The sequence below is a fragment of the Streptomyces sp. NPDC044064 genome (assembly GCF_056434245.1).
The window spans coordinates 22264-66618 of sequence record NZ_JBWKFN010000028.1 but is presented as its reverse complement, the minus strand read 5'-3'; the positions used below and the strand labels follow the sequence as shown (position 1 = coordinate 66618).

Sequence of the window (44355 nt, the reverse complement as noted above, 5' to 3'; positions counted from 1 at the left end):
CCTCCCCCCCACTCCCCCCCACCCACCCCCCCACCCCCCCCCTCCCCCTCCCCCACCCCCCCCCCCCCCCCCCCCCCCCGCCGCCCCCCCCCCCCCCCCCCCCCCCCCCCCCCCCCCCGAGGCATGTGCGGGTGCCCGGATCTGCGGCCGCCGGGTGAACGGATCTGAGATCACACCGCCCCGCAGCTGAAGCCCCCACCGCCCGAGCTGCCCCAGGACTGGGGCAGCTCGCGTTCCGTGGTGCCGCCGCGGCCCGTCAGGCCCGCGTCCCGGGTGAAGCGCGGGGCCAGCACGGTCAGCGCCCTGTCGCCGTGCAGGGCCACCAGCAGCAGCTTGTCCTCGGAGGATGGAGCCGAGCCGCGGACGGGCAGCGGATTGCGGGCGCGCAGGTTCCTCAGGACTCTGCGGCCGGCGCGGGTACGGCCCGGGAGGACGGCCCGCAGCAGGCCCGCCGCGACCAGTTCCGCGCGCAGTTCTCCGAGCGCCGCCCGCACCGGCCGCCGGTCCAGCAACTGCCGCATGCCGGCGGGGCGGTAGAGACCGGCGTGCACTGCCTTCGCGAGCGTCGTCGGGGCCCCTCCGGGCACCGGACCCGAGGCCCGCATCGTGCCGGCCCGCCCGGCCTTCACCGCACCCCGCAGATGCAGGTCCAGCACCGCCACCGTCACGGCGTCCCGGGCACCTCCCCGCAGCAGGGCGAGCTCCTGCGGGTCCGTCGGGATCCTCGTCGTACCAGCCATCACGCACCCCCGTCCGGGACCCGCCGCCCCCGTGCCGGCGGGCCCCGTCTGCCGGTGTTGTGCCCGCCGGTCCCGGGTGCCCAAGCCTCTCTCGCGGTGTTCAGAGGTTGATTTGAGGGTTGCGCAGGCCGGCTACGGCCGCTGTCGTACTCGTCTTCCCCGGACCCCGTACTCGTCTTTCCTAGACCTCGTGCTCGGACAGGCCCGGCCAGTCGTCGGGCCCGCCGCCCTGCCACTCGATGAGGTCGCTCTCCTCGACCTCGATGCGGTCCAGGTCGGCCAGCCGCAGGATCTCGACGACGTCGTCCAGGTGGGAGGCGAGCCCCAGGGTCACGTCCCCCTCGGTGACCCGTCGGGAGCCGTCGAGGGCCGGAGCGTGGACCACGATGTGCGGGTACTGCGTCGGATTGCCCATGGGATCAGCGTCCTGCGGAAGCGGCAGGAGCGCACCCCCGGAGCCCCGGACAGCACGGAAGCGCCCCCTGTGCCAGGGGGCGCTTCCGATGCCGTGTGATGGCCGTCCGACGGCGCGAGGCTGGGCGCGACAGGACATTCGCGCCGCCGGACGGGGACGGGGACCTCGCACCGAGGTCGTGGGAGGTCGTGGCTGGGGACCGCGGCGGATGCGACGGAGCCGGAGCCCCTTCCCTCTGGTCGAGAAGGGTGCTCGGATCCTTCACCACCGCACTGGCTCGCACACCGCCGCGGTCCTCGCCCTGCCCGCCGTACCGAGTGGTCACCCCTCATCCGGACCGCTCGGTTGCGGGTCGTCCGCGTCCGGGCCCGACCTCCCCGTCGGAACCCGGACGCTGTCAGTGGCCTCAGTCCTCGCGCAGGGCGCGGACCGCCTCCTCGACGCGCTTGCCGTACTCGGGGTCGGCGGCGTGGAAGTGGGCCAGGTTCTTCTCGATCACGTCGTCGCGGGAAACCTGCGAGAGGCCGCCGGCGATGTTCGCGACCAGACGCTGCTTCTCCTCCGCGGACATCAGGCGATACAGCTCGCCCGCCTGGTAGAAGTCGTCGTCCTTGGTGTGCAGCGGGGCCTCGTGGGTGCCGGTGTGGCCGGAGACCGCCAGCGGGGCCGACAGTGGGCGGCCGGTCTCCACCGGGCCGTCGTACGAGTTCGGCTCGTAGTTCTTGGCGTGGCGGCCCTGGGCGTTGGACGCCATGAAGCCGTCGCGGCCGTAGTTCTGCGCGGTCGTCGCCTTCGGGGCGTTGACGGCGAGCAGGGTGTGGTTGACGCCCAGGCGGTAGCGGTGCGCGTCCGCGTAGGCGAACAGCCGGCCCTGGAGCATCTTGTCGGGGGAGGGGCCGATGCCCGGAACGAAGTTGTTCGGGGAGAACGCGGCCTGCTCGACCTCGGCGAACACGTTGTCCGGGTTGCGGTCCAGCACCAGCCGGCCGACCCGCTGCAGCGGGTAGTCCCGGTGCGGCCACACCTTGGTCAGGTCGAACGGGTTGAAGCGGTACTCGGCCGCCTCGGCCGCCGGCATGATCTGGACGTACAGGGTCCAGGACGGGTGCACCCCGCGCTCGATGGCCTGGAGCAGGTCTGTCTGGTGCGAGTTGGGGTCCTTGCCGGCCTGCTCGGCGCCCTGCTCGGCGGAGAGGCAGCGGATGCCCTGGTTCGTCTTGAAGTGGTACTTGACGAAGAAGGCCTCACCCTCGGCGTTCGTCCACTGGTAGGTGTGCGAGCCGTAGCCGTTCATGTGGCGGTACGACGCCGGGATGCCGCGGTCGCCCATCAGCCAGGTCACCTGGTGCGTGGCCTCGGGGGCGTGCGCCCAGAAGTCCCAGACGTTGTCCGGCTCCTGCCGGCCGGTGAACGGGTCCCGCTTCTGCGAGTGGATGAAGTCGGGGAACTTGATCGGGTCCTTGATGAAGAACACCGGGGTGTTGTTGCCGACGAGGTCGTAGTTGCCCTCCTCGGTGTAGAACTTCACCGCGAAACCGCGCGGGTCACGGACCGCGTCCGCGCCGCCGAGGGAGTCGGCGACCGTCGAGAAGCGCAGGAACACCTCGGTGCGCTTGCCGATCGCGCTCAGGAAGTCGGCGTGGGTGAAGCCGGTGACGTCGTCCGTCACCTCGAAGTGGCCGTACGCGCCGGAGCCACGGGCGTGCACCACACGCTCCGGGATGCGCTCGCGGTTGAAGCGCGCCAGCTTCTCCAGGAGGTGCTGGTCCTGGAGCAGCAGCGGGCCGCCGACGCCGGCGGAGGCTGAGTTCTGGTTGTCGGCGACCGGGGCGCCGGACTCTGTCGTGAGCACGCGCTTCGACATCGTGGACCTTCCGTGCGAGAGGGCAGCGGGAATCTTCGGAACCTTCGGAAAAAGACTTCCGCTTTGTGGAGCTTCCGCTGGCGTGAGCCTAGATTCGGGTGGACGAGACGTCAACAGTTTGTTGAAGCAGATTCCGGGCCGCGGCGCCGCCTGGGCGCGACAGGACAGGTGTCAGCGGCGCCGCGGCCCGGAAGTCTCGGGGGGTCGTCAGACCTGGGCGCCGGACAGGCGCTCCACGGCCCGCAGCAGGGCCGAGTGGTCCAGGCCGCCGTCGCCCTGGGCGCGCAGCGAGGCGACCAGCTGGGCGACCACGGCACCGACCGGAAGGGCGGCGCCGACGTTGCGGGCGGCGTCGGTGACGATGCCCATGTCCTTGTGGTGCAGGTCGATGCGGAAGCCGGGCCTGAAGTCGCGGCTCAGGAAGTTGTCCTTCTTGCGCGTCAGCACGGTCGAGCCCGCGAGGCCGCCGTTGAGGACGTCCAGCGCGGCCTGCAGGTCCACGCCAGACTTCTCCAGGAAGACCACGGCCTCGGCGCAGGCCTGGATGTTCACGGCCACGATCAGCTGGTTGGCGGCCTTCACGGTCTGGCCGGAGCCGTGCGGGCCGCACAGCACGATGGTCCTGCCCAGCGCGTCGAAGATCGGCTTGGCCTGGTCGAAGTCGGCCTGCTCGCCGCCGACCATGATCGACAGCACGGCCTCCACCGCACCGGCCTCACCGCCGGAGACGGGGGCGTCGAGGACCCGGATGCCCTTCTCCCCGGCGTTCTTCGCGAGGTCCACCGAGGTCTGCGGGGTGATCGAGGACATGTCGATCAGCAGGGCGCCGGGCCTGGCGTTCTCCAGGATGCCGTCGGGCCCGTAGGAGATCGCCTCGACCTGCGGGGAGGCGGGCACCATCGTGATCACCACGTCGGCGTCGCGCACGGCCTCGGCGATCGAGCCGGCCACGGTGCCGCCGGCGGCGGCCAGGCGGTCCAGCTTGTCCTGCTCCAGGGTGAAGCCGGTGACGTCGTAACCCGCCTTGATCAGGTTCTCGGACATGGGGGAGCCCATGATGCCGAGGCCGATCCATGCGATCGCCGGGCGGGTCGGGCGGGAAGAATCTGCAAGGGCGTTGCTCATGTCGGGGGTGCCTCTCTCAACTGCTCTGCAAAGTCAGGGGGTCAGCGCGCCGCGCGCGCTTCGCGCGGCAGCCACTCGAAGGATTCGGCGCTCGGGCGGTCGCCGGCCTTGTACTCCAGGCCGACCCAGCCGTCGTAACCGGCCTTCCCCAGCCGGCCGAGCAGCTCCTCCAGCGGGAGCGAACCCGTCCCGGGGGCGCCGCGGCCCGGGTTGTCGGCGATCTGGACGTGGCCGGTCTTCGACGTATACCGCTCGATGACCGAGGGCAGGTCCTCGCCGTTCATGGACAGGTGGTAGAGGTCCATCAGGAACTTCGCGTTCCCGAGGCCCGTCGCCGCGTTGACCTTGTCCACGATCTCGATCGCCTTCGGCGCGCTCACGATCGGGCACTTCGGCGACTCGGGCTGGTTCAGCGCCTCGATCAGGATGATCGCGCCGACCCGGTCGGCCGCACGGGCCGCGAGGGTGAGGTTCTCCAGGGCGAGCGCGTCCTGCTCGGCCGGATCCACGCCCTCGACCCGGTTGCCGTACAGCGCGTTGAGCGCCCTGCAGCCGAGGGAGGCCGCGAAGTCCGCGGCCACGTCGATGTTGGCGCGGAACTTCTCCGACTCCGCACCGGGGATCGACAGGGCGCCGCGGTCCGGGCCCGGCAGCTGTCCGGCGTAGAAGTTCAGCCCCGTGAGCTGGACGCCCGCGTCCTCGATCGCCTTCTTCAGGGCGTCGAGCTCGGACTGCTCGGGGGTGGGGGAGTCGACCCAGGGCCACCACAGCTCGACCGCCGTGAAGCCCGCCGCGGCGGCGGCCGCGGGGCGCTCCAGCAGCGGGAGTTCCGTGAAGAGGATCGACAGGTTGACGTTGAAGCGCTGGTCTGCGGCTGCGTTCGATCCAAGAACCGGCATTCGGGCCGCGCTCCCTTCCGTGTCAAGATTCCGTATTGCGGAAGTTCGTTTCTGCTTAATGGAAGATTGCCTGCGGACGGGGGCGACTGTCAAGGGCGGCCACGAAAAAGTGCCCCCGCGCGGGCTGCGCGGGGGCACTTTCTACGGCCTGGTCAGAGGGCGTCGACGGCACTCACCTTCCAGCCGTCGGAGGTACGGGCGAGCGTCATCCGCACCCGGTTGAGATCCAGGCGGGAACCCGACACCTGGGTGCTCTGCGTGACCTGGTCGACGAAGAGCAGGACGACCGCCCTGCCCGGTGCGGCGGACACGACGGAGACCGCGGGCGCGCCGCCGTCCGTGGGTGCCGCCACCACCGCCTTCACCACGCCGTGGTACTTCTTCGCGGTCGGCCCGACCACCGTCCTCGTGGTCTTGCCGTACTGGTCGCGGAACGCACCCGTCAGCAGGGCGCGGGCCCGGGCGAAGTCACGGTCCAGGTGGCGGTAGTCGTACGACAGCACGACCGGCGCGGCCTTCCGGGCGGCGGCGAGGGCCTCGGTGCGCGCCCGTGCGGTCTGCTCTCCCTGCCGGTACTGCCACCCCAGTACGGCGGCCATGGCAAGGGCTGCCGCGAGCGCGAGGCAGAGTGCCGCGGTGAGCGGCCTCCCGAGGCCGGGCGGGCGCGTGGGCGCGCTCTCCTGCTCATCGGTCTCCTGCTCGTCGGTCTCCGGCTCGGGCGGGTCGTCCCAGCCGCCCGGGGGCTCGATGGACACGGTGCGTCCCGAGGGCCGTCCCTCGGCCTGCGGGGCGGTCTCGCCGTGCTCCGGTCGCCTGGCGCGCTTGGCCGCCGCGCGAGCGGCCGCGGTCATGGTGCGGCGGGCCGGGGAGCCGGAGCCGCGGGTTCGGGAGGTCGTATGCGCCACGGTCTTTCTCCTCATCGGTGGGGCAATTGGCGGGGCATCCGGTGGGTCAGCCCACGAACTCGACGTCGGAGGTCAGCCAGCGGCCGTCCACGCGCACCAGGTCGAGCTGGAGCCGGTAGGTCCGCGCCTGTCCCTCGGGCGCGGCGGTGTTGGTCACCTTGCTGTCGGCCACCACCAGGACCCGGGCCGAGCGCTCGTCGGACCGCACGATGCCCGCCTCCAGGACCTGCCCCTCGGACACCGACTTGTTCTGCGCGACCAGCCGGGTCAGCTGCGCCGTCTGCGCGGTGAACTGCTTCTTGAAGTCGCCGGTGGCGCCCTTCAGCACGTTGCCGCTGTCCCGGCCGTAGTGCCGGTAGTCGAGCGAGGTGAAGTTCAGCGCCGACTGGCGGGCCGCCGCCAGGACGTCCTGGCGGCGCTGCTCCGCCGCATGCTGGCCGGACAGCCGCAGCCCCAGCCAGACGGACAGCGCGGCCGCCAGAACGGCCGTGGCGACGAGCCCCACCCACAGCGGCCTCATGCGCCCCCCTCTCCTGCCATCGGTCCCACGAGCAGCCATTGCCACGAGTCCTTTCCGAACACGTTCTGTTCGCCGCCCGTCGAACCGATCTCGACGGGCGTTCCGTCCGGGCCGGCGGTCGTGCCGGTCTCCGGGTCGTACGGGGCCACGTACGCGGCCTGGTTCGCACTGCCCGAACCTGCCGAGGCGCCGGGGGCGTTCTGCGCGCCGCGCACCGAGGTGCTGCCGCCACGGGGTGCCGTGCAGTGCGCGCCGGTGTTCGCCGGGCGCGTGCCGGTGTCGGCGGGGTCGCGGCGCTGCGTGCCGTAGCCCCGGGTGCACGGCGGCGGGTCGTCGGCGTTGAGGACCAGCCCGAAGTGGGTGGTGCCGTCGCCGGGGACGACGGTGTAGCTGCCTGCGACGTTGAGCGGGAAGGTGACCAGGGCCTGTTCCACGCCGGGCAGCCGGGCCATGGTGATCTGACCGCCGCTGATGAGGTTGGCCAGCAGGACCGGCAGGTGCGGCTGCGTGGACTTCAGCAGGGAGTCGATCTCCTGCGCGGCGGGAGCCGTGTTGCCGATCAGCCGGCGCAGGTCCCCGTCGCTCGACTTCAACTGCTCGGTGAGCGTGGCAAGATCACGGGAGAACGACTTGATCGCCGAGCCCTGGTCGGCCTGCGTCCTGAGCACCTTCCGCGAGTCCTCGATCAGCGAGATCGTCTCCGGGAGCGACTCGGACGCCGACTCGACCAGCTCGTTGCCGGAGTCCACCAGGCGGCTCAGGTCCGGTCCGGTGCCGGCGAACGCCTTGCCCAACTCGTCCACGGTGGTGCGCAGATCGTCCTTGCCCACGGAGTTGACCAGCCGGTCGAGGCTGAGCACGAGGTCGGTGACCGGCAGCGGGGTCCGGGTGCGGCCACGCGGGATCGGGCTGCCGTCCATCAGGAACGGGCCGCCCGAGCGCCGTGGTTGCAGGTCGACGTACTGCTCACCCACGGCCGAACGGTTGCCGACCACCGCCAGCGTGTCGGCCGGGATCCGCGGCGCGCCGTCCTCGATCTTCAGGGACACCGAGACCCCGGAACCGGTCAGCCTCAGGTCGCCCACCCGGCCCACCGGCACCCCGCGGTAGGTGACCTCGGAGCCGGGGAAGACACCTCCGGACTCGGCGAAGTCCGCGTGCACGGTGTAGCCGCGGTCGAGGACGTCGTCCACCAGGCCGGTGTACTCGGCGCCGACGTACGACACCCCGATGGCGGTGACGGTCGCGAAGGCGAGCAGCTGGGCCCTGACCGTACGTGTGATCACGGCAGTATCCCCTTCAGCATGAGCTCGGCCAGGCCGAGGTCGATCCCCTGCGGGAGACGGTGCGAGCCCTCCCCGGTGCCGTAGGACGCGGTGCAGACCGGCGGGCACAGCAGGGTGCCGCCGTCCGTGGGCGTCGAGGGCACGGCGGGTGGGGACGGGGTGTCCGGCAGGGGCGGGGCGGACGGGAGCGGGGTCGGTGCGGGGACGCTGGGCAGAGTCGGCAGGTCCGGGGTGCCGGAGCCGCCGCCCTTCCCGCCCGGCTGGTCGGTGACGTTGCCGTAGGCGCCCGCCAGGTCCAGGTCAGCGGTGATCTTCAGGTTGACGTAGTCGCCCTTGACAGCGTCGACCACGTTGCGCGGGAACGGGTAAGTGGTCAGCAGTTCCAGGGAGTTGGGCAGGTCGTCGCCCGCCTTGTTCAGCTCCTGCAGGATGGGCCCCAGTGCCTTGAGGTCGGCGACGGTGTCGTCGTGCGAGGCGTTCACGACCCTGGTGCCGGTCCTGCCGAGCCTGGACAGGCCGGTCAGCATCCTCGTCAGGCCGCGGCGCTGGTCGGCGAGGACTTTCAGGGCAGGCGGCAGGGTGTCGACCGCCTCGGCGATGGTCTTCTTCTCCTTCGTCAGCCGCCTGGCCAGCCGGTCGACGCCCTTGAGCGCGCGGACGATGTCCGCCCGCTGGTCGTCGAGGCCGCCGAGGAACGTGTCGAGCTCCTTGAGCAGGGCCCTGACCCGGTCCTCGCGGCCGTCCAGGGCCTTGTTCAGCTCGACGGTGATCGTCTTGAGCTGGGCCACCCCGCCGCCGTTGAGCAGCGCGGACAGGGCGGACAGCACCTCCTCCACGTCCGGGTTGCGGCCGCTGCGGGACAGCGGGATGCGGTCGCCGTCGCGGAGCCGGCCGACCGGCGCGGTGCCGGCCGGGGCGGACAGCGCCACGTACTTCTCGCCGAGCATGCTGGTCTGCCGCAGCTCTGCGACCGCGTTGCCGGGAAGCCTCACCGAGTCGGCGATCCGCAGTCGCACGCGCGCGTGCCAGCCGTCCAGTTCCACCCTCTCGACGGCGCCGACGGTGACGTCGTCGACCTTGACCGCCGACTGCGGCACCAGATCCATGACGTCCCGGAACTCGGCCGTGACGTGGTACGCGCGGCCGTCCGCGGCGGCACCTCCGGGCAGCGGGACGTCGTACCAGCCGTTGAACTCGCAGCCCGTCAGCAGCAGCGAGCCGACCGCCGTCCAGGCGGCCACCCGACCCAAGCGCTGCACACTCATGTCCGTGCCCCCAGGATTCCGCCGAGGGTCCGGTCGACCGAGCCCGTCGCCGCCGAGGCCTTCGGGACCTCGGGCAGGGAGTCGAAGAGCTTCTTCAGCTCCGCACAGTCGGGGTTCTTGCCGCCCTCGTCCCCGGTCGTCCTCAGCAGCGAGCACAGCAGGGACGCCGGGTCCTGCGGTGTCTGCGCGTTGTTGCGGGTGTCGAGGGTGCCGGCGGCGGGGTTGTAGGCGTTCTGCAGGTTCGACAGGCCCGTGGGGGCGACGTCCAACAGCTCCTCCAGTGCGGCCCGTTGGGTGACGAGGACTTTGGTGACCTTGCTGAGGCCCCGCACGTCCGAGGTCAGCGCCTTCTTGTTGTTCTTCACGAAGTCGGACACGTCGCCGAGCGCCGCGCCGAGGTTCTTCAGTGCCGCCGCGAGGTCCTCGCGCTCGCCGGCAAGCTGCGCGGCCACCTCGGCGAGGCTGGTGTCGAACGACCGCACGTTCTTGTCGTCCGCCGCCAGCGCGGCCGTGAACACCTGGAGGTTCCGCACGGTGCCGAACAGGTCGCCGCGTCCGTCGGACAGCGTGGTGACCGCCTGTGAGAGGTCCTCGACGGTCTGGTTGAGGTCCTGACCCTGGCCTTTAAGGTTGTCCGCGCTCACCCCGAGCAGCCGCGACAGCGAGCCGTCCTTGTTCGCGCCCTTCGGGCCGAGCGCCTCGGCCGTGGTGTGCAGGCTGTCGAAGATCCGGTCCAGCTCGACGGGGACGGCCGTACGGGACTCGGGGATGACGGCGCCGTCCCGCAGCACCGCACCCCTCCGGTACACCGGCAGCAGCTGCACATAACGGTCGCTGACCACCGAGGAGTTGACGATGGCGGCCTGCGCGTCCGCCGGAACCCTGCGACCCTGGTCGTACTCCAGTTCCACCCGCACCCGGCCGCCCTCCGGTGTGATCCTCTTGACCTCGCCGATGCGGACGCCGAGGACGCGGACGTCGGAGCCGGGGTAGATGCCGACGGTGCGCGGAAAGTACGCCGTGACGCGGACGGGGTCGGGGTGCGGCCACAGGAACACGGCGAGTGCGACGGCGACCGCGAGTGCGGTGAACAGCGCCAGGAGTCTGCGGGTCATCGGGTGCCTCCCGTCCGTGGCGTCACCGGGGCGGCGACCAGGTTCTGGACGTACGAGTCGAACCAGCGGCCGTTGCCCAGGGTGTTGGTGAAGAGCCGCACGTAGGGCGCGAGCAGCCGGACGCTCCGGTCGAGGCTCGCCTGGTTGCGTTCGAGCATCTTCACGAAGGTGTTGAGGTTCTTGAGGGCCGGCCCGATCTCCTTCCGGTTGTCCTCCACCAGGCCGGAGAGTTCGATGCCCAGCAGGGCGGAGCTCTTGAGCAGCCGGTGGATCGCCGTGCGCCGCTTGCCGACCTCCTTGAACAGCTCGTTGCCGTCCGTCACCAGTGCGGAGAAGTCCTTCGTGCGCCCGGCCAGCACCTTGGTGACTCCGTTCGCGTGGTCCAGGAGGTCACGCAGCGCCTTGTCACGGGAGGTGATCGTCCTGGAGATCCTCGACAGGCCCTTGATCGACGCGCGCACCTCCTCGGGCGAGTCCTGGAAGGTGACGGAGATCGTGTCCAGCGCCTTCGCGAGCCGGTCCGTGTCGACCTCCTCCGTGGTCGTCGTCAGGTCACTGAACGCCTGCACGACGTCGTACGCCGACACCGTCCGATTCAGCGGGATCTCACTGCCCGGTTTCAACCGGCCGAGCCCCTTCGGGTACAGGGCCAGGTACTTCGCGCCGAGGATCGTCCTGACCCGGATCGACGCGCCGGTGTCGGTGCCGAACGCCGGCTCCCCCTTGACCTTGAAGGTCACCTTGACGTGGTCGCCGTCCAGGTCGACGCCCTCGACCTTGCCGACCTTGACCCCGGCGATCCGCACCTCGTCGCCCGGCTTGAGCCCGCCCGCCTCCGAGAAGGCCGCGCTGTACGTCTCGCCGCCACCGATCAGCGGCAGGTTGTCGGCGTTGAACGCGGCGACGGCCAGCAGCGCGAGGACGGTGAGACCGACGGCGCCCACGACGACGGGTCTGCGGTCGTGGAACGGCTTCGGACGGCGGCGCTTCAGCCGGATCCGCGGCAGCTTCGGCGGCAGGATGCGGACCTTCACGAGGGGCTCGGGTCGGCGGGGCCTGCGCCTGGGCAGCTTCGGCAGCCTCGGGAGCTTCGGCGGCAGGATGCGGACCTTCACCAGGGGCTCGGGTCGGCGGGACCTGCGCTTGGGCAGCTTCGGCAGCTTCGGCAGCTTCGGCAGCCTCGGCGGCAGGATCCGTACCTTGATCAGGGGCTCGGGTCGGCGGCGACGGCGCCGCACGATGCGCGGGCTCATCCGCCGCACCTCGCCCGTGCCACGTGCAGTTCCGGAGTCAGCACCTGCTTCGTCCTCGGCAGCACGATCCTGCCGTCGAAGTCGCAGAGGTAGAAGTTGAACCACGAGCCGTAGGACGCCGCCCCGGTCAGTTCGTCGAGTTTGTTCGGCAGCCGCTTCAGCACGCCCTCCACGGTCTTCTCGTTGTCGTTCAGCGTTCCGGTCAGGTCGTTCAGACCGGCGATGTCGTCCTTCAGCGGCGGGCGCGCGTCCGTCAGCAGCCCGGCGGTGGCGTCGGCGAGGGCACCGATGTTCGTCAGGGAGTCCCCGATGGGCTTGCGGTCGGCGGACAGCCCGGAGATCACCCGCCGCAGCTGCTTGAGCAGCCCCGAGAAGCGGGCGCCGCGCTTGTCGAGCGTCCCCAGTACGGTGTTGAGGTTGTCGATCACCGAGCCGATCAGTTCGTCGCGGTCGGCGAGGGTCGTCGTGAGGGAGGCCGTGTGTGCGAGGAGGCTGTTCACCGTGCCGCCCTCGCCCTGCAGCGTCCTGATGATCTCGGTGGCGAGCTGATTGACGTCGCTCGGGCTGAGCGCGGCGAACAGCGGCTTGAAGCCGTTCAGCAGCGCGTTGAGGTCCAGCGCGGGCTGGGTCCGGGACAGCGGGATGGTGCCGCCCGGCCGTAGCCGGGTCGTGCCGTCCCCCGTGCCCTCGGTCAGCGCGATGTACCGCTGCCCGACCAGATTCCGGTAGCGGACGACCGCGTGGCTGCTGGTCAGCAGCGCGCGGTCCGCGGTGACCGTGAAGGTGACCTCGGCCAGCGTCCGGTCCTTGACCCGGATGCTCTCGACCTCGCCGACGCGCACCCCGGCCACCCGGATGTCGTCGCCCTCCTCCAGCCCGGTCACGTCGGTGAATACCGCGTGGTAGATGTCCTTCGGGGCGAAGGAGACGTTGACGATGGTCGCGGCGAGCACGGCCGTCGCCGCGATGGTGACCAGCGCGAAGAGGCTGAACTTGATCAGTGGGGCGGCGGTCTGCCGGGCTCCTGAGGTCCTCATGCGACGCTCACCGCCGTCCCGCGGGCCAGCGGCCCGAACAGCAGGGTCGTGACGGGCGGCACCTCGTCGGCGGGTACGCCCATGACGGGGGCCACGAGCGAGCCGACGGCCCGCTGCTCGGCCTCGGTGGCGGACACGGTGGCACCTCCGGGAAGCGCGCCGCCCGGACTTCCGGCCGACGTACCGTCGTTGAGATGGGGTTTCGGTCCGGGCACCCGCGGATGGGGCAGTCCTCGGCAGTTCGGCCCGGACCGCTCGCCGTAGCGCGGTTCCTCGCCGGGCCGGTACGCGGCCTGCGGCCGGACGACCTCGAGGGTGATCCGCATCTCGCCGCCCCGGAACGCCTCCTCCGAGGCCTTCTCCTGCCGGACCAGGCCCTCGAACACACAGGGGTACTCGGGGGAGTAGCGGGCGAACAGCTCCAGCGTCGGGCGGGAGACCCGGCCCAGGGTGATCAGCCGGTCGCCGTTCTCGGACAGGAAGTCGTCGGCCGTGCCCGCCACGGAAGCGGTCGAGCGGAGCGCGGCGGCCAGCTGGTCCTTCTTCTCGACGATCGTCCGACTGGTGGTGAGCGTGTTGCGCAGGATCCGCATCAGATCGGGCGCGGCGTCGCCGTACACCTCGGCGACGTCGGCGAAGCGCGCGATGTCCTCCTGCAGGGACGGCAGGTGCGGGTTGAGGCGGTGCAGATAGCCCTCGACCCGGGTCAGGTTGTCGCCGATCCGGTCGCCGCGGCCCTCCAGCGCGGTGGCGAACGCCGAGAGCGTGGCGTCCAGTTCGCCCGGCCGGACGGTCCGCAGCAGCGGCAGCAGGTCGTTCATCAGCTGCTGTACCTCGATCCCCGCCTTCGTACGGTCCTGGGTGATGACGTCTCCGGCACGGATGGGCCGGGTGGCGAAGCGGGCGGGTGCCACCAGGTCGACGTACTTCTCGCCGAACAGCGTCTTGGGCAGCAGTCGCGCGTGCACGTCCGCCGGGATGAAGCGCACGTACTCCGGCTTGAGCGCGATGTCCAGCGTGGCCTTCGTGCCGTCCGCGTGTACCTCGCGCACCTCGCCGACCAGCAGCCCCCGCAGCTTGACGTCGGCCCGCGGATCGAGCTGGTTGCCGAGGCTGTCAGCCTCCAGGGTGATCCGCACGACGGGCGTGAACGCCTGCTGGTAGACGGCGACGGCGAGTGACAGCAGCAGTGCGAGCACGGCGATGAACGCGATGCCGTACAACCGGAGTCTCAGCACTCTCATCGGCCTCACCCCGCGATCCGTACGGTCGTGCTGGCGCCCCAGATCGCGAGGCTCAGGAAGAAGTCCAGGACGTTGATGGCGACGATCGACGTCCGCACCGCACGCCCCACCGCGACGCCGACCCCCGCCGGACCGCCGCTCGCGTAGTAGCCGTAGTAGCAGTGCACCAGGATGATCAGGACGGCGAAGACGATCACCTTGCCGAAGGACCACAGCACGTCGACGGGCGGCAGGTACTGGTGGAAGTAGTGGTCGTACGTGCCGGTGGACTGTCCGTAGTAGCCGGTGGTGATGGTGCGGGCGGCCAGGTACGACGACAGCAGCCCGATGACGTACAGCGGGATCACCGCGACGAAGCCGGCGATCATCCGTGTCGTCACCAGGAACGGCAGCGAGGGCACGCCCATCACCTCCAGCGCGTCGGTCTCCTCGCTGATCCGCATCGCGCCGAGCTGCGCGGTGAAGCCGGCACCGACGGTCGCGGACAGGGCGAGCCCGGCCACCAGCGGGGCGATCTCCCGGGTGTTGAAGTACGCCGACAGGAACGCGACGAAATTGGAGGTGCCGAGCTGGTTGAGGGCCGCGTAGCCCTGGAGGCCGACCTCGGTGCCGGTGAAGAAGGACAGGAACGCGATGACGCCGACCGTGCCGCCGACGACGGCCAGCGCACCGCGTCCGAAGCTGACCTCGGCCAGCAGCCGCAGGATCTCCTTCTTGTAGCGGCGCAGGGTGCGGCCCGTCCATGCCAACGAGCGTCCGTAGAAGGAGAGTTGGGTGCCCAGCTCTTCGAGGGAGCGCAGTGGGCGCCCGAGGAGTCTTGGTGGTCGCATCGGCTAACCCCTCTGCGGGACGACCTGGAAGTACACCGCGGTCATCACGAAGTTCGTCACGAACAGCAACATGAAGGTGATCACCACGGACTGGTTGACCGCGTCGCCCACGCCCTTAGGGCCGCCCTTCGCGGTCAGCCCCTTGTACGAGGCGACGATCGCCGCGATGGCTCCGAACACCAGTGCCTTGATCTCGGCAGCCCACAGGTCGGACAGCTGGGCGAGGGTCGTGAAGGACGCCAAGTACGCGCCGGGCGTGCCGTTCTGGAGGACGACGTTGAAGAAGTAGCCGCCCGCGACGCCGACCACCGACACCAGACCGTTCAGCAGCACGGCGACGACCATCGAGGCCAGGACGCGGGGCACGACGAGCCGGTGGATCGGATCGATGCCGAGCACCTGCATCGCGTCGATCTCGTCCCGGATCCTGCGCGCCCCGAGGTCCGCGCAGATCGCCGTTCCGCCCGCGCCCGCGATCAGCAGCGCGGTGACGATCGGAGACGCCTCGCGCAGTACGGCGAGTACCGAGGCGGCACCGGAGAAGGACTGTGCTCCCAACTGCCGGGTGAGGCTGCCGATCTGGAGCGCGATCACCGCTCCGAAGGGGATCGAGACGAGCGCGGTCGGCAGGATCGTGACGCTCGCGACGAACCAAGCCTGCTGGATGAACTCCCTTGCCTGAAAGGGACGTCGGGGGAGCGCCCGGACCACGTCCAGCGCCATCACGAACAGGTTGCCCGAGTGCCGTAGGGCGCCGGTCGGCGAGAGTCTCATGCGCCCGCCACCTCCTTGCCGCGCAGGTCGGCCTCCCGTTCGGCGATCGCCTGCCAGCGGGGCGGGCGGACGATGCCCGGACTCGGCAGCAGGCGGGGCGTGAGCACCTTGCCCCCGCCGCCCTCGTCGATCTGCGCCAGCTCCTGCTCGACCTGCGCCGCGTCCTTCTCCTCCGCCATGCCGATCGGCCCCTGCATCCGGCCGTTCAGGAACTGTCGTACGACGGGCTCGTCGCTGGTCAGCAGTTCCTCGCGGGGCCCGAACATCACCAGCTCACGGCGGAACAGCAGCCCGATGTTGTCCGGGACCTGGCGGGCCGAGGCGATGTCGTGCGTGACGATCAGAAAGGTCGCGTCGATCTGCGCGTTGAGGTCGACGATGAGCTGGTTGAGGTAGGCCACGCGCACCGGGTCGAGGCCCGAGTCCGGCTCGTCGAAGAGGATGATCTCCGGGTCCAGCACCAGGGCGCGGGCCAGTCCGGCCCGCTTGCGCATACCGCCGGAGATCTCGCCGGGCAGCTTCCCCTCCGCGCCGATCAGCCCGACCATGTCCATCTTCTCCAGCACGATCCGCCGGATCTCGCTCTCGGACTTACGGGTGTGCTCGCGCAGCGGGAAGGCGATGTTGTCGTACAGGTTCATCGAGCCGAACAGCGCGCCGTCCTGGAACAGCACGCCGAACAACTTCCGCACCTCGTAGAGGTCGCGCTCACGCAGCTCGGTGATGTCCCGGCCCGCGACCTTGACCGACCCGCGCTCCGGCCTGAGGAGCCCGACGAGCGTCTTGAGGAACACCGACTTGCCCGTCCCGGAGGGGCCGAGCATCACCGACACCTCGCCGGCGGGCAGCGTCAGCGAGACGTCCTGCCAGATGACCTGGTGGCCGAAGGACTTGGTCAGCCCTTCCACACAGATCTCGACACCCATCCGGTCCCACCCTTCGCCTGTGGAGCAGCTCCGACATCTGCTCTACGGGGAGGGGCGGGGCGTCCGTCGCGACGGAGGCAAGATTTTTTCCCGGACACGTTTCCGGGGGCTGCGGCCGCTTCGTTCGCGGGGGCTACGGCAGCTTGGAGGAGGGGGTGGGTACGGCGACCGGAACGGACGGCACGGCGGGAGCCCCCGTGACCGAGGGGAGCACCGGCACGGAGGGGAGCGCCGGCACCGACGGCACCGCCGACTCCACCGACAGGTCCGGAAGGGGAGGCGACGAGACCTCCGGGAGAGGCGGCACGGAGAGCGGTACGGCGGATCCCCCGGCCGGTGAGCGAGTCGCCCGCCGCCCCGGGGCCACCGTCGCCGAGGGCCTGGGCGACTTCGGAGCGCGCACCTGCGCGGTGCCGTCCGTCCGGAGCACGTGCGCGCCGCTGGACACACCCGGCCGTGGAGCCGGGGCCTGCGCGCCACTGCCTGCGTCGAGCGCGTACGGCAGCACGAACCCCGCCACCACCAGGGTCGCCGCCGTCGAGGTGACCGCCACGGCCTGAGCCTTTCCCGCCCCGCGCGGCCGCCCGCGCCCGAGCAGGAACAGCACGAGCCCGAGTGTCCCGGCCAGCGAGGCCCGCAGTGTCCGCCGGGCCCGGGCCAGCAGGGACTCCACCGTCCGGTAGCTGAGCCCCATCCGCACGGCGACCTGGCCCACGTCCAGATCCTCGGACTTCAGCCGCAGGGCCTCCGCCTGCCGGGCGGGCAGCTCTCCGCTGCGGACGGCCACCCACTTCGCCTCGGCGCGGTCGCACACCGCCTCCTCGACCGGCACCGGGCCCGGCGCGTGGAGCGTGGGGCTGCTGCGCACCTCGGCCTCCCGGTTGACCTGCCGGTGCCGGTCGACGCACAGCCGCATCGTCACCGTGGTCAGCCAGGCGCCGAGGCGCTCGTCGTCGAGGTCCGGGCGCTCCGCCGCGCGCAGCATCGCTTCGTGCACGGCGTCCTCGGCGTCCTCCAGGCTCATCGACCGGCGCCGGGCCACCTTGAGCAACTGCTCACGGTGGCTCCACATGCGCTGCCAACGCTCGTCGGCGGCTTGTGTGTCCGCAGCCATGTCCGTCGCCATGAGGGCCCCTTTGCGCTCATCCGCCGGTCCGTGCTTCCGGCGGGTGGCGACATTACCGCCGAGTATCGGCGGTTGTGGAGGGGCGGAGGTTCATCGTGTCCCAGCCGTTGCTGGTCAGCGGGCCATGTCGGACAGCACGCCGCCGCCGGGCAGGGTGAGGGTCGGTGCGGGGACGGGGATCAGCGGCCCCTCCGTCTCCTTCGGGACCTCGGCCGTCGGCGACGGGCTGGGAGAGGGCGAGGCGTGCGGGGCGGGCGGGGCGGACGGCGTGCGGGACGGGGCGCCCGTACCGGGTTCGCGGTCCGACGGCTTCGGCGCGGGCTTCGGGGTGCTCGGACGGGACGGCTCCCGCCGTTCCCGGGCCTCGGCCGACCGGTCCGGCACCACCCGGTGTCCGGTCAGGTAGTACGCGTACCAGGCCCTGACCGTGCGCAGATAGGCCTCCGACCGGTTGTAGCCGAGGATCGCCCGGTCCAGCTCGGCGGGGTCCGACAGGTCCCGGCCGCCGGCGCACAGATAGCGCCCGGCGGCGAGCGCCGCGTCGTAGACGTTGTCCGGGTCGGTGCGCCCGTCGCCGTTGCCGTCCGCCCCCCAGTGGGACCAGGTCGACGGGATGAACTGCATCGGGCCGACCGCGCGGTCGTACGCCGCGTCCCCGTCGTAGGCGCCACCGTCGGTGTCCCGGACGACGGCGAAGGCGCCGCCGGTCAGCCGGGGCCCGAGGATCGGCGCCACGGTCGTACCGTCCGGGGTCACCCGGCCGCCTCGCGCCTGCCCGGACTCCACCTGGCCGATCGCGGCCAGCAGCTGCCAGCGCAGCCGGCAGCCGGGCGCGGTGCGAGCCAGTTCCGACTCGGCGCGCCGGTACGCGGCGAACACGGTCGCGGGCAGGGCGCCGCCCGGCACCCCCGATGTCGAGCGGGGCTTCGGTGTACCGGTCCGGAGCGGCGGGAGATCGGTGCGGTACGGGGCGTCACCGGACACGCTCGGCCCGTGTTCCGTGGATGCCGGGTTCCGGGCGGGCTCCGGGGCCCGCGCCGACACCGCCGCCGGCGCCTGGGACGCGGTCAGCGCGGCCATGGCCGCCGCCGCGATCGCCGTACCCCTGGCACCTCTGAACACGCCTGTCCCGAATGTGCGCACCTCGTGGTCCCTCCCTGTACGGATTCCGTCTCCTGCTCTACGCGGGCGGGCGGTCCGTCCGTCGCGGGAAGGCCGCAGCAGGTCCGGGAAAACCCGGCCCTCTCGGGAAGCCGGGTCGGCACGCATCTCCGTTAAGGTCTCCCCATGCGGCCGGGGCGGTCCGGCCCCCGTCGCCGCGGACCTGGCGGCACGCGCGGGTCGGAGCAGATGCCATGGGGGCACAGTGCGACTGAGAGTGGAGTTCACGACCGAGCCCTTCGACCTGGACGAGGCGCCCGCGCACGCGCTGGCGGCCCGCGAGGTGATCGAGGCGGCGGAGCTGGACGCGGTGGACGTCGGCCCGTTCGGCAACACGGCGGAGGGCGGCGCCGACGCGGTGCTGACCGCCGTGGACGCGCTGCTGCGCAAGACCCTGGAAGCCGGTGCCACCCGGATCTCGCTGCAGGTCAACGTGATCGGAGCGGGCGAATGACCGGCAACGGGGACGAGAACTTCATCGCGGCTGTGAAGCCGCTGGTCGACGCCATGGGCGGGGAGATGCTCCCGTCCGACGAGGCCAGCCCCGAGGACGTCGTCCTCGCCTGGCAGGGCGTCGACGTCGTCGCCGTACGCCTGCCTCAGCTCGCCGACTCGCTCGACCACATCCTCGCCGCCATGGAGCGCAAGCAGGGCAGGCCCCTGGCCGACCTGGACCGCAAGTCCAAGCAGGAGGTCGTGCGCATACTGGAGGCGCGGGGCGCCTTCGCAGTGCGGCACGGGGTGGAGACCGTGGCGAGTGCGCTGGGCGTCAGCCGCTTCACGGTTTACAACTACCTCAACCGGGAGAAGGGCGCCTGACGTCCCCCCGGGGGGCCTCCCGGCTTGTTACGCGGAATTTTCAACAAAGTGTTGACGTCGTGTTTCGGAGGGCGTTAGCTGTTCGCAGCCCGTTCAGCACAAAGGCCGTTTCCGGCCACGGAGGCTCCCGTGACTACGACTTCCACGCCCCCGGGCCTGGCCCGGTTCAACGTCCTGGAGGAGCACGCGGCCCTCGCCGCCCTCCATGAGGCGTGCGCCTCCACCGAGTGGGGCCGGCGGCTGCTCGCCGCCCGGCCGTACGCCGCCGCCGACGCCCTCTACGCCGCCGGCGACGCCGCCATGGCCGAGCTGAGCACCGCGGACCTGGAAGAGGCGATGGCCGGCCACCCGCCGATCGGCCGCCCCAAGCCCGGCGACCCGACCTCCGCGCGTGAGCAGCGCGGCATGGCCGGCGCGACCGAGGCGCTCAAGGCGGAGATGCTCGAACTGAACCTGGCCTACCAGGAGAAGTTCGGCCACGTCTTCCTGATCTGCGCCACCGGCCGCACCGGCGAGCAGATGCGCGACGCGGTCAAGGAGCGGATCGGCAACTCGCCGGAGCAGGAGCGGGAGATCGTCCGCACCGAGCTGGGCAAGATCAACCGCATCCGACTGGCCCGACTCGTCGAAGAGGACGCCTGAGACCATGAGCACCAGCACCACCGCCTCCGTGTCCACGCACATCCTGGACACCTCCGTCGGCCGCCCCGCCGAGGGCGTCGCCGTCCAGCTCTCCGCCCGCTCCGGGCGCGGCGCGGACTGGCAGGCGCTCGGCGGCTCCGCGACCGACGCCGACGGCCGGTGCAAGGACCTTCCGGACCTGCCGGAAGGCACGACACACGTACGGCTCGACTTCGCGGTCGAGGCGTATTTCGAGAAGAAGCAAGCCGATGCGCAGCAGGACGCCCCCGCGAATCGGGACAGCGGTGCCGTGTTCTTCCCCGAGGTGGCGATCACTTTCGCCGTGAACCCCGGGGAGCACTACCACGTACCGCTGCTGCTCAACCCGTTCGGCTACTCCGTTTACCGAGGGAGCTAGCAGACACATGCCCACGATCCTGGGACAGAACCAGTACGGCAAGGCAGAGAACCGAGTCGTAAAGATCACGCGGGACGGCGCCACCCACCACATCAAGGACCTCAACGTCTCCGTGGCGCTGAGCGGCGACATGGACGAGGTCCACTACTCCGGCTCCAACGCCAACGTCCTGCCGACCGACACCACCAAGAACACGGTGTACGCGTTCGCCAAGGAACACGGCATCGAGTCCGCCGAGCAGTTCGGCATCCACCTCGCCCGGCACTTCGTCACCTCGCAGGAGCCGATCCAGATCGCCCGGATCCGCATCGAGGAGTACGCCTGGGAGCGGATCGAGACCTCCGACGCCAACTCCAAGTTCATCGGCGCGGACGAGGTCAAGCACTCGTTCGTACGCAAGGGCCAGGAGACCCGCGTCACCCAGATCACCTACGACGGTGAGAAGTGGGAGGTCATCTCCGGCCTGAAGGACCTCGTCGTGATGAACTCGACCAACTCCGAGTTCTGGGGTTACGTCAAGGACAAGTACACGACCCTGCAGGAGGCGTACGACCGCATCCTGGCCACCCAGGTCTCCGGCCGCTGGCGGTTCAACTGGACCGACGACGAGCAGAAGATGCCCAACTGGGAGAAGTCCTACGAACTGGTCAAGAAGCACATGCTCCAGGCCTTCGCCGAGACGTACTCCCTCTCCCTGCAGCAGACGCTGTACCAGATGGGCTCGCGCATCATCAACAACCGAAGCGAGATCGACGAGGTCCGCTTCTCCCTGCCGAACAAGCACCACTTCCTGGTGGACCTCGAGCCCTTCGGCCTCAAGAACGACAACGAGGTCTACTACGCCGCCGACCGGCCCTACGGCCTGATCGAGGCGACCATCCTCCGGGACGGCTGCGAGCCGAAGATCCCGGTGGACCTCACCAACCTCTGACCCCCCACCTTTTTCGGCACCCGTGACCGGGGGGCGCCTCCCCGGTCACGGCACTCAAAACTCCTAGGGTCCTGCCGTGCCCTCCCTCTTCAGTCCGCTGAGCGAAAAGGACGAATCATGGCAGCAGCCCAGCGCATCGTCATCGAGAACTGTTCGATCGCGACCGTCGACGCCGCCGACACCGAGTACGCCTCCGGGTACGTGGTCATCGCCGGCAACCGCATCGAGGCGGTCGGCGCGGGCAAGGCCCCCGAGGGCCTGGAGAACGTCGTACGCCGTATCGACGCCACCGGCCATCTCGTGACCCCCGGCCTGATCAACACCCACCACCACTTCTACCAGTGGATCACCCGGGGTCTGGCCACCGACCACAACCTCTTCAACTGGCTGGTCGCGCTCTACCCCACCTGGGCGCGCATCGACGAGCCGATGGCCTACGCGGCGGCCCAGGGCTCGCTCGCGATGATGGCCCGCGGCGGCGTCACCACCGCCATGGACCACCACTACGTCTACCCGCAGGGCTCCGGCGACCTGTCCGGCGCGATCATCCGCGCCGCCCGCGAAATGGGTGTCCGCTTCACCCTGGCCCGCGGCTCCATGGACCGCAGCGAGAAGGACGGCGGCCTGCCCCCGGACTTCGCCGTCGAGACCCTCGAGGGCGCCCTCACCGCGACCGAGGCGACCGTCAAGGAGCACCACGACGCCTCCTTCGACGCGATGACCCAGGTGGCCGTGGCCCCCTGCTCGCCGTTCTCCGTCTCCACCGAACTCCTGCGTCAGGGCGCCGAGCTGGCCCGCCGCCTCGGCGTGCGCCTGCACACCCACGGCTCGGAGACGGTCGAGGAGGAGAAGTTCTGCCACGAGCTGTTCGGCATGGGCCCGACCGACTACTTCGAGTCCACCGGCTGGCTCGGCGAGGACGTGTGGATGGCGCACTGCGTCCACATGAACGACTCCGACATCACCGCCTTCGCCCGCACCAGGACGGGTGTCGCGCACTGCCCCTCCTCCAACGCCCGCCTCGCGGCCGGCATCGCCCGGGTCCCCGACATGCTGAGGGCGGGCGTCCCGGTCGGCCTCGGCGTCGACGGCACCGCCTCCAACGAGTCCGGTGAACTCCACACCGAACTGCGCAACGCCCTGCTGATCAACCGCCTCGGCAGCCACCGCGAGGCCGCGCTCAACGCCCGCCAGGCGCTGCGCCTCGGCACCCACGGCGGCGCCCAGGTGCTCGGCCGCGCGGCCGAGACCGGCTCGCTGGAGGCCGGCAAGCTGGCCGACCTGGTGCTGTGGAAGCTGGACACCCTCGCCCACGCCTCCATCGCCGACCCGGTGACCGCGCTGGTCTTCGGAGCTGCGGCCCCGGTCACCGCCTCCTTCGTGAACGGACGTCAGATCGTCGAGGACGGCCGCCTGCTGACCGTCGACGAGGACGCCATCGCCCGCTCCACGCGGGACGAGGCCCAGCGCCTGGCGCGGATCGCCGCCCAGAGCTGAGCCAACGCCGGACTCCGGCCGGGAGGGACGGCTCCCGGTCGGCAGCCGTGGACCCGAGCGGGGTCCATGGCGGCCGTCTCCGGGGCGCGCGTTCACGCGCGCGCCCCGGAACGGTCACCGTCCCCAGGCCCACCGATGGGCCTCCGGTCCCGCACGACCGTCGCGCACCACCTCCCTGAAACCCACGTCAGAGCCGGCGTGTCTAACCGACCGGAGGAGCCGCCGTGTCCGCTCAGATCGTTGACCCCGTCGACCAGACCCACCCGGTCGACGAGAAACTCCCCGCACTCAAGATGGCGACGAGTGGCCTGCAGCACGTGGCCGCCATGTACGCCGGAGTCGTCGCCCCACCCCTGATCGTCGGCGCGGCCGTAGGCCTCTCCGGCACCGAACTCACCTTCCTCACCGGCGCCTGCCTGTTCACCGCCGGCCTCGCCACCTTCCTGCAGACGCTCGGCATCTGGAAGATCGGCGCCCGGCTGCCCTTCGTCAACGGCGTCACCTTCGCCGGGGTGGCCCCCATGACGGCCATCGTCGCCTCCGCGCACGACAAGTCGGACGCGCTGCCCGTCATCTTCGGCGCCGTGATCGTCGCAGGCCTCCTCGGCTTCCTCGCGGCGCCCTTCTTCAGCAAGGCGGTCCGCTTCTTCCCGCCGGTCGTCACCGGTACGGTCATCACCCTGATCGGCGTCTCCCTCCTGCCGGTCGCCTTCAACTGGGCCCAGGGCCCCAACCCCGCCGCACACGACTACGGTTCGGCAACCAACCTCGGCCTGGCCGGCATCACCCTGCTGATCGTCCTGGCCCTGCGCCGCTTCACCCGGGGCTTCGTGAAGCAGATCGCGGTCCTGCTGGGCCTGATCGCGGGCACCCTGGTGGCGATACCCTTCGGGGTCACCGACTTCGGCCCGGTGGCGGACGCCGACGTGATCGGCTTCCCGGCCCCGTTCCACTTCGGCGCACCGCAGTTCCACCTCGCCGCGATCCTGTCGATGTGCGTGGTGATGGTGGTCTCGATGACCGAGTCCACCGCCGACATGCTGGCGCTCGGTGAGATCGTCGAACGCCCGGCGGACGAGAGGACCATCGCGGCGGGCCTGCGCGCCGACACCCTCGGCTCGGCCCTCAGCCCCCTCTTCAACGGCTTCATGTGCAGCGCCTTCGCGCAGAACATCGGGCTGGTCGCCATGACCCGCATCCGCAGCCGCTTCGTCGTCGCCGTCGGCGGCGGCTTCCTGGTCCTGATGGGCCTGTGCCCGATGGCCGCCTCGCTGATCGCGGTCGTCCCGCGCCCCGTCCTCGGCGGAGCCGGCGTCGTCCTCTTCGGCTCGGTGGCGGCCAGCGGCATCCAGACCCTGGTCCGGGCCGGCCTGGAGAAGGACAACAACGTCCTGATCGTCGCGGTGTCCCTGGCGGTGGGCCTGATCCCCATCACCGCACCGGACTTCTACCACGCCTTCCCGGAGACGGCGAGGATCGTCCTCGACTCGGGCATCTCGACGGGCTGCGTGGCGGCGGTCCTGCTCAACCTGGTCTTCAACCACCTGGGCAGGGGCAGTGAGGCGCAGGACGTGACCCACCCGATGGAATCCGGGGAGGAACTCGCCCCGGCGCACTGACCCGGCCCACCGATCCGGCACGGGGGTACGGCTGCCGCCGTACCCCCGTGCCCGTCGTTGTGAGGCAGGCTTGGGGCATGAACGAATCCGGCCGTGTCGAGGCCTTCAGCGACGGCGTGTTCGCCATCGCCATCACCCTGCTCATCCTGGAGATCAAGGTCCCCGAGGTCGGCGAACACGGCGGTCTGTGGCACGCGCTGGGCACCCAGTGGCCCTCCTACGCCGCCTACGTGGTCAGCTTCCTGGTCATCGGCATCATGTGGATCAACCACCACCAGGTGTTCAGCTACGTCGCCCGTGTCGACCGCACGCTGATGTTCCTCAACCTGCTGGTGCTGATGGTGGTCTCCGCGGTGCCGTGGCCGACGGCGATGCTCGCGGAGTACCTGCGCGAGGACAAGGCCTCGCATGCGGCCGCCGCCGTCTACAGCCTGGTGATGGTGGCGATGGCCCTCACCTTCCAGGCCCTGTGGTGGCACCTCACCCGCACCGGCCACCTCTTCGACTCCCGCGTGGACGTCCCCGCGGCCAGAGCCACCCGCACCCGCTTCGCCCTGGGCTCCCTGGCCTACCCGCTGGCAGTGGGCCTGTCCTTCGTCTCGGCCCCCCTCACCCTCGCCGCCCACGGCCTGATAGCCCTCTACTACGGCTTCAACCAGGTCCCGGTGCCCACCCGGCAGGACCCGGTGCCTGCGCCGGACCCGGCCACGCCATGAGGTTGGCCAGCAGTTCGGCCTGTTCCACGGCGTCGTCGAGGGCGTGGTGCGTGTGGCGGCGGCGGGACAGCAGATGCCTGGGCATCGTCCCCTTGGCCACCGCCCGCAACGGCAGCCCGGCCTTGGTCGCGTACAGCGTCTTCATGTCCAGGCAGCCCGAGTGGCCGAAGGGGCTCTCACCGGTGAAGCGGATCAGGTACCAGTAGAGGAACGTCCAGTCGTACGACGCCGGGTAGCCGCACATCACCGGCTGCGCGCCCGCACTCACCTCGCGGACCCAGGTGCTGAACTCGGCGAGGGCCGCACCCGGTTCCGCGCCCTCGGTCCGCAGCCGCCCCCGGTCCAGGCCGCTGACGGCCAGCGCTTCGGGGACGAACTCGTCGGAGATGGGACGGAGTTCCCGGTAGAAGGTCTGCTGCTCGGGATCGGCCGGGCAGAAGCCGTCGGCGTCCTGGGTGCCGGCGACGGCCGCGCCGAGGCTCAGCATGGAGTAGGGCCCCGGGATCGGGCCGTCGGCCTCGATGTCGACGGAGATGTAGCGGCTGGGTCTGACGCGTCGTGCGGGCATGGGACCGGAGCATGGCAGCCGGGGGCCGCTCCGCGCATCCGGATTCAGCGGCGGGGCACCGCCTGGCACGGGGAGGTCGCGGGCAGGCGGCCGGTGAAGTACGAGCGGGGCGGGACGCCCATCAGGGCGCGGAAGTCGGATGTCATGTGGGACTGGTCGTAGTAGCCGGTGGTGGCGGCGAGTTCGGACCAGGGGGCGGTCGTGGCGCGGTCGATGACCGTGCGGACGCGGTTGATGCGGGCGTAGTGCTTGGGGGAGACACCGACCCCTTCGGTGAACAGGTTGCGCAACTGGCGTTCGCTGACGGCCAGTTCGCGGGCCACGTCACGGACCTGCGCGGGGGTCCGGTCCGTCCGGACCGACAGCGCGTCGACCCCGGCCCGCAGGAGGGCCGTCCGGGCGGCGTCCGTTCCGGCGGACAGCAGCTCGGGCAGCACCTCGGCCAGGTGCGGCACCGCCTCCCGCGGGTCCAGCCACCGCACCTCGTCCGCGAGCCGGCGCGCCGCCCGGCCCGGCAGCCGGTCCAGCGGTACGACCCGGCCGGCCAGTTCGGCCGCCGGGACACCCAGCAGGGGACGGGCCGTGCCGGGCCCGAGGCGCAACTCCACACAGGAGACATGGGCCTTGCCCTCGTAGTACCCGGCGCGCACCCGCGGTCCGACGGCCAGAACGTCGCGGTGTCCGTCCGGACCCACGCGGAGCACCACCTTGGTGACCGCGTCGGGAAGGTGGACGAAGGCCTCGACGGGCGGGTCGGTGACGGACACGGTCCGCACCCCCGTGATCCAGGGGCGCAGGGCCTCGGGCGTGGTCAGGGCCTGCTCGGCGGTTGCGTTGGGCACCCCTCCACCGTACGTGCGGCGCACCGCCTCGTGGGCGGGCCGGCCGTGCCGGAATTTCCAAGAGACGGGGACCCCGTTCGGCCCATCGTGGACCTCATGATTCTGGTGACGGGTGCCACGGGCACCATCGGAAGTGACGTGGTACGACAGCTTGCGGCGCGCGGCGAGAAGGTGCGTGCCCTGACCCGCGACCCGGCAAAGGCCCGGGTGCCCGCCGGGGTCGAGGTGGTGCGCGGGGACTACCTCGACCCCGGCTCCCTGGCCGGTGCGATGGCGGGGGTGACGGCCGCGTTCCTCCTCCGTCCTCCGGGTCCGGAGGAGGGGCAGGACCCGGCGCTGGTGGAGGCGGCGCGGGCGGCGGGGGTGCGCAGGCTGGTGAAGCTCTCCGCCATCGGGACCGGCGATCCGGAGGTCGGGCCGGCCGGCGGGTGGCACGTGGCGGGAGAGCGGGCCGTGCGGGACAGCGGGACCGAGTGGACCGTCCTGCGGCCCTCGTCGTTCGCCTCCAACACGCTCAGCTGGGTGGAGGCGGTCGGGCGGGGCGAACCGGTACCGAACATGACCGGCGACGGGGAGTCGGGTGTGATCGATCCGCGGGACGTGGCCGAGGCCGCGGTGCGGGCGCTGCTCGAGGACGGGCACGCGGGGCGGACCTACACGCTGACCGGGCCCGAGGCGATCGGCGTCCCCGGCCAGGCCGCCGTTCTCGCCTCCGTCCTCGGCCGCCCGGTCGCCACCCGGGACCTCTCGCCGGAGGAGACACGCGAACATCTGCTCACCGACTGGGGTTTCGACGAGGCGCAGGCGGAAGGGGTCCTGACCGGCACCGCCTTCGTCCGCGGCGGGGGCAACGCGGTCGTGACCGAGGACGTGCCGCAGATGCTGGGCAGGCCGGCCAGGACGTACCGGGAGTGGGCGCAGGACCGCAAGGAGGCGTTCAGCGGGGGGTGACAGGGGATTCGGTGCCCGGGCGCAGCACCGCTGCCGCCAGTGCCAGCGCCGCCAGCGCGAAGCCCGTCGCCACGCGGAACGCGAGCCGGTATCCCTCCGCCGTGGCCGGGATCAGCTCTGCACCCTGGCCGAGCAGGGTGTCGGTGCGGCTCGCGGCCAGCGTGGTCAGGGCCGCCAGGCCCAGCGAACCGCCCACCACCTGCGTGCTGTTGAACAGCCCGGACGCCAGTCCCGCGTCCTCGTCCCGCGCCCCGGACATCGCAAGACCGGTCAGCGCGGGCATCGCCGCCGCGAACCCGGCGGACAGCAACAGCAGCGGCGGCAGTACGTCGACGGGGTACGAACCCTCGGCCGGGGCGCGGCCCAGCAGGGCCGTCCCGGCGGTGATCAGCACCAGCCCGGCCAGCAGGACCCGGTAGCCGCCGAAACGGGCCACGGTCCGAGCCGACAGACCCAGCATCAGCAGACCGATGGCGACCGGGGCCGGAAGGAAGGCGGTCCCGGTCGCCAACTCGCCGTACCCGAGGACGCGTTGCAGATACAACGCGCCGATGAACTGGAAACCGTACATCGTGCCGATCATCAGCACCTGGACCGCGTTCGCGCCGGTCAGCAGACGGGAGCGGAGCAGGCGCAGGCGCAGGAGGGGGCGGGCCGCCCGGGCCTGGCGCACGGTGAACGCCGTGAACAGGGCGAGTGCCAGGACCGCCAGGAGCAGGGTGTCGGTCGGGGCGCGTGTCCCGGCGCCGACGATGACGTACACCGTCAGCATCAGGGCACCCGTGACCAGCCCGGCCCCCGGATAGTCGGCACCCCTGCCGAGTCCGGCGCCGGGCTCGGGGGTGAGGACGCGCACCGCCGCCAGCCAGGCGGCCGCGCCGATCGGCAGGTTGATCAGGAAGATCCAGTGCCAGTTCAGGGCCTGGGTCAGGGCGCCGCCCAGGAAGGTGCCGAGCGCCCCGCCCGCCGCGCCGACCGCGCTGAACACCGCGATGGCACGAGCCTGTTCCTGCGGCTCGGAGAAGAGGTTGACCAGCATGCCGAGGACCACGGCCGAGGCCATCGCCCCGCCGACGCCCTGCAGCGCCCGGGCCGCGATCAGCACGCCCTGCCCGGTCGCCGTCCCGCACAGCACCGAGGCCGCGGTGAACACGGCGAGCCCGAGGTGAACATCCGCTTGCGGCCCACCAGGTCACCCAGTCGGCCCACCAGCAGAAGCAGCCCGCCGAAGGCGATCAGGTACGCATTGACGATCCAGGCGAGGCCCGGACCGCTGAAACCAAGGTCGCTCTGGATGGCGGGCATCGCCACCGTGACGATGTTGCCGTCCAGGATCGTCATCAGCGTGCCCGCGCACAGAACTGCGAGGGACGTCCAGCGGGAGTAGGTTCGTGAAGGTGCCACCGTTGCCGGTGACGGGCTGTTCTCGATCGCGGCTGACATGGCTCCCCGTTCCTTGTTCGCGCCTTGGTGCACGACTTGTAACGGGGTACATCGTGGGTGACCATGGAGGCCGGCGTAAGGAGGCAGTCCGATGTCCCAGAGGAACACCGCTGTTACCGTCCAGGCAGTGAACGCGCAGGCGTGCCCCGTCCGCGAAGTTCTTGACAGAGTGGCGGGCAAGTGGAGCGTGCAGATCCTGGTCGCCGCCGCCCAGGGACCCATCCGGTTCACGGAGTTGGAGCGCGGAATCGAGGGCATCAGCCGCCGCATGCTCACCCTGACCCTGCGCAACCTGGAGCGCGACGGCCTGGTCACCCGTACGGTGCATCCGACGGTGCCGCCGAAGGTGGAGTACGAACTCACGCCGGTCGCCCTCGAGTTGCACGAGACTCTGCAGCGCCTGACCGACTGGGCCGAGCACAACCGGGTGTACATCGCCGAGGCTCGGGCCGCCTACGACGCCGAGCACCAGCCGGAGTTGCTCGACGCGTAGGCGCAGGACGGCTAGAGACCGAAGAGGCTCAGATCCGCGGCCAGCTCCTTGAACACCGTGTCGGGGTCGGTGATCAGTTTGCGCTCCCTGAGGTCCAGCAGGCCGCCCACCGCGGTGATCTCGGCCGCCACCGTACCGTCGGTCTTGCGGATCTCCTGCCGGATCCGGAACGTCTTGCCGCCGCCCCACTCGAACTCGCAGGTCACGTCGACCTCGTCACCCGCGAGCAGCTCGCGTTTGTAGCGGATCGTCGTCTCCAGGGCCACCGGGCCGACGCCGCGGCCGACGAGCCCCGCCTGGGTGATTCCGGCGGCCTGGAGCAGCGACCAGCGGGCGTGCTCCGCGTAGTTGATGTACACCGCCTGGTTGAGGTGCCCCTGTACGTCGGTCTCGTAGCCGCGGACGGTCACACGGACGGAATACGGTTCGGCCACTGCCTTGCCCTTCTCGTGTTCGAATATCCGGTCGACCGATCTTGGCACGCCGCTCACACCCGGCGCGGGGAGGCCAGCAGATAGCGCACCCGCGTACGTGGCTCGGTGTACTCGCCGGCCTGCCAGCCCGCCCGCTCCAGCGTGGCCGCACACGCCCGCAGCAGCTCCTCGTCCGGTGCGTACACGGCGACCGCCTCCGGCTGCGGGGTCGCGCGCACCCGGTAGCCCGCGCCGTCCGGCCCCTCCGGCCGGTGCCCGGCCGCCTCCAGGGCGAGCGCGGCGGCCCGCACCAGATGCGTCCGCTCCCAGCCGCAGGGGCGGTCCGTCGCACCGCCCGGGTTGGTCATCCGGCGCAGCTCCAGCAGCCCCTGCCAGGCGCTGTGCACCTCCCGCAGCCGGGCCGCACCGGACGCGGGCACCTCCTCCTCACCGCCGATCCGCGCCGCGAAGACACCAGCGGACGGGGCCGGCTCCGCCGGGGCGGCCTCGGGCACCGTCTCGCGTATGCGGTGGCCTGCGGGGGTGAGGAAGTGATCGTGCGGCGGCCGCGGGTGCCGGAAGGCGAGCCCCCGCCTCACCAGCGCGGCCAGCTGTGCCTCCGTCCCGCGCAGCCGCCCCGTGACCGCGTCGGCACCTTCGATCACGCGCCGCTGCGCAGCGGTCGGCAGTCGGCTCACGGTGTCCTCCCTCCGCGGCGTCGGCGTCCTGGAACCGCCGGGTGAGCGGCTCGTTCGAAGCGTACGACCGGGGTCTGACAACGGGCAGGGGCTGTCGAGGTCCGCGGGGTGGGCCGGCGTACGACCGTGGGTGACGGTGACGGTGACGGTGACGGTGACGGGGCTCTGGAGCCCGCCGGGTGGGTCAGTCGTGCGCTCGCATGTTCCAGCCCGCCACCACCGGACGCTCGTGCTCCGTGCCGAGACGGCACAGTGTGCCCGTCGCCAGTTGGAAGAGGGCCCCGTGCTGGGGGCGCAGGCCGAGGCGGCGGGCGGTGAGGACGCGCAGGAAGTGGCCGTGGGCGACCAGGATGACGGCCCCGTCGGTGTCGGCGAGCGCGGTGTCCACCTTGCCCAGCATCCGGTCGGCGCGCTCCCCGACCTGCTCCGGAGTCTCCCCGGGGTGCTCGGGCGGGCCCGGCGCGACGCCGTCCGTGAACAGGAACCAGTCGGGCCGGGTGCGCTGGATCTCCACGGTGGTGATGCCCTCGTACCCGCCGTAGTCCCATTCGCGCAGGTCGGCGTCGACCTGGGCGTCGTGGACGCCGATCAGTTCGGCGGTCTCCCTGGCCCGCTGCAGGGGACTGACGAAGGCGGCGCCGATGCGCTGAGCGCGGATCAGCGGCACCAGCCGGCGCGCCTCCTCCCGCCCTTGCTCGGTGAGGGGCAGGTCGGTCCAGCCGGTGTGCCGTCCGGACCGCGACCACTCGGTCTCACCGTGCCGGACGAGAAAGAGGTCACCCACGTCAGCCCTTCCCGCTCGCTTCCCAGCACCGTGTCACACGCGGGTGGCGGCCCGCAGGACGGACTGGGCCAGACGGGCCGCCGCGCTCAGTTCCCCGCCGGCGCGTGGTGCGGTGGCGCCATGGACAGGGTCTCGCCGCAGGCGTCGATCACGGTGGTCCTCCGGTGCCGGTCCAGGACCGGGACGACGGTGCGGTCGGAGTCGCGCGGGGCCCAGACCACCGCCTCGCCCTGCCGCACGCACCAGTCGCCGGCACCCTTCGTGCCGCGGGGCGTGTAGTGCACGTCGACCGTGACCGCCTCCTTCGCGGCCAGCGGGAAGGAGGCGGCGTGCCCGTGCCCGGCGCCGTCGATGCTCTCCGCCTTCCCGTAGTGGATCTCGATGCCCGGGTAGCCGTTGAACACGCAGGCGTCCGGGCCCTTGTTGACGGCGGTCAGCCGAGCGTCGCCCCGGCTGCCGCCCTTCTCCTTGCCGAGCAGGACCAGCGTCCACTTCAGGGAAGCGGTCCGGCAGTTGCTCAGCTTCGTGTCGTCCTGCGCTTCGGTGGTGGCCGTGCCGCAGGCCGTCAGGGCCAGTCCGGCCATGAGGACGGCCAGGCCGCTGGTCAGACGAGTCGTGGCTCGCATGGTTCCCCCTGAACCTTCGGGTGGGTGAGTGGTCAAGTGCCGGGGTAGACCAGCGTGTTCTCCGCGCCGAGAGTCCTGGCGCCGGTGTCGGCGTACAGGGTCGTCTCGCCGTCGGACCAGCGGACGATCACGTCGTCACTGGTGTGGTTGGCGGTGTAGTCGCCCGCCGTCATGACCAGGTCGTGCTTCCAGAGGGCGTTCGGGCCGCGCAGGCGCGACTCGGTGCCCAGTCCCGCGGCCGAGGTTCCCGCATAGGTGTCGAGTTCGCCGTCCACCCAGCGGACGAGGACGTCCCAGGTGGCCTTGCCGCTGAAGTTCCCGCTGGTGAGCAGAGTGGCGTTCTTCCAGGTGCCGTTCGGCGCCAGCAGGCGCTTCTCGGTGCCGAAACCGCCGGCGCCGACGGAGGTGCAGAGGGTCAGTTCGCCGTCGCTCCATCGGACCAGCAGATCATTGGCGCGCGTGCCGCGGTGGAACCGCCCGGCCGAGATCTGGGCGGCGTTCTTCCAGACCGAGCCGGACTTGGCCATCCGGACCTCCCGGCCCAGTCCCGAGGCGCTGACGTCCGGGTAGAGGGTGACCTCCCCGTCGGACCAGCGCACCAGGAGGTCGGACAGGTCGCTGCCGGCGAAGTCCCCGCCGGTGATCGTCCGGGCGTGCGTCCAGGTGGAGTTGGCCGGCCGCAGCCGCTTCTCGGGCCGGAACCCGCCCTTGCCGTCTCCGGGATACAGCGTGGTCTCCCCGTCCGACCAGACCACGACCAGGTCACTGTGCCGATCGCCCGTGTAGTCACCGGAGGCCGTCAGCCTCGCGTGCTGCCACTGGCGCGCACCGCCGGGGAGCTTGGCCTCGATCCCCTTGTACGGGGGCAGGTCGGACGGCGGGTCCTGCCCCGCGACGGCGTAGCCGAGGAGGTTGGCGGCGTCGGCGCCGAACGCCGGTGCGTAGCTGATGTAGTCGACGTTCGCGTCGTTGCCGCCGCCGTTGTAGCCACCGAGGTTGCCGATGACGTGACCGCTGGTGGCGCCGTCCTTGTAGTCGGTGATCCAGGGGCTGCCGGAGACACCGCCGTAGTAGCCGCCGCAGGTCATGGACATCTGGCGGTACCCGGGGAGTTGCTTCGTCGGCACGGTGCACTTGAGGGCGCGTCCGGCGCCGTTGTGCGCGTGCGACGGGTACCCGACCACCGTGACGCCCCGCTGCGTGTAGCCGGTCGGCCGGGTGAAGGTCAGCCCGCCGCCCACGGCGTCCTGGAGCTGCTTGCCCTGCTGGTTCGCCGAGACGCGGGCGAACGCGGTGTCCAGGTCCGACCAGGGCTTCTCGGTGGTCGTGGAGCCGTGGTCGGGGACATAGCGCGGGTCGATGAAGATGTGCTGGATGTGGAAGATGCCGTAGGGCTGCCGGTCGGGGCTCGCTCCCTTGACGAACTTCGGGACGAAGATGTAGTCGCTCTGCATGCTCAACCCGCAGTGGGCGGCGGTGAGCACGATGTTCTTCGACGCGGTGGCGATCACGCTGCCGGTGCAGTGCCAGGCGGTGCCGCTGGGCCCGTCGGAGCCGAAGAACGTTCCCACGAGCCGGGTCCCACCGAACGGGGTGCCCGTGGGCCGGGCTGCGGCCGCCGCACCGGGCCTGCCACCAGGCCTGCCGGACGCGGACGGCGCCGACCGGACCTCGTCCAGCGGCCGGGCGCCCGCCATGCGTCGCGCGGTCCAGAACCGGGCGGCTTCCTGGGCTTCCTTTCCGGTGTCCGCTCCTGTGTCCGCCTTCACGGGCGAGGCCGGAGGCAGTGCGGCAGGTGAGGCCGGAGACGGCTGGGTCGGAGACGGTGAAGGCGATGCGGCCTTTGCGGCGGCCGGAGCCGCGAGTGCGAGTATCGCCGCGGACAGGACGCCGACGACCGTCCTGCCTCTTCGGTGTGGCAACAAGTACGTTCCCCCTGGTTCACGAAAGCCGGACCAGGGGGACGAGTGGTCGCCGCTGCGGCGCTGGTCAGGCGCACACACGCGGACGGCTTCGCCGCGAACTCCCGTGGATCCCCCCGGTCGTGCCGCCGCCGGATGGCGACGGGAACCAGGCGATCTTCGCATACGTCAGTACGAAGCCCCCTGTCGGTGATCACCTACGGTGTTCACCGACAGGGGGCAGTGGCCTGGGACTGCCTTTGCTCACCGTCTCTGTTCCGCGTACTCCTTGAACTGCTCCAGATCGCTGCGGACGAGCCGTTCGATCGCGGTCGCCTGGGCGAAGCCCTTCGGCCCGCCGAACGTGGCCCGGACGGTGTCGGGGTCGTACTCCACCCTGGCCTGGACCCGGGTGTGGCCCCGGTCGATCGGCTGCAGGGAGAAGGTGCCTCTCAGCTGCGGGGAGCCGGTGGTGCGCCACTCCATCACGCGTTCCCCCGTACGGTCGGAGAGCTCGGCGTCGAGCTCCCGGGTTCCGCCGCCCGCCTCGACGTTCAGATGCGTACGGCCTCCTCCCTCCGTATGGGCGTCGCGCACGCCGGCCACGAAGCGCGAGTAGTCCTCCACCCGGTGGAGGCTGTCCCAGGCCCTGTCGATCGTCACCCCGACATCGACGTGTTCTTCCAGGGTGCTCATGGCTCACCTCCAGGGTCGGATCATGGCCCGTACCTTCTGCTTCCAGTGTGCGCCCGGCACGGAAGCGCATGCCGTCACTGTCGGTAGCCGCTCAGGAACCTTCCGATCCGCCCGATCGCCGCTTCCAGGTCCTCCGCGTGCGGGAGGGTCAGGATGCGGAAGTGATCGGGGCTCGGCCAGTTGAAGCCGGTGCCCTGGACCACCTGGATCTTCTCCCGCAGCAGCAGGTCCAGGACGAACCTCTCGTCGTCGTGGATCTTGTGGACCTTCGGGTCCAGGCGCGGGAAGGCGTACAGCGCGCCCTTCGGCTTCACGCAGGAAACGCCCGGGATCTCGTTGAGCCTCTCCCAGGCCACGTTCCGCTGCTCGTACAACCTTCCGCCCGGGGCGGCGAGTTCGCGGATGGACTGGCGGCCGCCGAGTGCGGCCTGGATGGCGTACTGGGCGGGCGCGTTGGCGCACAGACGCATGGAGGCCAGCATGGTCAGGCCCTCCAGATAGTCCTTCGCGTGCTGCCTGGGGCCCGTCACGACCAGCCAGCCGGAGCGGAAGCCCGCCACCCGGTACGTCTTCGACAGGCCGCAGAAGGTCAGGACGACCAGGTCGGGGGCGAGGGCCGCGGCCGAGTGGTGGACGGCGTCGTCGTAGAGGATCTGGTCGTAGATCTCGTCGGCGAAGACCATCAGGCCGTGCCGGCGGGCCAGGTCGAGGATGCCCTCCACGACCTCCTTCGGGTACACCGCGCCCGTCGGGTTGTTCGGGTTGATGATGACCACGGCCTTGGTGCGGTCGGTGATCTTCGACGCCATGTCGGCCAGGTCCGGGTTCCAGTCGGCCTGCTCGTCGCACAGGTAGTGGACCGCCTTGCCGCCCGCCAGGGTCGTCACCGCCGTCCAGAGCGGGAAGTCCGGCGCCGGGATGAGGATCTCGTCACCGTCCTCGACCAGCGCCTGTACGGCCATGGACACCAGTTCCGAGACGCCGTTGCCGAGGAACACGTCGTCGACGCCGACCTCCAGGCCCAGCGTCTGGTAGCGCTGGGCGACCGCCCGGCGGGCCGAGAGGATGCCGCGCGAATCGGTGTAGCCGTGCGCCTGGGGCAGCATGCGGATCATGTCCTGGAGGATCTCCTCCGGCGCCTCGAACCCGAACGCCGCGGGGTTGCCGGTGTTCAGGCGCAGCACGCTGTGGCCCGCCTCCTCCAGTGCGTTGGCGTGCTCTATCACCGGGCCGCGGATCTCGTAACAGACCTCGCTGAGCTTGTTCGACTGCCGGAACTCCATGCGCCCCTCCGGAAACTCGTGTTGCTTGGTTTTACCAAGTAGGAGCTTGGAAAGTCCAACAACCCGTCTAGACTCGCCGCATGTCTCCTCGCCGAAGCTACGACCAGTACTGCTCCGCAGCCCGCGCACTCGACCTCGTCGGCGACCGCTGGACCCTGCTGATCGTCCGGGAACTGCTCGCCGGCCCCCGCCGCTACACGGACCTGCACGCGGACCTGCCCGGCGTGAGCACGGACGTACTCGCCTCACGGCTGAAGGACATGGAACGCGACGGGCTCACCGGCCGACGGCGACTGCCTCCGCCGGGAGCCGCCTACGTCTACGAACTCACCTCCCGTGGAAGGCAGTTGCTCCCCGTGTTGCACGCGCTGGGGGAGTGGGGGCAGGCCGAGCTGGGGGAGCGCCGGCCGACGGACGCGGTGCGCGCCCACTGGTTCGCACTGCCCCTGCTGCGGGCCCTCGAAGGAGAGGGACTCGTGGAAGTCCGGCTGGACGAGGGGGACTTTCATCTGCGCGTCGGCGCGGAGGAGGGGCCGGTGTACGGCGACGGTCCCGCACCCCGCGAGGCGGACGCGCGGCTCCAGCTGGACGCCGAGACCTGCACGGCCGTCGCCGGCGGGGAGTTGGCACTGCTGGACGCCGTCCGGGCCGGACGGGTCACGGTGACCGGCGAGGGCACGCTCGCGAAGGCGCTGCGGGAGGCATGAGGAGGGGAGGCGGGCTCGGGGCGGGTGGCGAACGCTCGGCTTCGGCGTGGACGTGAGTCCGGTGCGGCCGTCGTCGGTGGGGAGTCGGTGTTGCCGGAGGCCGTCCGGGCCGAGCCCATTGGTCGGCCCCGGCGGCGGAAGAGCGTAGGTCGTGCCGCCCCGGAGCACGGCTCCTCGGCCGAGCGAGTCGGGTCGGCGGTCGGGAAGGCTGAAGGCCCGCCGGCTGGCGGGCCTTCAGCTGTGGCACCTATGTCACCTCAGGCACTCGGCGGCACCCGGGACGGTCGGCCCGAGCCACGTGTGAGCGTGTATCCCCCGATGCCCGCGAGCGCGGCGAGCAGCCCGCCCACCGCGGTCCACACCCAGCGGTCGGACCACCAGCCGGAGGACCAGCCGTCGTCGGGTTCGAGACTCGACAGCACCGCTGCCTTCGAGTCGTCCTTCTCCGCCTGGGACTTGACGGCCACGCCCGGCACGAGCGGCTCGGCCAGTGAACCGTCCACGGCCGCCGCGCCGCCGATGTCCTTGGAGTCGACGCGCACCTCGGCGCTCACCGGCTGACCCAGGTCGGAGGCCGCGAGGTTCACCACGGTGAGCCGGACGTAGTACGTGCCCGGCAGCGGGTCGTTGGCCCACGGCTCGGACCAGGCGCGCACCGTGCGCAGCACACAGGCCAGCTCGACCGAGGACGCGCCCTGCTCGGCGGTACGGGTCGCCGCACCGTACTGGCAGGACTGGCGCCGCCGCAGACCGTCGTACACGTCGATCTGCCAGCTCTGCGCCCCGTGTGTCCGGGGCAGCTTCACGGTCGCCTCGACGGTCGGGCGCTGCCCGGCGTCCGCGGGGAACGACCAGTACAGGTAGTCGCCGGTGGAAGCGGACGCGGTGGCCTGCTGCCCCTGCTCGATCTCGGTCGCCGTACGGAACGACGTACCCGCCTGGGTGGGTGCCTTGCCGTCGTCCGTGGCGCTCGGCGACGGGGAGGAGTCGGCGGCCGCAGGCCCGGCGGCCAGCCCGAGCGCCAGCAGCGCGGCGCCCAGTACTCGCGTGATACGCATCAGTTCGTCCTCCAGACCGCGACCCGCCAGCGCGACAGCCAGCCCCACAGCAGACCGGCCAGGAAGCCGGCCAGTACCAGCGCGCCGAGCAGCCACCAGCCGCGCCCGAGGCCGAAGGAGGCCACGTCGCTCGCCTTGCTCGGACCGTCCACGACGTCGACGGTCAGCTCCAGCGGCAGACCCGGGGAGGTCTTGACGCCTCCGGCGGCCGAGAAGGAGTTGGTGACCTGGAGGCACACGGTCTCGGCCGTGGCGGTGTCGTCGTCGCTCTGAGGCCTCGGATAGCGCAGACCGGTCGAGATCACGTCCGTACGACCGGTGCCCGCGGCCTCACCGCGCACGATCTCCCGGTCGTGCACGGTCACCGCCCGCAGCAGCACCCCGTAGTTCGGGTTGACGGCCCGGTCGTCCGCCACGCTCACCGAAGCGCGCAGCTCCTGGCCGGGGTTGACGTCCACCTTGTACCAGCGTTGCTGACCGAACTCCGCACGGTCCGTGTACAGACCCGACTTGAGCGACGGCGCCTTCGCGCACTCGTTCGCACCCTCGGTCGCCACCGGCGTCACCACCGGATCGGCGGCCCGGTCGACCAACTGCCCGACACGGTCGCTGAGTTCTTCCTTGTGCCGCACGTCGGTGTACGTGCCGCCGGTCGCGTCCGCGATGCAGCTGAGCTGTTCGCGGGTCTTGGCGTCCGGCACCAGGCCGAGGGTGTCGATGGTCAGCCCGATGCCCTTGGCGGCGATCTCGCGGGCCACCTCGCACGGGTCGAGCGGCTGGCAGGTGTCCTCGCCGTCGCTGATCAGGACGATACGGCGGGTGCCGTCACCGCCGTCGAGGTCGGCGGCCGCCTTCTGCAGCGCCGGGCCGATCGGTGTCCACCCGGTCGGCGCCAGCGTGGCCACCGCGGTCTTCGCCTCGGTCCGGTTCAGCGGGCCGACCGGGTAGAGCTGCTCGGTGTCCTTGCAGCCCGTTATGCGGTCGTTGCCACGGTAGTTGGCGCCCAGCGTGCGGATGCCGAGCTGGACCTCCTCGGGCGTCGCGTCGAGCACCTCGTTGAACGCCTGCTTCGCGGCGGCCATCCGGGAGCCGCCGTCGATGTCCCGCGCCCGCATGGAACCGCTGACGTCCAGTACGAGTTCGACCTTCGGGGCGGCTTTTTCCGTCTCGTCGGCCACAGCCGTGGACGGGACCGCCAGCCCGGCCGTCAGGGCGGCGAGCAGAGCGCAGACGCCCGTCGCCAGCCGTTGTCTTCTGATCATCGGCGGATCTTATTGATCAGAGGCGCCGGGCTCCAAAACGAGCGGGTTCGGCAGCGAGGTCCACTGGTCGCCCGGGGTGTCGGGGGACAGCCGCATCAGCGTCAACGCCTTCGTGGGCAAAGGACCTTCGCGCAGGGCCGCCAGGTCGGAGGTGTGCGGCAGGTCCGGCAGCGCGGCAGCCAGGGCCGTACCCAGGACGGGCCCCGAGCCGGCCGTGCCGGCGAGCGCGCCCGCCACCAGCGAGCCGAACAGCTTGCGGCGCAGGGTCGTCACATCGTTCGTGATCAGCCGGCCCGTCAGCGGCGGCGCGGCGATACCGTGACCGGCCAGCCGGGCCGGGCTGATACGGATGTCGGCGAGGTCGCGGTAGACGAGACGGAGCGGCGAGTTGTCCGCAGCGAGCACCACGAGCAGATTCTGCCCGTGGGCCTCCAGCGCCACCCCCAGGTCCAGCAGCCGCAGACCGACCGTGAGGGCCAGGCGGGCGAACCCGGCCAGCCAGGCCGGGGAGTCCGGAAGGCCGGTGCTGGGCAGCGCCGCCACCGGCAGCACCCGCTCGCCCGGACCCGCGTACACCTCCGGCGACTCCCGCAGCAGCGCGGCCAGATCGGGCGAGTGGGCCGTCGCCGCGCCGAGGGTGCGCGTCACGTGCAGCAGCCCGTCCGTGCGCGTGGCCAGATCCGTCGCGAACGCCGACAGGGCCGCGGACGCCCCGACGGAGTACGTGGAGATGTCCCGCACCGAGGAGGTCAGCCGGGCGCTCAGCGCGGCCTTCACATGCGGACCGCCGGGCAGTGCGAGCGTGCGCAGGGACATCAGCGGATGCGCGGTACGCCACGGGTCGTACGACCGCTTCAGCACATGAGCCGCCTGCCAGGGGTGCACCGGCAGCAACACGTGCTCCGCGTCCCGCAGTTCCTCCGGCCAGTCCCCGGACACCAGGCACTCGGCGGCTGGTACGGCGACCGTGCCGAGACCGACCACCGGCCGGTGCTCCGGACCGTACGCCAGCTGGTCGGCCACCGAGAAACCCGGCCGGGAACGGCAGTTGGGATGGAACGGATGCCCGTCCACCACCCGCTGCTCCCACTCCCAGTCCCGCTCGGGCCACTCCTTCGAACGATCGGCACCTGCCCGGGAGAGCGCCAGCGAGGCCACACTGTGCCCCAGCTCCACCGCGAAGCCCGCCGCGTGCGGCACCGCGAGGTCGCTCATCAGACGCGCCGGATCGTCGTACCGCTCCCGGTCCAGCCGGACGGCGGTGACGTACCCGCCGGTCGCGTACGGGTCCGCGTGCGGGCCGTGCAGGGTCCGCCCGTCGGCCAGCCGCAGAGCGAGGCTGTGCACCCTCCGGACCCGCCCGGTGACCCACGGCAGCGGCTCATGGGCGAGCCCCCGCCACAGCCGCGTCAGCACCGCCGCGCGGGCACCCGGCAGCTCGGCCCGGTACCGAGGCAGCAGGCCGGGCCGGACGACGGCCAGCTCCTCGGCGACGTCGGCCTCGGCGGTGGGGGAGTGGTACACGGGGGCTCCTCGGGTACGGGCAGCTCAAGGCATGATTGTCAGGGACGGCATTCATACTGGTCGCTCGGGCCCCGGACGAAGGAACACCCGCACGCACACCAGCCGTCCGGTGTCCGGCGCCGACGGCGGTGCGCCGGCACGAGTGATCTGCGAACGCCTGCGTCCGGGGGCGATTTGTGTGATTGGCCGGACGTCGGGCTCGCCGGTCTGATACTCAGGGAGGCCGGGGGCGAGGCCATTGCCCCGGGCACAGGCCGCAGGCCGGGGCGGACCGTGCGACGAGCGGCGGGACCTTTCAGGGGGAGCAGTGCGGCGTGAGCCGGTCGAGGACTTAGCAGTCGTTGTCCCGGGGATCACGGGCAGCCGTCTGGCGGTGGACGGCAAGGAGGTGTGGGGCCCCTCTCCGGGAGCGCTCCGGCGGGGAATCACCACGTTCCTCGGCTCCGTCAAGGACCTCCGGCTCCCGACGGACATCGGCGACGGACACCCCGGCGACGGGGTCGTCCCCACCGGGCTCGCCCCTTCCCTGCACGCGATTCCCGGCGTGCGCCCGCTCGTCGACGGCTACGGCGACCTGCTCGGCTGGCTGGAACGCACCTTCACACTGCGCCGCGCGCTGCCCGGCGACCGGCCGGACGCACCCGTGAACCTGGTCGAGTTCGCCTACGACTGGCGCCTGTCCTGCCGGTACAACGCGCGCCTGCTGGCCGCCCGGGTCGACGAGGCGCTCGGGCGCTGGCGGGCCACCGCCCCGCACCGGGCGGAGGCGAAGGTGCGTCTCATCTGCCACTCCATGGGCGGACTGGTGGGCCGCCACTGGGTGGAGTGCCTGGGCGGCGCGGAGGTCACCCGACAGCTCATCACCCTGGGCACCCCGCACCGCGGTTCGATCGGCGCGCTGGAGTCCCTGGTCAACGGGCACCGCATCGGCCTGGGCCCGCTGGCCGCGGACCTGACCGCCTTCAGCCGCAGCCTGCCCTCCGTCCATCAGCTCACACCGGCCTACGCCTGCATCGAGAGCCCCGATGGCCTCCGCTACCCCAGGGAGCTGACCACCGCACTCGAAGGAGTCGACCGGAATCTGCTCACGGACGCCTGCTGCTTCCACGAGGAGATCCGGACGGCCGCCCTCGAGCGCGTACGACGGGGCGGCTCGGACCGGCTCTGCCTCCCGGTCGTCGGTGTCCGTCAGCCGACCCCCACCACGGCCGCCGTGGAGGACGGCCGACTTCGCCTGATCGAGACCATCGAGGGCAAGGACGAGGGCGGTGACGGAAGGGTGCCGCGATTCGCCGCCTACCCCGCCGAACTCGCCCTCGACGACAACACGACCGTCCGCTCCTCCTTCGCCAACCACGGAGCCGTCAAAGGCCACGCCGGAGTCCGCGAAGACCTGTACGACTGGCTCGCCCCCGCCCCGGCCGTCTACCGGGGATCGCGGCCCGCCTACCCGCTCGGCGTCCGTGTCCCCGAATACCTGGCCGCGGGCGAGTCCCTGCGCGTGGAGGCCGAGGCCGCCACCACCCGGGAGGGAGCGGACACGCTCAGAGTCCGGGCGACCGTCACCGCCGAAGACGGCACGGTTGTCGAGACCCGCTCGCTGCGCAACCGCGGCGGCGGCCGGTACGAGGGCGCCTTCGACGGCCTCGGCCCGGGCGCGTACGCGGTCTCCCTGCACGCTTCACTCGACGACGCGGGCACCGCGGTGACCGCACTGACCCTGATCCTCGAAGGCGACGCATGACCGACCAGACCGCGGTCCCGGAGAACCCTTCGGGTGCCGAGAGGCCCCTTCCGGGTACCGACACGCAGGACCCCGCCCACCACGGTGCGGACGCCGAGGGCACCTTCCTGGCGGTCGTCTTCGACTCCTACCAGGACCCGGCCTTCCGACCGCTGCCCGGCGCGGTGGAACAGGTCGACGAGCTGGCCGCCGCCATGGACCGGTTCGGCTACCGCGGGACCGTCCTGAAGAACCCCGGACAGGGCAGCCTGGTCGACGCGCTCAACCAGTGGTCCGACACCTGGTCGGAACGCGGCGGCAACGGCCCGGCCGTCGTGGCCTGGTCCGGGCACGCCGAGATCGACAACGCACGGGACCTTCAGCTCGTCACCCACGCCACCCGCAAGGGCCTCGGCAACCGGGACAGGTTCTACTCCCCGGAGAACCTCGCCGGCCAGGCCCTGACCAGCCGCGCCGACCAGATCCTGATCCTCCTCGACACCTGCCACTCCGGCGCCGGCGCCCTCCCCGCCCTCGACCACGCACTCAGCGCCTGGGAGAACCGCAGCCTGCCCGAGCCCCGCACCGCCTGGATCGGCGTGCTCGCCGCCTGCGAGGCCCACGAGAAGGCCGCCGGAGCCCGAGGGCTGCTTCTGGAGACAGTGCTGCGGCTACTGAAGGACGGCCCGTACCGCTCCACCGGCACCCATGGCCAGGAGCGGCGGGGCGGCCGCTACCGCCATGAGTGGAGCGTGCGCAACGAAGGCATCACCGGGGAGACGCTCGCGCTCGCCGTGCTGGAGGACTGGCCCGACAGCGGCCAGCTCCCTGTGCGGGCCTCCGCCGGCCGTCCTGCTCCGATCTTCCGCAACCCGCTCTGGCTCCCCGAGTCCGTCGAACGCGAAGCACTCGTCGAACACCTGGTGCTCGCCGCCAGGGGTATCGACCCGACCGAGGAGGGCTGGTTCTTCACCGGCCGCCGACGCGCGCTCCGGGAGATCACCGACTGGCTCGGCACCGGGGCGGCGGGGATGCTCCTGCTGACCGGGAGCGCCGGGGTCGGGAAGTCCGCTGTCGCCGGCCGCATCGCGGCCCTCTCCGACCCGGCCGAGCGCGGAGACCTGAAGGCGCACGCTCCTCTCACGGAGGACGACCCGGATCCCGGCGAGCGCAGTGTGGATGCAGCGGTCCACCTGCGCGGCATGAGCGTGCAGGATCTCGCCCACGCCCTTGCCTACCGGCTGGGGCTGCCCGAACCGAAGACCCCCGCCGACCTGATCGCCCAGCTCGAACGCTCGGACAGCGCTCCGGGGCGATGCCACGTTCTGGTCCTCGACGGCCTCGACGAGGCATCCCCGGGCCAGGCCGCCCCCATCGCCGAGCAACTCCTCGTCCCCCTCAGCCGCCTGTGCGCCGTCCTGCTCGCCTCCCGCGACCGGCCCTTCCAACCGCACCAGGAACCGGGCGAGACTCTGGAAGCTGCCCTCACCCGCACCGTCGGCGCCGCCGTCCGTGTCCTCGACCTCGACCAGGACCACGACACCACCGCCGACATCACCGACTACGTACGTCACCGCCTCCGGGCCGACGGCATCGCGGAGCGGACGGCCGACGACATCGCGCCCGTCCTGGCCGAACGGGCCGGCACCGCCGGCGGCGGGTTCCTTTTCGCCCGCATCGTCGCCTCCCACCTCGCCCGCACCCTCGCCGACGATCCCGACCGGCCCTGGCGAGACCAGGTCCCCGCCGGCATCACCGACGCACTCGCCCGCGACCTCGCCACCGCCCACACCAGGGTTCGCGACGGCCATGAGCTTCCCGACGCCGCCACGGACCTGCTCACGGCCCTTGCCTGGGCTGCCGGCAATGGCATGCCCGCGCATGGCGTCTGGCAGACCGCAGCGCAGGCCGTCGGTAACCGCGACACCGCGTATGGGCCCGAGGACATCGACTGGCTTCTCCAGCACTACGGGCGCTACATCGTCGAGGACAGTGACGGGTATCAGGCGGTTTATCGGCTCTACCACCGTGAACTCATCACGTATCTGCGTGGCACGACAAGCGCTGGGCAGGCCGATCCGGCCGCCCTTGCGATCGTCCGCGCGCTCGTCACTCTCAGCCTTGGGCAAACCGCCAACGGCGCCGGCCCGGAACTGGCCAACCCCTATCTGCGACGGCATCTACCCAATCATGCCCTTGCCGCGGGCGGGCCCGGCGTCACCGCATTGCGGCTGCTTGCCGAGGCCAATCCCGATGCCTACCTGCGTCACCTGGCCG

The 44355-nt window shown here is 71.4% G+C and carries 42 protein-coding genes and 2 pseudogenes; 13 read left to right on the top strand and 31 right to left on the bottom strand.

From position 1 onward, the window contains the following. Positions 1–170 precede the first annotated feature (170 nt). The 18 genes from AC07DS_RS35140 to AC07DS_RS35055 all read right to left on the bottom strand — a co-directional run bounded on the left by AC07DS_RS35140 (position 171) and on the right by AC07DS_RS35055 (position 18446). Entirely contained in the window at positions 171–740 is a 570-nt protein-coding gene (locus AC07DS_RS35140) for a TIGR04222 domain-containing membrane protein (RefSeq protein WP_479152001.1), read from the bottom strand. A 181-nt stretch (positions 741–921) separates the two neighbouring features. Further along, positions 922–1155, bottom strand: coding sequence for a hypothetical protein (locus AC07DS_RS35135; RefSeq protein WP_053657434.1), 234 nt, complete (start codon positions 1153–1155; stop codon positions 922–924). A gap of 406 nt (positions 1156–1561) precedes the next feature. After that, positions 1562–3019: a catalase gene (locus AC07DS_RS35130; protein ID WP_479151997.1), complete on the bottom strand. Its 1458-nt coding sequence runs from the start codon at positions 3017–3019 to the stop codon at positions 1562–1564. A 207-nt stretch (positions 3020–3226) separates the two neighbouring features. After that, positions 3227–4144, bottom strand: coding sequence for a 2-hydroxy-3-oxopropionate reductase (locus AC07DS_RS35125; protein WP_479151995.1), 918 nt, complete (start codon positions 4142–4144; stop codon positions 3227–3229). 41 nt (positions 4145–4185) lie between these two features. Continuing rightward, on the bottom strand, positions 4186–5043 hold the full coding sequence (locus tag AC07DS_RS35120) for a TIM barrel protein (protein WP_479151993.1): 858 nt from the start codon (positions 5041–5043) through the stop codon (positions 4186–4188). 152 nt (positions 5044–5195) lie between these two features. After that, positions 5196–5948, bottom strand: a complete 753-nt coding sequence (locus AC07DS_RS35115) for a hypothetical protein (RefSeq protein ID WP_479151989.1) — start codon at positions 5946–5948, stop codon at positions 5196–5198. A 46-nt stretch (positions 5949–5994) separates the two neighbouring features. After that, positions 5995–6468, bottom strand: coding sequence for a hypothetical protein (locus tag AC07DS_RS35110; protein ID WP_479151987.1), 474 nt, complete (start codon positions 6466–6468; stop codon positions 5995–5997). Continuing rightward, positions 6465–7754 (bottom strand): MCE family protein, encoded by a 1290-nt coding sequence (locus AC07DS_RS35105; RefSeq protein ID WP_479151985.1) that lies wholly within the window; start codon positions 7752–7754, stop codon positions 6465–6467. The genes AC07DS_RS35110 and AC07DS_RS35105 overlap by 4 nt, the downstream gene beginning before the upstream one ends. Continuing rightward, the gene (locus AC07DS_RS35100) at positions 7751–9019 is read right to left on the bottom strand and encodes an MCE family protein (protein WP_479151983.1); all 1269 of its coding nucleotides are present in this window, start codon (positions 9017–9019) and stop codon (positions 7751–7753) included. Before AC07DS_RS35100 ends, AC07DS_RS35105 begins: the two co-directional genes overlap by 4 nt. Then, positions 9016–10134: an MCE family protein gene (locus tag AC07DS_RS35095; RefSeq protein WP_479151981.1), complete on the bottom strand. Its 1119-nt coding sequence runs from the start codon at positions 10132–10134 to the stop codon at positions 9016–9018. The genes AC07DS_RS35100 and AC07DS_RS35095 overlap by 4 nt, the downstream gene beginning before the upstream one ends. Continuing rightward, a complete protein-coding gene (locus AC07DS_RS35090) occupies positions 10131–11156 on the bottom strand; it encodes an MCE family protein (RefSeq protein WP_479152131.1) in 1026 nt (341 codons plus the stop codon). Before AC07DS_RS35090 ends, AC07DS_RS35095 begins: the two co-directional genes overlap by 4 nt. A 227-nt stretch (positions 11157–11383) precedes the next feature. Further along, positions 11384–12424, bottom strand: coding sequence for an MCE family protein (locus AC07DS_RS35085; RefSeq protein WP_479151979.1), 1041 nt, complete (start codon positions 12422–12424; stop codon positions 11384–11386). Further along, positions 12421–13668, bottom strand: coding sequence for an MCE family protein (locus tag AC07DS_RS35080; protein ID WP_479151978.1), 1248 nt, complete (start codon positions 13666–13668; stop codon positions 12421–12423). The genes AC07DS_RS35085 and AC07DS_RS35080 overlap by 4 nt, the downstream gene beginning before the upstream one ends. Before the next feature lie 5 nt (positions 13669–13673). Beyond that, the gene (locus tag AC07DS_RS35075; RefSeq protein WP_479151977.1) at positions 13674–14498 is read right to left on the bottom strand and encodes an MlaE family ABC transporter permease; all 825 of its coding nucleotides are present in this window, start codon (positions 14496–14498) and stop codon (positions 13674–13676) included. Positions 14499–14501: 3 nt separating this feature from the next. Next, positions 14502–15272 carry an MlaE family ABC transporter permease gene (locus AC07DS_RS35070; protein WP_479151975.1) on the bottom strand — a complete coding sequence of 257 codons (771 nt, stop codon included), beginning with the start codon at positions 15270–15272 and terminating at the stop codon, positions 14502–14504. Beyond that, positions 15269–16198: an ABC transporter ATP-binding protein gene (locus AC07DS_RS35065; RefSeq protein ID WP_479151973.1), complete on the bottom strand. Its 930-nt coding sequence runs from the start codon at positions 16196–16198 to the stop codon at positions 15269–15271. The genes AC07DS_RS35070 and AC07DS_RS35065 overlap by 4 nt, the downstream gene beginning before the upstream one ends. A gap of 133 nt (positions 16199–16331) precedes the next feature. Continuing rightward, positions 16332–17324, bottom strand: coding sequence for an RNA polymerase sigma factor (locus tag AC07DS_RS35060; protein WP_479151971.1), 993 nt, complete (start codon positions 17322–17324; stop codon positions 16332–16334). A gap of 114 nt (positions 17325–17438) precedes the next feature. Further along, positions 17439–18446: a lytic transglycosylase domain-containing protein gene (locus tag AC07DS_RS35055; RefSeq protein WP_479151969.1), complete on the bottom strand. Its 1008-nt coding sequence runs from the start codon at positions 18444–18446 to the stop codon at positions 17439–17441. Positions 18447–18690: 244 nt separating this feature from the next. On the opposite strand from AC07DS_RS35055, the gene AC07DS_RS35050 reads away from it, so the two are divergent. The 8 genes from AC07DS_RS35050 (at position 18691) to AC07DS_RS35015 (ending at position 25106) form a co-directional block, all read left to right on the top strand. Further along, entirely contained in the window at positions 18691–18939 is a 249-nt protein-coding gene (locus AC07DS_RS35050) for a YkoF family thiamine-binding protein (protein WP_361226935.1), read from the top strand. Next, complete coding sequence (locus AC07DS_RS35045) at positions 18936–19304, top strand: helix-turn-helix domain-containing protein (RefSeq protein ID WP_479151967.1); 369 nt, start codon at positions 18936–18938, stop codon at positions 19302–19304. Before AC07DS_RS35050 ends, AC07DS_RS35045 begins: the two co-directional genes overlap by 4 nt. A gap of 129 nt (positions 19305–19433) precedes the next feature. Next, positions 19434–19946, top strand: a complete 513-nt coding sequence (uraD, locus tag AC07DS_RS35040) for a 2-oxo-4-hydroxy-4-carboxy-5-ureidoimidazoline decarboxylase (RefSeq protein WP_479151965.1) — start codon at positions 19434–19436, stop codon at positions 19944–19946. A gap of 4 nt (positions 19947–19950) precedes the next feature. Next, the gene (gene uraH / locus AC07DS_RS35035) at positions 19951–20343 is read left to right on the top strand and encodes a hydroxyisourate hydrolase (protein ID WP_479151963.1); all 393 of its coding nucleotides are present in this window, start codon (positions 19951–19953) and stop codon (positions 20341–20343) included. A gap of 7 nt (positions 20344–20350) precedes the next feature. Beyond that, positions 20351–21274, top strand: a complete 924-nt coding sequence (gene pucL, locus AC07DS_RS35030; protein WP_479151959.1) for a factor-independent urate hydroxylase — start codon at positions 20351–20353, stop codon at positions 21272–21274. 117 nt (positions 21275–21391) lie between these two features. After that, positions 21392–22771 (top strand): 8-oxoguanine deaminase, encoded by a 1380-nt coding sequence (locus AC07DS_RS35025; protein WP_479151957.1) that lies wholly within the window; start codon positions 21392–21394, stop codon positions 22769–22771. Between the two features lie 224 nt (positions 22772–22995). Continuing rightward, complete coding sequence (locus tag AC07DS_RS35020; protein ID WP_479151955.1) at positions 22996–24390, top strand: nucleobase:cation symporter-2 family protein; 1395 nt, start codon at positions 22996–22998, stop codon at positions 24388–24390. Between the two features lie 77 nt (positions 24391–24467). Beyond that, positions 24468–25106, top strand: a complete 639-nt coding sequence (locus tag AC07DS_RS35015) for a TMEM175 family protein (protein WP_479151953.1) — start codon at positions 24468–24470, stop codon at positions 25104–25106. Here AC07DS_RS35015 and AC07DS_RS35010 read toward each other — a convergent pair. Beyond that, on the bottom strand, positions 25042–25674 hold the full coding sequence (locus AC07DS_RS35010) for a 3'-5' exonuclease (protein WP_479151951.1): 633 nt from the start codon (positions 25672–25674) through the stop codon (positions 25042–25044). The genes AC07DS_RS35015 and AC07DS_RS35010 overlap by 65 nt on opposite strands. A 44-nt stretch (positions 25675–25718) precedes the next feature. Next, positions 25719–26516: a helix-turn-helix domain-containing protein gene (locus AC07DS_RS35005; protein ID WP_479151949.1), complete on the bottom strand. Its 798-nt coding sequence runs from the start codon at positions 26514–26516 to the stop codon at positions 25719–25721. Positions 26517–26603: 87 nt separating this feature from the next. On the opposite strand from AC07DS_RS35005, the gene AC07DS_RS35000 reads away from it, so the two are divergent. Next, positions 26604–27467 (top strand): SDR family oxidoreductase, encoded by an 864-nt coding sequence (locus AC07DS_RS35000; protein ID WP_479151947.1) that lies wholly within the window; start codon positions 26604–26606, stop codon positions 27465–27467. On the opposite strand, the pseudogene AC07DS_RS34995 reads toward AC07DS_RS35000, so the two are convergent. Beyond that, positions 27454–28910: pseudogene (locus AC07DS_RS34995) on the bottom strand (MFS transporter). The gene AC07DS_RS35000 and the pseudogene AC07DS_RS34995 overlap by 14 nt on opposite strands. Before the next feature lie 91 nt (positions 28911–29001). On the opposite strand from AC07DS_RS34995, the gene AC07DS_RS34990 reads away from it, so the two are divergent. Continuing rightward, on the top strand, positions 29002–29403 hold the full coding sequence (locus AC07DS_RS34990) for a winged helix-turn-helix transcriptional regulator (RefSeq protein ID WP_186581549.1): 402 nt from the start codon (positions 29002–29004) through the stop codon (positions 29401–29403). An 11-nt stretch (positions 29404–29414) separates the two neighbouring features. On the opposite strand, the gene AC07DS_RS34985 is transcribed toward AC07DS_RS34990, so the two are convergent. The 7 genes from AC07DS_RS34985 to AC07DS_RS34955 form a co-directional block, all read right to left on the bottom strand. After that, a complete protein-coding gene (locus AC07DS_RS34985) occupies positions 29415–29837 on the bottom strand; it encodes an acyl-CoA thioesterase (protein ID WP_479151944.1) in 423 nt (140 codons plus the stop codon). 53 nt (positions 29838–29890) lie between these two features. Beyond that, positions 29891–30514, bottom strand: coding sequence for a hypothetical protein (locus AC07DS_RS34980; RefSeq protein ID WP_479151943.1), 624 nt, complete (start codon positions 30512–30514; stop codon positions 29891–29893). Positions 30515–30698: 184 nt separating this feature from the next. Beyond that, entirely contained in the window at positions 30699–31298 is a 600-nt protein-coding gene (locus AC07DS_RS34975; RefSeq protein ID WP_479151942.1) for a histidine phosphatase family protein, read from the bottom strand. An 86-nt stretch (positions 31299–31384) separates the two neighbouring features. Continuing rightward, complete coding sequence (locus AC07DS_RS34970; protein WP_479151940.1) at positions 31385–31924, bottom strand: DUF4232 domain-containing protein; 540 nt, start codon at positions 31922–31924, stop codon at positions 31385–31387. 32 nt (positions 31925–31956) lie between these two features. Continuing rightward, positions 31957–33693 (bottom strand): trypsin-like serine peptidase, encoded by a 1737-nt coding sequence (locus AC07DS_RS34965; protein WP_479151938.1) that lies wholly within the window; start codon positions 33691–33693, stop codon positions 31957–31959. 396 nt (positions 33694–34089) lie between these two features. Further along, entirely contained in the window at positions 34090–34521 is a 432-nt protein-coding gene (locus tag AC07DS_RS34960; RefSeq protein ID WP_479151937.1) for an SRPBCC family protein, read from the bottom strand. Positions 34522–34595: 74 nt separating this feature from the next. Next, positions 34596–35804 (bottom strand): pyridoxal phosphate-dependent aminotransferase, encoded by a 1209-nt coding sequence (locus AC07DS_RS34955; RefSeq protein WP_145880625.1) that lies wholly within the window; start codon positions 35802–35804, stop codon positions 34596–34598. An 80-nt stretch (positions 35805–35884) separates the two neighbouring features. On the opposite strand from AC07DS_RS34955, the gene AC07DS_RS34950 reads away from it, so the two are divergent. Next, positions 35885–36511, top strand: a complete 627-nt coding sequence (locus tag AC07DS_RS34950; protein ID WP_479151935.1) for a winged helix-turn-helix transcriptional regulator — start codon at positions 35885–35887, stop codon at positions 36509–36511. A gap of 257 nt (positions 36512–36768) precedes the next feature. Here AC07DS_RS34950 and AC07DS_RS34945 read toward each other — a convergent pair whose 3' ends face one another. Genes AC07DS_RS34945 through AC07DS_RS34935 form a run of 3 tightly spaced genes read right to left on the bottom strand, consistent with a single transcriptional unit; the run spans position 36769 to position 40355 of the window. Further along, complete coding sequence (locus AC07DS_RS34945; RefSeq protein WP_479151933.1) at positions 36769–37569, bottom strand: hypothetical protein; 801 nt, start codon at positions 37567–37569, stop codon at positions 36769–36771. Further along, complete coding sequence (locus tag AC07DS_RS34940; RefSeq protein ID WP_479151931.1) at positions 37569–38831, bottom strand: VWA domain-containing protein; 1263 nt, start codon at positions 38829–38831, stop codon at positions 37569–37571. The genes AC07DS_RS34945 and AC07DS_RS34940 overlap by 1 nt, the downstream gene beginning before the upstream one ends. Positions 38832–38840: 9 nt before the next feature. After that, a complete protein-coding gene (locus tag AC07DS_RS34935) occupies positions 38841–40355 on the bottom strand; it encodes an IucA/IucC family protein (protein WP_479151929.1) in 1515 nt (504 codons plus the stop codon). A 307-nt stretch (positions 40356–40662) separates the two neighbouring features. Between AC07DS_RS34935 and AC07DS_RS34930 the strand changes: the two genes are divergently transcribed. Both AC07DS_RS34930 and AC07DS_RS34925 read left to right on the top strand, forming a co-directional pair. Next, on the top strand, positions 40663–42099 hold the full coding sequence (locus AC07DS_RS34930) for a lipase/acyltransferase domain-containing protein (RefSeq protein ID WP_479151927.1): 1437 nt from the start codon (positions 40663–40665) through the stop codon (positions 42097–42099). Beyond that, a pseudogene (locus AC07DS_RS34925) lies at positions 42096–44355 on the top strand (tetratricopeptide repeat protein); the annotation flags it as partial. The gene AC07DS_RS34930 and the pseudogene AC07DS_RS34925, both read left to right, overlap by 4 nt.

Bases quoted from the DNA above. Each gene is read 5' to 3' on its own strand.
- AC07DS_RS35140 (WP_479152001.1), bottom strand. From the start codon at position 740: ATGGCTGGTACGACGAGGATCCCGACGGACCCGCAGGAGCTCGCCCTG.
- AC07DS_RS35135 (WP_053657434.1), bottom strand. From the start codon at position 1,155: ATGGGCAATCCGACGCAGTACCCGCACATCGTGGTCCACGCTCCGGCC.
- AC07DS_RS35130 (WP_479151997.1), bottom strand. From the start codon at position 3,019: ATGTCGAAGCGCGTGCTCACGACAGAGTCCGGCGCCCCGGTCGCCGAC.
- AC07DS_RS35125 (WP_479151995.1), bottom strand. From the start codon at position 4,144: ATGAGCAACGCCCTTGCAGATTCTTCCCGCCCGACCCGCCCGGCGATC.
- AC07DS_RS35120 (WP_479151993.1), bottom strand. From the start codon at position 5,043: ATGCCGGTTCTTGGATCGAACGCAGCCGCAGACCAGCGCTTCAACGTC.
- AC07DS_RS35110 (WP_479151987.1), bottom strand. From the start codon at position 6,468: ATGAGGCCGCTGTGGGTGGGGCTCGTCGCCACGGCCGTTCTGGCGGCC.
- AC07DS_RS35100 (WP_479151983.1), bottom strand. From the start codon at position 9,019: ATGAGTGTGCAGCGCTTGGGTCGGGTGGCCGCCTGGACGGCGGTCGGC.
- AC07DS_RS35095 (WP_479151981.1), bottom strand. From the start codon at position 10,134: ATGACCCGCAGACTCCTGGCGCTGTTCACCGCACTCGCGGTCGCCGTC.
- AC07DS_RS35085 (WP_479151979.1), bottom strand. From the start codon at position 12,424: ATGAGGACCTCAGGAGCCCGGCAGACCGCCGCCCCACTGATCAAGTTC.
- AC07DS_RS35080 (WP_479151978.1), bottom strand. From the start codon at position 13,668: ATGAGAGTGCTGAGACTCCGGTTGTACGGCATCGCGTTCATCGCCGTG.
- AC07DS_RS35075 (WP_479151977.1), bottom strand. From the start codon at position 14,498: ATGCGACCACCAAGACTCCTCGGGCGCCCACTGCGCTCCCTCGAAGAG.
- AC07DS_RS35070 (WP_479151975.1), bottom strand. From the start codon at position 15,272: ATGAGACTCTCGCCGACCGGCGCCCTACGGCACTCGGGCAACCTGTTC.
- AC07DS_RS35065 (WP_479151973.1), bottom strand. From the start codon at position 16,198: ATGGGTGTCGAGATCTGTGTGGAAGGGCTGACCAAGTCCTTCGGCCAC.
- AC07DS_RS35060 (WP_479151971.1), bottom strand. From the start codon at position 17,324: ATGGCGACGGACATGGCTGCGGACACACAAGCCGCCGACGAGCGTTGG.
- AC07DS_RS35045 (WP_479151967.1), top strand. From the start codon at position 18,936: ATGACCGGCAACGGGGACGAGAACTTCATCGCGGCTGTGAAGCCGCTG.
- uraH (WP_479151963.1), top strand. From the start codon at position 19,951: ATGAGCACCAGCACCACCGCCTCCGTGTCCACGCACATCCTGGACACC.
- pucL (WP_479151959.1), top strand. From the start codon at position 20,351: ATGCCCACGATCCTGGGACAGAACCAGTACGGCAAGGCAGAGAACCGA.
- AC07DS_RS35025 (WP_479151957.1), top strand. From the start codon at position 21,392: ATGGCAGCAGCCCAGCGCATCGTCATCGAGAACTGTTCGATCGCGACC.
- AC07DS_RS35015 (WP_479151953.1), top strand. From the start codon at position 24,468: ATGAACGAATCCGGCCGTGTCGAGGCCTTCAGCGACGGCGTGTTCGCC.
- AC07DS_RS35010 (WP_479151951.1), bottom strand. From the start codon at position 25,674: ATGCCCGCACGACGCGTCAGACCCAGCCGCTACATCTCCGTCGACATC.
- AC07DS_RS34990 (WP_186581549.1), top strand. From the start codon at position 29,002: ATGTCCCAGAGGAACACCGCTGTTACCGTCCAGGCAGTGAACGCGCAG.
- AC07DS_RS34970 (WP_479151940.1), bottom strand. From the start codon at position 31,924: ATGCGAGCCACGACTCGTCTGACCAGCGGCCTGGCCGTCCTCATGGCC.
- AC07DS_RS34960 (WP_479151937.1), bottom strand. From the start codon at position 34,521: ATGAGCACCCTGGAAGAACACGTCGATGTCGGGGTGACGATCGACAGG.
- AC07DS_RS34955 (WP_145880625.1), bottom strand. From the start codon at position 35,804: ATGGAGTTCCGGCAGTCGAACAAGCTCAGCGAGGTCTGTTACGAGATC.
- AC07DS_RS34950 (WP_479151935.1), top strand. From the start codon at position 35,885: ATGTCTCCTCGCCGAAGCTACGACCAGTACTGCTCCGCAGCCCGCGCA.
- AC07DS_RS34945 (WP_479151933.1), bottom strand. From the start codon at position 37,569: ATGCGTATCACGCGAGTACTGGGCGCCGCGCTGCTGGCGCTCGGGCTG.
- AC07DS_RS34940 (WP_479151931.1), bottom strand. From the start codon at position 38,831: ATGATCAGAAGACAACGGCTGGCGACGGGCGTCTGCGCTCTGCTCGCC.